42 protein-coding genes (1 of these 42 running past the window's edge) are annotated in these 57,671 nt (G+C 71.9%); 20 read left to right on the forward strand and 22 right to left on the reverse strand.

What is annotated here, in order from left to right; translation table 11 throughout:
* The first annotated feature begins 106 nt into the window (after positions 1 to 106).
* The 3 genes from A3IC_RS0101995 (at position 107) to A3IC_RS0102010 (ending at position 2,765) form a co-directional block, all read left to right on the forward strand.
* Positions 107 to 412: a chaplin gene (locus A3IC_RS0101995; protein ID WP_020548383.1), complete on the forward strand. Its 306-nt coding sequence runs from the start codon at positions 107 to 109 to the stop codon at positions 410 to 412.
* A gap of 240 nt (positions 413 to 652) precedes the next feature.
* The gene (locus tag A3IC_RS52025; protein ID WP_205354144.1) at positions 653 to 1,456 is read left to right on the forward strand and encodes an endonuclease/exonuclease/phosphatase family protein; all 804 of its coding nucleotides are present in this window, start codon (positions 653 to 655) and stop codon (positions 1,454 to 1,456) included.
* 733 nt (positions 1,457 to 2,189) lie between these two features.
* The gene (locus A3IC_RS0102010; RefSeq protein WP_020548386.1) at positions 2,190 to 2,765 is read left to right on the forward strand and encodes a hypothetical protein; all 576 of its coding nucleotides are present in this window, start codon (positions 2,190 to 2,192) and stop codon (positions 2,763 to 2,765) included.
* Positions 2,766 to 2,872: 107 nt separating this feature from the next.
* On the opposite strand, the gene A3IC_RS0102015 is transcribed toward A3IC_RS0102010, so the two are convergent.
* Positions 2,873 to 3,283: an organic hydroperoxide resistance protein gene (locus tag A3IC_RS0102015; protein WP_020548387.1), complete on the reverse strand. Its 411-nt coding sequence runs from the start codon at positions 3,281 to 3,283 to the stop codon at positions 2,873 to 2,875.
* Positions 3,284 to 3,417: 134 nt separating this feature from the next.
* Between A3IC_RS0102015 and A3IC_RS0102020 the strand changes: the two genes are divergently transcribed.
* The 4 genes from A3IC_RS0102020 (at position 3,418) to A3IC_RS0102035 (ending at position 8,195) form a co-directional block, all read left to right on the forward strand.
* Positions 3,418 to 4,017, forward strand: coding sequence for a TetR/AcrR family transcriptional regulator (locus A3IC_RS0102020; protein WP_020548388.1), 600 nt, complete (start codon positions 3,418 to 3,420; stop codon positions 4,015 to 4,017).
* 144 nt (positions 4,018 to 4,161) lie between these two features.
* On the forward strand, positions 4,162 to 4,500 hold the full coding sequence (locus A3IC_RS0102025) for a trypco2 family protein (protein WP_020548389.1): 339 nt from the start codon (positions 4,162 to 4,164) through the stop codon (positions 4,498 to 4,500).
* A gap of 49 nt (positions 4,501 to 4,549) precedes the next feature.
* Positions 4,550 to 7,552: a trypsin-like serine peptidase gene (locus A3IC_RS0102030; protein ID WP_020548390.1), complete on the forward strand. Its 3,003-nt coding sequence runs from the start codon at positions 4,550 to 4,552 to the stop codon at positions 7,550 to 7,552.
* A gap of 55 nt (positions 7,553 to 7,607) precedes the next feature.
* On the forward strand, positions 7,608 to 8,195 hold the full coding sequence (locus A3IC_RS0102035) for an NUDIX hydrolase (protein WP_020548391.1): 588 nt from the start codon (positions 7,608 to 7,610) through the stop codon (positions 8,193 to 8,195).
* Positions 8,196 to 8,242: 47 nt separating this feature from the next.
* Here A3IC_RS0102035 and A3IC_RS0102040 read toward each other — a convergent pair whose 3' ends face one another.
* The 6 genes from A3IC_RS0102040 to A3IC_RS0102065 all read right to left on the reverse strand — a co-directional run bounded on the left by A3IC_RS0102040 (position 8,243) and on the right by A3IC_RS0102065 (position 20,966).
* On the reverse strand, positions 8,243 to 9,508 hold the full coding sequence (locus A3IC_RS0102040) for a hypothetical protein (protein WP_158695772.1): 1,266 nt from the start codon (positions 9,506 to 9,508) through the stop codon (positions 8,243 to 8,245).
* 303 nt (positions 9,509 to 9,811) lie between these two features.
* A complete protein-coding gene (locus A3IC_RS0102045; protein ID WP_205354145.1) occupies positions 9,812 to 15,271 on the reverse strand; it encodes an ATP-binding protein in 5,460 nt (1,819 codons plus the stop codon).
* 291 nt (positions 15,272 to 15,562) lie between these two features.
* Positions 15,563 to 16,864, reverse strand: coding sequence for a vWA domain-containing protein (locus A3IC_RS0102050; RefSeq protein WP_020548394.1), 1,302 nt, complete (start codon positions 16,862 to 16,864; stop codon positions 15,563 to 15,565).
* A complete protein-coding gene (locus tag A3IC_RS52030) occupies positions 16,861 to 18,213 on the reverse strand; it encodes an AAA family ATPase (RefSeq protein WP_079026227.1) in 1,353 nt (450 codons plus the stop codon). The genes A3IC_RS0102050 and A3IC_RS52030 overlap by 4 nt, the downstream gene beginning before the upstream one ends.
* A gap of 131 nt (positions 18,214 to 18,344) precedes the next feature.
* Positions 18,345 to 19,841 (reverse strand): hypothetical protein, encoded by a 1,497-nt coding sequence (locus tag A3IC_RS0102060; RefSeq protein ID WP_026217784.1) that lies wholly within the window; start codon positions 19,839 to 19,841, stop codon positions 18,345 to 18,347.
* A 237-nt stretch (positions 19,842 to 20,078) separates the two neighbouring features.
* Complete coding sequence (locus A3IC_RS0102065) at positions 20,079 to 20,966, reverse strand: STAS domain-containing protein (RefSeq protein WP_020548397.1); 888 nt, start codon at positions 20,964 to 20,966, stop codon at positions 20,079 to 20,081.
* 546 nt (positions 20,967 to 21,512) lie between these two features.
* Here A3IC_RS0102065 and A3IC_RS52035 point away from each other — a divergent pair.
* Both A3IC_RS52035 and A3IC_RS0102075 read left to right on the forward strand, forming a co-directional pair.
* Positions 21,513 to 21,830: a hypothetical protein gene (locus A3IC_RS52035; protein ID WP_020548398.1), complete on the forward strand. Its 318-nt coding sequence runs from the start codon at positions 21,513 to 21,515 to the stop codon at positions 21,828 to 21,830.
* Between the two features lie 5 nt (positions 21,831 to 21,835).
* Positions 21,836 to 22,588, forward strand: coding sequence for a Crp/Fnr family transcriptional regulator (locus A3IC_RS0102075; protein WP_158695773.1), 753 nt, complete (start codon positions 21,836 to 21,838; stop codon positions 22,586 to 22,588).
* Between the two features lie 123 nt (positions 22,589 to 22,711).
* On the opposite strand, the gene A3IC_RS0102080 is transcribed toward A3IC_RS0102075, so the two are convergent.
* Positions 22,712 to 23,206, reverse strand: coding sequence for a DUF3592 domain-containing protein (locus tag A3IC_RS0102080; RefSeq protein ID WP_020548400.1), 495 nt, complete (start codon positions 23,204 to 23,206; stop codon positions 22,712 to 22,714).
* Positions 23,207 to 23,465: 259 nt separating this feature from the next.
* Here A3IC_RS0102080 and A3IC_RS0102085 point away from each other — a divergent pair, with 259 nt between their 5' ends.
* The gene (locus A3IC_RS0102085) at positions 23,466 to 26,318 is read left to right on the forward strand and encodes an RNA polymerase sigma factor (protein WP_026217785.1); all 2,853 of its coding nucleotides are present in this window, start codon (positions 23,466 to 23,468) and stop codon (positions 26,316 to 26,318) included.
* Positions 26,319 to 26,535: 217 nt separating this feature from the next.
* Here A3IC_RS0102085 and A3IC_RS0102090 read toward each other — a convergent pair whose 3' ends face one another.
* The 3 genes from A3IC_RS0102090 to A3IC_RS0102100 all read right to left on the reverse strand — a co-directional run bounded on the left by A3IC_RS0102090 (position 26,536) and on the right by A3IC_RS0102100 (position 31,635).
* Complete coding sequence (locus tag A3IC_RS0102090) at positions 26,536 to 27,117, reverse strand: hypothetical protein (RefSeq protein WP_020548401.1); 582 nt, start codon at positions 27,115 to 27,117, stop codon at positions 26,536 to 26,538.
* A gap of 98 nt (positions 27,118 to 27,215) precedes the next feature.
* Entirely contained in the window at positions 27,216 to 29,870 is a 2,655-nt protein-coding gene (locus A3IC_RS61715) for a DnaB-like helicase C-terminal domain-containing protein (protein ID WP_020548402.1), read from the reverse strand.
* Between the two features lie 433 nt (positions 29,871 to 30,303).
* Positions 30,304 to 31,635, reverse strand: a complete 1,332-nt coding sequence (locus A3IC_RS0102100; RefSeq protein ID WP_020548403.1) for a GAF domain-containing protein — start codon at positions 31,633 to 31,635, stop codon at positions 30,304 to 30,306.
* Between the two features lie 178 nt (positions 31,636 to 31,813).
* Between A3IC_RS0102100 and A3IC_RS0102105 the strand changes: the two genes are divergently transcribed.
* Together A3IC_RS0102105 and A3IC_RS52045 are read left to right on the forward strand one after the other, a co-directional pair.
* Positions 31,814 to 32,734 (forward strand): alpha/beta fold hydrolase, encoded by a 921-nt coding sequence (locus tag A3IC_RS0102105; RefSeq protein ID WP_281174455.1) that lies wholly within the window; start codon positions 31,814 to 31,816, stop codon positions 32,732 to 32,734.
* A 308-nt stretch (positions 32,735 to 33,042) separates the two neighbouring features.
* Positions 33,043 to 33,912, forward strand: a complete 870-nt coding sequence (locus tag A3IC_RS52045; RefSeq protein ID WP_425387296.1) for an SAM-dependent methyltransferase — start codon at positions 33,043 to 33,045, stop codon at positions 33,910 to 33,912.
* 223 nt (positions 33,913 to 34,135) lie between these two features.
* Here the strand turns inward: A3IC_RS52045 and A3IC_RS0102115 are convergent, their stop codons facing one another.
* The 5 genes from A3IC_RS0102115 to A3IC_RS0102135 all read right to left on the reverse strand — a co-directional run bounded on the left by A3IC_RS0102115 (position 34,136) and on the right by A3IC_RS0102135 (position 38,601).
* The gene (locus A3IC_RS0102115) at positions 34,136 to 34,678 is read right to left on the reverse strand and encodes a DUF3060 domain-containing protein (RefSeq protein WP_158695774.1); all 543 of its coding nucleotides are present in this window, start codon (positions 34,676 to 34,678) and stop codon (positions 34,136 to 34,138) included.
* Between the two features lie 127 nt (positions 34,679 to 34,805).
* Positions 34,806 to 35,705, reverse strand: a complete 900-nt coding sequence (locus tag A3IC_RS0102120; protein ID WP_020548407.1) for a sensor histidine kinase — start codon at positions 35,703 to 35,705, stop codon at positions 34,806 to 34,808.
* On the reverse strand, positions 35,702 to 36,427 hold the full coding sequence (locus tag A3IC_RS0102125; protein ID WP_020548408.1) for a response regulator transcription factor: 726 nt from the start codon (positions 36,425 to 36,427) through the stop codon (positions 35,702 to 35,704). Before A3IC_RS0102125 ends, A3IC_RS0102120 begins: the two co-directional genes overlap by 4 nt.
* 135 nt (positions 36,428 to 36,562) lie before the next feature.
* On the reverse strand, positions 36,563 to 37,315 hold the full coding sequence (locus tag A3IC_RS0102130) for a class II aldolase/adducin family protein (RefSeq protein ID WP_020548409.1): 753 nt from the start codon (positions 37,313 to 37,315) through the stop codon (positions 36,563 to 36,565).
* 89 nt (positions 37,316 to 37,404) lie between these two features.
* On the reverse strand, positions 37,405 to 38,601 hold the full coding sequence (locus A3IC_RS0102135; RefSeq protein ID WP_020548410.1) for an amidohydrolase family protein: 1,197 nt from the start codon (positions 38,599 to 38,601) through the stop codon (positions 37,405 to 37,407).
* An 80-nt stretch (positions 38,602 to 38,681) separates the two neighbouring features.
* Here A3IC_RS0102135 and A3IC_RS52050 point away from each other — a divergent pair, with 80 nt between their 5' ends.
* Positions 38,682 to 39,506, forward strand: coding sequence for an IclR family transcriptional regulator (locus tag A3IC_RS52050; RefSeq protein WP_020548411.1), 825 nt, complete (start codon positions 38,682 to 38,684; stop codon positions 39,504 to 39,506).
* Here the strand turns inward: A3IC_RS52050 and A3IC_RS68245 are convergent.
* The 5 genes from A3IC_RS68245 to A3IC_RS0102165 form a co-directional block, all read right to left on the reverse strand.
* Complete coding sequence (locus tag A3IC_RS68245) at positions 39,484 to 39,633, reverse strand: hypothetical protein (RefSeq protein ID WP_020548412.1); 150 nt, start codon at positions 39,631 to 39,633, stop codon at positions 39,484 to 39,486. The two genes, A3IC_RS52050 and A3IC_RS68245, sit on opposite strands and share 23 nt — an antisense overlap.
* Before the next feature lie 7 nt (positions 39,634 to 39,640).
* Complete coding sequence (locus A3IC_RS0102150) at positions 39,641 to 41,755, reverse strand: B12-binding domain-containing radical SAM protein (RefSeq protein ID WP_020548413.1); 2,115 nt, start codon at positions 41,753 to 41,755, stop codon at positions 39,641 to 39,643.
* A 52-nt stretch (positions 41,756 to 41,807) separates the two neighbouring features.
* Positions 41,808 to 42,914: a DUF8094 domain-containing protein gene (locus A3IC_RS0102155; protein ID WP_158695775.1), complete on the reverse strand. Its 1,107-nt coding sequence runs from the start codon at positions 42,912 to 42,914 to the stop codon at positions 41,808 to 41,810.
* Between the two features lie 113 nt (positions 42,915 to 43,027).
* The gene (locus A3IC_RS52055) at positions 43,028 to 43,387 is read right to left on the reverse strand and encodes a hypothetical protein (RefSeq protein ID WP_020548415.1); all 360 of its coding nucleotides are present in this window, start codon (positions 43,385 to 43,387) and stop codon (positions 43,028 to 43,030) included.
* Between the two features lie 43 nt (positions 43,388 to 43,430).
* Positions 43,431 to 43,820 carry a hypothetical protein gene (locus A3IC_RS0102165; protein ID WP_020548416.1) on the reverse strand — a complete coding sequence of 130 codons (390 nt, stop codon included), beginning with the start codon at positions 43,818 to 43,820 and terminating at the stop codon, positions 43,431 to 43,433.
* Positions 43,821 to 44,291: 471 nt separating this feature from the next.
* Between A3IC_RS0102165 and A3IC_RS52060 the strand changes: the two genes are divergently transcribed.
* The 7 genes from A3IC_RS52060 (at position 44,292) to A3IC_RS0102200 (ending at position 56,748) form a co-directional block, all read left to right on the forward strand.
* On the forward strand, positions 44,292 to 46,595 hold the full coding sequence (locus A3IC_RS52060; protein ID WP_020548417.1) for a TOMM precursor leader peptide-binding protein: 2,304 nt from the start codon (positions 44,292 to 44,294) through the stop codon (positions 46,593 to 46,595).
* A gap of 136 nt (positions 46,596 to 46,731) precedes the next feature.
* Positions 46,732 to 48,231: a SagB family peptide dehydrogenase gene (locus tag A3IC_RS52065; protein WP_020548418.1), complete on the forward strand. Its 1,500-nt coding sequence runs from the start codon at positions 46,732 to 46,734 to the stop codon at positions 48,229 to 48,231.
* Complete coding sequence (locus tag A3IC_RS0102180; RefSeq protein WP_026217788.1) at positions 48,215 to 49,030, forward strand: HlyD family efflux transporter periplasmic adaptor subunit; 816 nt, start codon at positions 48,215 to 48,217, stop codon at positions 49,028 to 49,030. The genes A3IC_RS52065 and A3IC_RS0102180 overlap by 17 nt, the downstream gene beginning before the upstream one ends.
* Positions 49,027 to 51,297 carry an NHLP family bacteriocin export ABC transporter peptidase/permease/ATPase subunit gene (locus tag A3IC_RS0102185; protein ID WP_020548420.1) on the forward strand — a complete coding sequence of 757 codons (2,271 nt, stop codon included), beginning with the start codon at positions 49,027 to 49,029 and terminating at the stop codon, positions 51,295 to 51,297. Before A3IC_RS0102180 ends, A3IC_RS0102185 begins: the two co-directional genes overlap by 4 nt.
* 138 nt (positions 51,298 to 51,435) lie before the next feature.
* Complete coding sequence (locus A3IC_RS0102190; protein ID WP_020548421.1) at positions 51,436 to 54,462, forward strand: NHLP bacteriocin export ABC transporter permease/ATPase subunit; 3,027 nt, start codon at positions 51,436 to 51,438, stop codon at positions 54,460 to 54,462.
* Positions 54,463 to 54,535: 73 nt separating this feature from the next.
* Positions 54,536 to 55,921 carry a cytochrome P450 gene (locus tag A3IC_RS52070; RefSeq protein ID WP_020548422.1) on the forward strand — a complete coding sequence of 462 codons (1,386 nt, stop codon included), beginning with the start codon at positions 54,536 to 54,538 and terminating at the stop codon, positions 55,919 to 55,921.
* On the forward strand, positions 55,918 to 56,748 hold the full coding sequence (locus A3IC_RS0102200) for a class I SAM-dependent methyltransferase (RefSeq protein WP_020548423.1): 831 nt from the start codon (positions 55,918 to 55,920) through the stop codon (positions 56,746 to 56,748). The genes A3IC_RS52070 and A3IC_RS0102200 overlap by 4 nt, the downstream gene beginning before the upstream one ends.
* Positions 56,749 to 56,812: 64 nt before the next feature.
* Here A3IC_RS0102200 and A3IC_RS72365 read toward each other — a convergent pair whose 3' ends face one another.
* Positions 56,813 to 57,671 carry the 3' portion of a helix-turn-helix transcriptional regulator gene (locus tag A3IC_RS72365; RefSeq protein WP_026217790.1) on the reverse strand. It continues 2,000 nt past the right edge of the window, so only the last 859 of its 2,859 coding nucleotides appear in the window; its start codon lies off the right edge, out of view; it ends in the stop codon at positions 56,813 to 56,815.

Below are 57,671 nucleotides of genomic sequence, written 5' to 3' on the forward strand. Positions count from 1 at the left end.
CGAGTGAACGTGCGCATCGGGTGGTTGCCCTGGGGGGTCGGGCGTCGTTGTGAGGTTCGTGCGTCGCACTCGGGCGGCGCGGACAGGCGACAAACGGGAGAGTGCAGTGAACACGTTCAAGAAGGCCACGGTCATGGCCGCCGGTACCGCCGCGCTGGTGCTGGCCGGTGCCGGGGCCGCCAGTGCCCAGGCCGACGCGGACGGCGCCGCCGTCGACTCCCCCGGCGTGCTCTCCGGCAACAACATCCAGGTCCCGATCCACATCCCGGTCAACGTGTGCGGGAACACCGTCGACATCGTCGGCGTCCTCAACCCGACCTGGGGCAACACCTGCATCAACATCGACGACGACGAGCACCACGGGGAACACCACGAGGGCCACAAGAACGACTTCGGCGGCAACCACGGCTGACCCCCGAGGACACCTTCCGCGGACGTTCCTCCACGTCCGGCACCCCGAGACCCCCGCGCCTGCATCCCGCGGGGGTCTCGGCACGCCCGGCTCCGTGGGACTCGTCTCGCCGGTGCTCGCGTGGCCTCGCGAAGCGGGCCCGTACGCCGGGGCGACCGGGCCGGGCCCGGTTGCGGTCCGCGACCGCTGATCGCGCGAGGCGGCCTTGCCGTGGCGCGGCGGATCCGTGAGGCTCAGGGGGTGGGCCGCTCCGCTCCACCACGCCATTGGGGCGTCATACGACCGGGAGTAGCCCTGATCACCGTTGCGACCTGGAATGTCCTGCACCGTATTCACGCCGAGAACTGGGGCGAGGAAGCGACGAGACGCCGGCCCGACGAATCAGCGCGCATCGCCGCGATCACGGCGCGGTTGGCGGAACGCACCGAACGGGTCGTCGCACTCCAGGAAGTGAGCGGCGACCAACTCGCCGATCTGCGCGGCGCCGGGATGCCCGACCGTACGATCCACGTGTTGCGGTACCCGCGCGTCCCCACACCGCGCCGCGGACCGAGCCGCCTCGCGGACCCGGCCGAGTACCTCGTGCTGTTGGTGCGCGGACGGGGCCGGCAGTCGGCCGCCCACGTGTTCGAGGAGGATCCGGGCAAGGGGTTCCTCGCCGTCGACACCGCCGGGGTGCTCGTGGTCACCACCCATCTGAGCTTCGGTCCGCCGAGAGTTCGGCAACTGGCACGCCTCGCCGAGTTGGCCTCCGACGCGGTGTCCCCGGTGATTCTGCTCGGCGACTTCAACGCCGACTCGCACACGGTCGCGGACGGCCTCGGCCCGGGCTTCTCCATCGCCGCTCTCCCGTCCGGCGCGCTGCCGACACGACCGGCCGGACCGAGCTCCGCGCCGCGGCACATCGACCATGTGGCCGTGCACGGCGCCGACATCGACGAAGCGGTGGTCGAAGACGTCGACGGGTTGTCCGACCACAACCTCCTGCGGGCGACGGTCATCGAGCCGACGGACCGAGTGCGGTCATCGCGTGTGACCCGGTAGGCCGAAGCCACCGCATCGGGCTCGCCCACCAACGCGCGGGCCGTCGCGCACGGTTGGGACGGGTGATCGCGGGCAACGACAAGGCACCTCGAACGTCGTTGACACGTCGTCGAGTTGCCGGGGCGCGCCGTGCCCGGGCGGGTACGCGGGACACCGGAGGATGCGCCCGAGCGGGCTCGATGTCCGGGCGTCGCGCACGGAACAGGGAGTGGACCTTGAGCACGACACGGCCTTCGACCCACGACGCCGGGCCCGTGTCCGATCGAGAACCCCTCGGGCACGGCGCCGATCGGGCGTCGGGAGCCGGCGGGTTCGTCCGACCCGACCGGGCGTTCCTCGCGCCGGCGTCGGCCGTGTGTGTCGTCGCGGCATACTGCGGCCTGCGACAGGACTCCGACGGCGCGGCCGGCACGCTCGCCGGGGAGCGGCCCGACGCGACGGCGGAGCGTCTCGACTGAAGCCACACCCATCGCACTCCCCGGTGGGCCCCGCCCGTGCAGCTTCGTGGAGGCCGGGAATCACTCCGGTGATTCCCGGCCTCCACGTGTCTCGTGGTCCGGTACGGAGGTTTTCGGGCGACCCGGTCGGGTGGCGCAGAGGCGCCCGAGGTACGAGGAATACGAAAATCAGCGCAAAAGGCCCCGGCGTGTAAGGGAATTCGGTTAGTTTGACCGGGAGTTCGAGACGTACTCGGGTCGTGTCGGCACCATTCCACGGAAAGGCCGGGCACCGCATGCTGTTGCAAGACAAGGTCCACGGAGCGGCCTCGCAAACGATCAGAACGCGCGCGTACAACCTGGTTCAGCAGATCGCGGCGCAGAACGCGGCCGTGAACGAGATGCTGACGAGGCAGGACATCGTGCTGTTGATCCAGGTGGAGCCGGGTGTGGGTGATCAGGACACCGTGGCCACCCTGCGAAGCGGCGGCCGCACCGGAATCACCGTCACCGTTCACGTCGACCAAGGCGACCACGCCGACAAGCTGGACGCGGATCTGCTGCACGAACTCGTGCTGCACGCCGAGCCCGCCACCGCCCGGCACTTGGCAGCCGTGGCGCAGGGGCGTCTTCCCGTGCACGCGACCGACGACGACACCATCGAGGCCGAGGAGACGGCCGAGCACGAGGATCCGCATGCCTGGTATCGCATGGCCGGCATCGCGCTGACCTTCGGCAACAACCTGTTCGAGCGGGCGATCGCCGACACCGCCTCGCACCACCCGGAGTCGGCCGTCATGGTGCTGCGGATGATGGTGGACGCGAACCGGATCACACCGCAGTACGCATCGGACGTGGCCGGACTGATCTGAACGTCCGGCCTTGGCGTGCGAGCGGCGCCGAGGTGGAGTGGCGAGAACTGCCGGCCGTTCGGTCGGAGGCTCTCGCCACTTCCGGTCGTGCCACCCGAGGGGGCGGTCTACTCGACGACGAGTTCGACCGGGATGTTGCCTCGGGTCGCGTTCGAGTACGGGCAGACCTGGTGGGTGGCCTCGATCAGGGCGCGCCCCTGTTCCGTGGACAGGTGTTCCGGCAACTCCACACGCAGGGTCACGCTGAGGCCGAAACCGCCGTCGCCGTTGGCGTCCAGGCCGACTTCCGCCGTCACCGAGGCATCCGCGGCATCCACCTTCTGCCGCTTCGCCACGAGTTGCATCGCGCTGGCGAAGCAGGCCGCGTATCCCGCCGCGAACAACTGCTCGGGGTTGGTGCCGATGCCGTCCCCGCCGAGTTCCTTCTGGAGGCCGAGCGTGACGTCGAGCTGCCCGTCGGAGCTCACCGCCCGTCCGTCCCGTCCGGCCGAGGTCGCGATTGCGGTGTAGAGACTCATGGTGGTTTCCGCCTTCTCCGAGTGGGGGTGGACGCGTGGCGCCGGCGCCGGTAGCCACGGTAGCCACCTAGACAGATCTTTCTGTCTAGGGCCGCTTCATGAATGTAGACAGGTCTGTCTGGTATCGTCAAGGTGTGCGTACGACAGCCTCCGACCACCCCCGCGAGAGTCCGGCCCGTCGCCGTGTCCTGGACACCGCGACCACGCTCTTCTACGCCCAGGGCGTGCACGCGGTGGGCGTGGACCGGATCATCGCCGAGGCCGGCGTGGCGAAGGCGACGTTCTACAACCACTTCCCGTCCAAGGACGAACTGGTCCACGCGTACCTCGACGAGCAGTACCGCTCGCAGCGCCGCGCGGTCGCCACGCTGCATGCGGCCTCGGCCGACCTGCCGGCGCGCGAGGTACTGCTGCGGCTGTTCGAGCTGATGATCGAGATCGGCCGCGAACCCGGGTTCCGTGGTTGTCCGTTCATCAACGCCGCCGCCGAATTCCCGGACGCCTCCCACCCGGTGCGCGCCGCCGTCCTCGACCACCGCACGTGGTTCCGCACGATGCTGACCGACCTGCTGACCGCCGCCGGCGACACCCGCCCCGGGGCCACCGCGGACATTCTCATGCTGCTGCGCGACGGCCTGGCCGTCGGCTGTTACCTGGACGACGCCCACACGATGCGTCAGGTCGTCCGCGACGCACTGGGCCGGGTACTCGGCCCGGCCGACGACACCGCATAGACCATCCGCCCCTCCCCCGCCGGCGCGATACCACGCACGACATCCGCTCGACCGACGGAAACCGCGCGAACTGCTCTCGAGGGATGCCAAGCTGGGCACACACGGTCCGAATCCGGTGACCGATGGTGCAGCCTTGGGGGTCCGATGAGCGCGAATACCGATGCGGACGACTGGCTCGATCTGGCGGATGCCATCGAGCTGTTGCGGGTCCAGATCGCCGAGGCGCAGCGGCGCAGCTCCGGGGCCGACGTGCGGTTTCGACTCGGCGAGATCACCGTCGAGTTCGGCATGGAGTTGACCCGGACCAAGGGCGTCGGGGGTGGCCTGCGGTTCGGGGTGGCGAGCCTGGACGGGCGAGGCGAGCGGGCGGCGAAGGCCACGCATCACGTCACGGTCCGGCTGGACCCTCGGCGGGCGGACGGTTCGCCGGTGGACACCGGGGCCGGCGAGGCGGAGGGGTACCCGGACCCGGAGGACTTCTGACCGTGCGTGAGCGCTCGTCGAGGCAGCGGTTCGCCCGGAGGGAGGCCGGATGTTCGGCGACGACGACGAACGGTACATCGCGGCTCGGCTCGACGACCTGATCGTCGGCGAGGTGGTTCGCATCCGCACGCCGGACACCTACCTGGGGACCGGCTTCCTGGTCGCGGGGGACACCGTGCTCACGTGTGCGCACGTGGTGCACGGCCGCTCGTCGGGGTTGTCCGTATCGCTCGCGGGCACCCGTATCGAGGTCGACGTGGTGCGGCGGATCCCGGCCGAAACCCCCGGCGGGATCCACCCGTTCCCCGACCTGGCCGAGCTGCGGCTGCGCTCTCCCGTCGAGAGCATCGGGGTCTGGCTCGGTGAGCGGCCACCGCTGCGCGGCGACGAGGTGGCCGCCTACGGATACAGCCGGGAGGGTCTGGAGGGCCTGCGTCTGCCGGAGACCCTCGACCTCGTGGTCGCCGGTCCCAGCGGACGATTCGCCCGGGTCAAGAGCGATCAGGTGCTGCGCGGGTTGAGTGGGTCCCCGGTGCTCGATCCGCGCACCGGCCGGGTCTGTGGCGTGCTCAAGTCGTCCCGGGACGTCGACGACGAGCGCGGTGGTTGGCTGATTCCGATCGGCGCGGTGGTCGAGCATCTGCCCGAGACGATCCGCCGCAACGCGGACGCACATGTGCCGGGCACCCGGTGGCGCGACATCGCGGTGCTGCTCGACGCCCGGCAGCAGCGGCTCTTCCGGTCGCACCGAGAACGGGGCGCGAGCGGCCGCCGGCCCGCGACCCCGGCCGGGTTGCTCGCCGGCGACGTGATGCCGTTCGTGGACCGGCCCGAGGTCGCCGAGTTGTACGGGTGGTGTACCGGCGAACCCGAGTCGGCGTTGCGGTTGTTGCACGCGCCCGGCGGAGCCGGCAAGACCAGGCTCGCGGCGCAGTTGTGTCGCCGTCTGCGCGGCGAAGGCTGGAACGCCGGGTTCGTGGCGGTGGGCGCTCCCGCCGAGGCGGCCTGGCGGGCCGAACTCGTCGCCGCGTTGGCCGTGGGGATCCCGGTCCTGGTCGTCCTCGACTACGCAGAGGGCCAAGTGCCGGGCGTCTCCGCGTTGTTGGAGTACCTGGACGACCATCCCCCGCAACCGTCGCGACTGCGGATCCTGTTGTTGGCCCGGTCGGTCGAGCCGCTGTGGCAGGCGCTGAGCGCGGTTCGCGGGATGCCCGCGGACGCGGACGAGCGGCCGCTCACCGGCCGACTCGACCCGGGCGGCTCCAACTCCCTTGCCGCCCTGGCCTTCGAGGTGTTCGCCGAGCACCTCGATTGTCGGTGGCTGACCGCGCCCCACGCCCTGGACGCCCGGGCAGCCACGGCGGATTCACCGCTGAGCGTGCTCGCGCTGGCGCTGGACGCGGTGTTGACCATGCGACAGGGCGACACCTGGATCGAGACCGACGATCCGCTGACCCGCGTCTCCGAGCACGAGTTGCATACCTGGTCGGCCCTGCTCAAAGGCCAACTACCCAAGGGATCGGTGCTCACCGGAACGCTCGGCATGCTCGTCTCGGAAGGGCTGCTGGTGGTCCCCACGCTGGCTCCCGGTCGGGACGCGGACGACTTGAAGGCACTTTTGCTCCGCGTGTGCCGGGCCGCGTTCGCCGATACCCCCGAGCCGGACGTCTCCGCGGTGTACACGTGCCTGCGGACGCTCTACCCCGGCGAGGACGGGGGCGTCGCCCCGATGGAGCCCGATCGCATCGGCGAGATCCTGGTGCGTCGGGTGTTCAAGTCGGAGGTCAGCTCGGGCAACGTCGTCGCGTATCTGGCCGCGATCCTGCGGACGCCGGACCGGGCACCGAACCACGACCGGATCGCCGGCGCGGCCCGGACGATCGAGGTATTCGCACGGGCTCGGGGTTGCACCGGGACCGGGCGGGTCGAAGCGCACGGCGCCTACGAACGAATGGATGCCGCCCTCGCCGCCGCGGCCCGGCACGACCCGGCCGTGCTGCTGCCCGCGCTCGTGGTCGGCGGTGAGGCGTTGCCGCACGCCGAGCCGCTGGGCGTGCTGATGATGCCGGTGCTGGAGGTCTGCGATCCGGAGGTGCTTCGCGCGGTCGAGGAGCGGTTGCCGGACCATCCCTCGGGCCTGTCCGCGGTAGCCGAGCTGACGCTCCGTCGATTACTGGCGCCCGCGAGCGCGACGCTCACCGTGGATGCCCAGGCGGAACAGCTGCGGCTGCTCTCGCGGTTGAGTCTTCGGCTGGGCGACCTGGACGCCCCGGGAAACGGTGAGGCCGCGCTGGACGCCGCCCGCAGGGCCGCGCTGCTCGCCGACGATCTGTATCGACGCACCGGACGGTACGCCGTCGAATACGCCGCCGTGCTCAACAACCTGGCTCTGTTGTTGTACCGCAGCGGCGCGCTCACCACCGCGTTGGTACACAGCCGGGACGCGGTCGAGCGCTATCAAAGGCAGCTCGACGAGGCCCTGGCGACGGGCGACGAGGCCCTGTGTTCGTGGCGCCGGCTGGACACGGCGGCGGCGTTGAGCACTCTCGTGTCGTTGCGCCTCGCCGACGGTCAGGTCTACGTCGCGGCCGACGAGGCGTCGCGCGCGGTGGCGCTGTGTATGCGAGCGCGGCCCGGGACCCGGCACGACGACACGTTCGTGACCTGCCTGGAGGTGCTGGTCGAGGCGAGGTTTCGGACCGGGGAGGGGGCCGTCACGGCGGCGACGCGGCTCGTCGAGGTGCTGCGGGTGGTGGCCGAGCGCCGGCCCGGACGGTATCTGGCCCAACTGCCGGAGGGGTTGCACGCGCTGGCGCGCGCCCTGGTCCGGGCGGATCGGGATCGGGAGGCATACCTCGTCATGCGCGAGGCCGTCGCGCTGCGTACCGCGTTGCCGGCCGTGGCGTCCGCACGCGTGATGGCGCAGCGTGAAGCCCGGCAACGAACGCTGTTGCGAGCACTGGCCCAACTGTCCGGGCGCCTCGACGAATTCGCGTCGGAGCGGGAGATCTGGTTGGCACGGTCGGTCGTGGAGCACGATCATGACGCGTGACCTTGCTCGCGAACCGCGTATCCGGCGGATCCCGGATGGGAAAGGTGAGGGCGAAATGCCGATCGACCAGGAAACTCCGGGGACTCCGGCCCCGATCAGAAGGCACAAGGCGATCGAGGTGTTCGGCAATCGCTTCGGCCGGCTCTACAACGACGACGTCCTGTCGCCGGGCGGCCGACCGGGCAAGTACCTGCGCTGGCAGTGGGCGCACACCGGCGTGGTGGTGGTGGCTCGGGGCCCGGCCGGCATCGCGCTCGTGCCCACCTACCGATATCCGCTGGGCGCGGCCTCGCTGGAGTTTCCGCGCGGCGGCTGCGAGATCGGTGAAAGCCCGGAGGAGGCCGCCGCACGGGAACTGCGCGAGGAGGCCGGGTTGATCGCGGTGACCACCCGCGACATCGGCCTTCTGCACGCGGAGACGGGGCTGATCGAGAGTGGGGTGCACGTCGTGGAGGCCACCGTCGTCGCCGGGCCGGTCGAGGCCGCCCGGCCCGAGGCGATGGAGTCGGTGGCCGAACCGGTATGGGTGTCCCAGGAGGGCATGTTGGACCTGCTGGGGCAGGGCGGAGTCACATGTGGGGTCACGCTCGCGGCGTTCGCGCTCGTGCTGGCCGCCGATCGCTCGTCGGTCGACCCGTCGTGACCCCCCTGTCCCCGTCCGGGTTGTGACTCCGCCCCGGTCAGCCCGGATCAGGCCGCGAGGCGTGCGCGCGCGTCGAGTTCGGCCACCGGTTGCCGAGGCGGCTGTTCGAGGTCCTCCTCGTCGGCGCCGGTCACCACGGTCATCGACAGGCTCGTGGATCCTGTCGGTCCCTGCGGTCGCTGCGGTGCGTCCCGGACCGACAACTCCGCGCCGTACCGGGCACTTTGCGGATCCTCGTGCAGGTCCAGACTCATCTCGTTGCGTTCGGCACGCAGATGCGCTCCGGCGATGTCGTCGGTTTGGGCGAACGTCCGGGTGAATGCCGCGGACATCCAGGTCGCGAACTCCGTTGCCGCGGCGCCCAGGAGTGCGGTGTCGGGCGCGATGCCGCGACGCAGTGCGCTCAACTCGCCGACCAGGGCGTTTCGTGCGGGCTGCCCGAGTGCCTCCAGGAGCACGTCCACCGGAAGCCGGGAGAGCAGGAACTCGTTCAACATGGCCGAGGGCAGGCCGGTCAGCCGCAGGACGCGGTGGCTGCGCCGCTCGGGCAGAAGGTCCGGCACGTCACACGGGCTCCCCAGGCCGGCGTCGAGCACCTCGGGCAGGGCCTGTCGGTAGGACTCCCCCGCCCACTGGTCGACTGATGTCAGGGCCGACAGTACGTCCGCGCTCGCTCCCGGGAACCGTGCGCGGATCCCGAACAAGCGGTCCCTGAGCGCCTTGTAGTCCAAGGGTCGCTGCTCCTCGGCCCAGTCCCGGAGATCGTGCAGGACCGCCCGTGCGTCCCCGGTGCGCGCCTCCACGCCGGCCTCGACGCGCAGCAGTACGCCGGCCTTGAATGCGGCCGAGACCATGACCCCGTCGTAGTCGACGGCGTGCGCGTGCGTGAGATCGTCGAGGAAGGCGGCATAGGCCGGGCCGGCCGCATTGTCGACCCCCTTCGCGGCGAGCACATCGCGCAGTTCGCGCAGTGTGCATCCCACCCGCCGGGCGACCCTGATGTACCCCTGGTCGAGCAGTGGGGTCAGGTCGGACAACGGAGTGGACACGGCCGCCGCAATCGGGTCGGCCAGGGGGGCCGTGTGGTCGAACAGGCGCTCCAGCTCGACCTGTTCGGCCTCCTCGGTCGAGAGCAGGGAGCGAAAGTACTTGTTGTTGAGGCTTTGCGAGTCGCCGATCAGGAGCGTGTCGGCGAACAGGACGTGCAGGACCACCCGTGCGCGCAGATCGCCGATCCGCGCGATGGGTGAGGACGCGTGCGGGTCGACATCGGACAGGTAGATTCGTTCGACCACCGTGGAATCGTCCGGCATGGTTGCCACCTCCGTGTGATACGGGATGTGCACAGCGCAAACGTAGCAACGAATTTCGGTCGCCACCGAGGATTCCGATGCGATTACACAGCGTTGCCCAAGCCGGAAGGATCGGCCGCCGGTCACGGGATGGGTCGGTGTGCGATGCCGTCGGGCTCCGACATGGCTCGACGGGGGGCGGGGACGGCGTACCGTCCCTGCCCCCCGTCGAGATCGCCCGGCCGGCGTGTTGCCGGATGCTCCTGGCCAACGGCCGCGGCGCGCCTCCGCCGTGGCCCGAAGTCGCACCCCAGGTGCGAAGGATCAGCGCTTCATGCCGTGCTCGATGGCTTCGATGATCCTCGGGCGCAGTTCGGCGGCGCTGATGATGGCGTCCACCGAGCCGACCTCGACCGCACGGCGGATGCTGTGCACGCGGTCGAACTCGGCGGCCACCTCGCCGACCTTCTCGGCGCGGACCGCGGACTGCACCTCGGCGAGGCGGGCGTTCAGGATCGCTCGCTCGGCGCCCAGGGTGGTCGAGATCTGCGTCTGCAGGTCGGTCACCCGCGGGTCGGTGGCGGTGCGGTTGTTGACGTCGCCGGAGAAGACGACGGCCGCCGCCGGGGCGCCGCCCAGGACCGATGCGAAGGAGCCTTCCAGGGCCAGCACGGTCATGTTCGGGTTGAGCGCCTTGGAGAAGACCACGAACGCGCCGCCGTGGTAGCGGGAGATGACGCAGAAGACGATCGGGCCGTCGAAGTTGACGATGGCTCGGCCGATCTCCGCGCCGTACTCCAGTTGCAGCTTGCGCATCGACTCGGGTGAGCCGTCGAACCCGGACAGGTTGGCCAGCACCACCAGCGGCCGGTTGCCCGATGCCGCGTTGATCGCCCGTGCGGTCTTCTTCGACGATCGCGGGAAGAGGGTGCCCGCGGTGTAGGTGTCCGGGCCGTCGGTGGGCGGGAAGCCGCGCCGCGGTACCGCCCGCGACTCGATGCCGATCAGGCAGACGGGCCAACCGCCGATGTGCACGTCCTGAACCGCCGAGGTGTCCGCGTCGGCCATGCCCGCCCAGCGCTCCAGCACCGGGTGGTCCTGGTCGGACAGCGCGCGCATCACGGTACGGATGTCGAACGGCTTCTTGCGGTCCGGGTTGTGCTCCGCGGAGAAGATCCGGCCCACGGTGGTGAAGTCGCTGTCCACGGCCGGATGCGGGAAGTCGCAGACGTCGCGGTCGATCGGGTCGTTCGTGGGCGCCTTGCGCGGTGCGTTCTCCCCGGGCGCGACGTAGGTGTGGTCGTAGTGCGCCATCAACACGTCGCGGGCGGCCGGGAGATCGGGCGCCCAGTACTGCGCCTGGCCGTTGGGGCCCATCACCCGGTCGTAGCCGCCGATGCCGAAGTTGTCCTCGGCCGAGACGCCACCGGAGAAGTCCAGCGCCTGCTTGCCGGTGAGCACCATCGCCGAGTCCGGCGTCATCACCAGGATGCCCTTGGTGTGCATCAGCATCGTCGCCTCGGCGTTCCAATACGGCTGGGCGCCGACGGCGATCCCGGCGACCACGATGTTGATCTCGCCGCCGTCCTGGGTGAACGTGACGATCCGCTTGAGCGCGGCCGCGACCCAGTCCATGTTCTCCGTGCCCGAGGTCATCGAGACCCGCGCGCCCGACGACAGCGCGAACCACTCCACCGGCACGCGCATCCGCTCGGCGAGGTCGAGTGCGGCGATCACCCGCGAGCACTCCGGCTCGGACAGCGCGCCGAGCGACTTCGTCGGGTCGCCCAGCAGCAACACGCGGGTGACGCCCTCGGGATGGCGTTCGGTGGGCGTGGAGACCACGCCGGCGACGATCGCCGCGGTGTTCTTGCCCCTGGGCCGGTCCACCGGTACCAGCGCGCCGGTCTCGTCCAGGTCGTGCTCGACGAAGTCGCCGTGCGCGCCGGTGAGCATGCCGGTCAGTTCGTACGGGTAGACGTTGCCGCGGCGGGCCGCGCGCAGCGCCTTCTGCCGGTAGTCGTCCAGCGGACGCACCAATTCCGTCGACGGCTCGCCGACGTGCAGCCTCGCGCCGTGGCCCGGGTCGAGGGTGATGGTCGCGGCGATCTCGGTCAGTTCGCCACTGGCGGTGCGCCGGCGGGCCACGAACTGGACCTCCTCGAGCCCGGCCCCGGCGGTGGTCGGCAGAATGCGCTGGACCAGCGAGTTGAGTTCGTCGGCGGTCAGCTCGGTCGACGGCCAGACGTACATCATGATGCGGTTGGTGTCGAAGCGCTTGTTCTGCGGTCGTTGCGCCTGGATGTTGCGAATCGCGTCCAGGCCCGCGTTGATCGCGTCCTCCACCGCGGGCAGCGCCACCAGTCGGCCGTCGGTCTCGCGCAGCGGCGTCAGGTCGCGGACCTGGCCCATCGCGATCAACCGCTCGTCGGCCGGGTTGCTCTTGGCGACCGCCTTGAACAGGTAGATCTCCTCGTCGACCGAGGGCAGCCGGGTGAGGTCGAACTCGCGCAGCCGCTGCAGTTGCAGTCGCCGTGCGATCTGCGGGTGCAGACCGCGGATCAGCCGGTCCTCGGCGAAGCCGGCCCCGTCCGGACGGAAGGTGAAGTGGTGGTGCATCACCGCGCCGCTGGTGCCGGCCACGGTGGTGGTGACCCGGCGCACGCCCGCCGGCAGCGGCTGTTCGGCCAGCAGCCGGCCCAGCCGCTCCGCCATCGCCTCGGCGTCCGGCTGGTCCTCCCACGTGAGGTAGAGGTCGGCGACCAAGCCGTGGTCGGCGACGTCGGCGGCGAGAACGGCGACCGCGTCGATGGCGTCGGGCAGCGCGGCGATGTCGACGGCGGTGGTGACCACGCGGGTCGGGCCCGCCGTACCACCGGTGTGTTCGGCGGTGACGAACCGGCAGCCCGCCTGCTCGCGCACGGCGACCTCGGAGAGCCCGCGGTTGCCGTAGTAGCGGCGGGTCAACACCTCCAACAGCGGTGCGTGGTCACGGCCCGGCCGGCCGATCCGCTGGCCGATCAGCCGCACCAGCGGCTCGGAGCCGGCCACCATGGTCTGGATGCGCTCGGCGCGGTCCGGCGCGTCCGGGTGCTGGTCCAGGTGACGCAGTTCGTTGCGTACGCCGGCGTAGACCTTGGCGCGGATGCGGCGCAGCAGCGGCTGGGCGAACCAGCGGAAGACCACGCCGCGGGCCAGGTCCGACACCGCGGGGAAGCGCACCTGGGTGGCCTCGATCAGGTGTTCCAGGGTGAGTCCCGCGCGTTCGCTGAGCGATTCCAGCGGGGGCGCGCCGGCCAGCCACTGGCGCAGCAGTTCGGACACCAGCGCGACATCGGTCGACATGCGCTGCTGGGCCAGGAAGATCCGGAAGATCGCGGCTTCCAGCTCGGGTGTGCGGTCCAGGTCGGCGATGCCGTAGTGGCCCAGCACCCGCTCGAGTTTGGTCCGGAACGCCTCGGTGAGACCGGCGCGTTCGGGGTCCAGGCTCTGCAGGTAGCTGTGGAAGTACTCGCGCGGGCTGTGTACCGGGCTGTCCGGCTCGACGTCGAATTCACCGCCCGGCTTGTTGCGGCTCAGCTCCGACAGGTCGGCGAACACCTTGAGCAGGTCCACCTCGCCCGGCAGCGGTCGGCCGCCGAGGTCGGCGCGGGCGGCCAGGTACTCGGACAACACGCGCTTGGAGTCCTGCGGGTCGACGTCGAAGCCCAGGAGCAGGCTGCGCAGGTCCTGCAGGCCGCGCTCGACCCGCTCGGCGGCGGACGCGGGCACGGCCTCGGCGGGCAGGTCGACCTCGATGCTCTCGCCGTCGCCCGCGGCGTCCTCGACGGCGCCTTCACCGCCTTCCTCGGCGAGCGGCTCCAGGCGCATCAGCGGTGCGCCGGTCTCCACCTGGCTGCCCACCGACACGGGGCATTCGCGGACCCGGGCGCGGAACGGCGCGCGCAGCACCGTCTCCATCTTCATGCTCTCCAGCACCAGGATCGGCGCTCCCGAGGCGACCTCGTCGCCGACCGATATCGGCGTCGCGACCACCAGGGCGGGCGCGGGAGAGCGTACGACGCCGCCCTCGTCGCGGCTGATCCGGTGGGTGACGCCGTCGACCTCGACCAGGTGGGTCGGGCCGTGTGTGGCCGACACCAGCCGGAAGCGGTGTCCGTTGACCACGATCCGGCCGCTGTGCGTGTCGAAGCGCTCGACCTCGATGTCGGCCGGGTGCGCGGCGGCGCCGCCGCCGAAGATCGCGACGCGAAAACGCTTGTCGCCCACGCGGGCGACGCTCACCCGGTAGCCGACGCCGCGGAGCTTGAGGTCCAGCGGCCGGCCGCTCTCGTGCTGTACCTGCGGGCGGCCACCGTGCGCGGTGGAGATCAGCCGCTGCCGACTGATCTCCTCCTCGTCCTGGTATGCCTCGATCGCCGCCGCGGCCAGGGCGATCGCGGAGTGCCGGTGGGTGACCAGGCGTCCCTCGGCGCGGACGCGGTCGATCCAGCCGGTGTCGGCGCTCGCGTCGATCACCTCGGGCTGGTCGAGCAGGTCGAGCACGAAGCTCTTGTTGGTCGCGCCGCCCTCGATGATCACGGTGGTCTCGGCCATCGCCCGGCGCAGCCGGCCCAGCGCCTGGTCGCGGTCGCGGCCGTAGGCGATGATCTTGGCGATCATGGAGTCGAAGTCGGCCGGGATCCGGTCGCCCTCGCTGACGCCTGTGTCGACCCGGATGCCGGGGCCGGCGGGCAGCGCCAGGCGCGTGATGCGGCCGGGCGAGGGGGCGAAGTCGCGGTCCGGGTCCTCGGCGTTGAGCCGGGCCTCGATCGCGTGGCCGAGTTCGGCCGGCTGCGGGCCGGTCAGCCTGCCGCCGTTCGCCACGTGCAGTTGCAGGCGCACCAGGTCGGTGCCGGTGGTGATCTCGGTGATCGGGTGCTCGACCTGGAGTCGGGTGTTGACCTCCAGGAAGGCGAACAGCCTCTCACCGGGGTGGTAGAGGAATTCGACGGTCGCCGCGCCGCGGTAGTCGACGGCCACGGCGAGCCGCTCGGCGGACGCCTTGAGCTCCGCGGTCTGCGCCGGGTCCAGGACCGGCGAGGCGGACTCCTCGATGATCTTCTGGTTGCGTCGCTGCACCGAGCAGTCGCGCACGCCCAGCGCCCACGCGGTGCCCTGCCCGTCGGCGATGACCTGGACCTCGACGTGCCGGGCGCCGGTGACCAGGCGCTCGAGGAAGACCACGCCGGAGCCGAACGCGCGTAGCGCTTCCTGGCTGGTGCGCGTGTAGGCGTCGGTCAGGTCCGCGGCCGAGGCGACCATCCGGATCCCGCGCCCGCCGCCGCCCGCGGTGGCCTTGAGCATCAGCGGGTAGCCGATCTCGTCGCCGGCGCGCAGTGCGTCTTCGAGAGTCTCCACCGCGCCGCGGCTCCACGGCGCGACCGGGACGCCGACCTCCTCGGCGAGCAGCTTGGCGCCGATCTTGTCGCCGAGCCTGCGCATCGCCTCCGCGCTCGGGCCCACGAACGTGACGCCGATGCGCTCGCACAGCTCGGCGAACGCCGGGTCCTCGGCGACGAAGCCCCAGCCGACCCAGGCGGCGTCGGCGCCGGTCTCCACCAGCGCGCGCTCCAGGACGGCGTGGTCGAGGTAGGGGCGGGCCGAGGCGGGGCCCAGCGGGTAGGCGATGTCGGCCTCACGGACGAAGGTCGCGTCGCGGTCGGAATCGGTGTAGAGCGCGACCGTCTCCACCCTCGTCCCGGTTTCCGCCGAAAGATCCCGGACAGCGTGGATGAGCCGCATTGCGGCCTCTCCACGGTTGACGATCGCGACACGACTGAACACCGGCTGAGCCTCCCAAGTACCCACGTGCAGAAGGCGACGTCCGGGTCTCGGAGCGTCGCCTGCACCTATCTATACCCTGCTTGGTTACCGTCCAGTACACCCATGTCCTGCATCGAGCACGCCGGCGCCGCTGCGTTGTAGGGTTCCTACAAAAAGCGGCGCGAGCCACACCGCACGGCCGCCCTTTCGGGCATGGTCTGCGACAACCCGGCCCGACGGCCTTCGTCCGCGCCTCCGCAGGTCCGCGGCTCACCGGCCGGCGGACGCCGACTCGACGACCACCACCCTGGCCCACTCGGGGGGCGTGTCCGGCACGTAATCGGGATCGTCCTCGTTCCACGACCGGCTCGCCTGCCGAGGAAACAGGCCGACCACCGTGCGACACGGCGGCCGGGTGCTCGGCCAGCGCGTCTGGCCGTCGGTCAGCACCACAACCACGTCCGGTCGGGGCCGCGCCCGCAGCGCCTTGGCGAAGCCCGTACGCAGATCCGTGCCCCCACCGCCCACCAACGGGATCCCCTCGCTGCCGCACAGCGTATGCGCGATCGTGGCCGCCGCATCGCACGGCACCACGGTGATCAGGTCCCGACGACCGCCCACGGCACGGCAGATCGCGGCGACCTCCAGGAGCGCGCTGCCCAGCTCGGCGTCGCTGACCGACCCGGAGGTGTCGATGACCACGGTGACCCGGGGCGGTTTGCGACGCAGGCTCGGCAGCACCACGCCGGGCACACCGACCGAGCGCCGGGACGGCCGGCCGTAGGTGTAGTCGTCGCCCGCGCCTGCACCGGACGTCGCCGAGCGCACCGCCGCTCCCAACAATTCCCGCCACGGTTGCGGCGGATGGAACGCCTCCTCCGCCCATCGCCGCCACCCCGCGGGCGCGGTCCCCGGTCGGGCCGTGATGCCCTGGGCCACCCGGAACCGCACGGCGTCGCGTTCCTGCGCACTCAGGCCGTGCGCGCCTTGCGGCCCCGACTCCCGCTCGCGTTCCAGACCGTCGGCGCCGCTGCCGCAGTCCAGCCAGGCCAGTCCCTGGGTGAACGGCCCGAGTCGAAACTGGCGCAGATAGTCCTCCATGAGCTCACCCTCGGGCAACCCCAGCGTCGCCGGCTCGACGGCGCCTTCGGGCCTGACCAATCCGGCACCGAAGGCGTCGTCGTTGATCTCGCAGTCCGCGGCGATGTTCATCCGCAACCGCTCCCCCGGGCCGACCAGCCCGCGCTCGCGCGCGACCCGGTCGCTGCGTCCGTGGTGGTCGCGCAGCAGGTGCGACACCTCGTGCACCCAGACCGCGGCCAGTTCCTCCGCAGGCGTGCGGTCCACGAACGCGGGCGAGACGTAGCACCGCCAGTGCCGGTCGACGGCCATCGTCGGTACGCTCCGCGACTCCACGGTGTGCAGGGCGAACAGCGCCGTCGCCAGGTAGGGGCGGGCCCGGGCGGCATGCAGGCGGGCGGCGTAGAGCTTGTGGAGGTCCAGGGGCTTGGGGGCGTCGGGGGCGGTCGGGGTGCTCGGCGTGGCCGTCGTCGTCGGTGCGCCCGTGGTCATCGGACCGCCTTTGTCGCGGCCGCGGCTCGGGCCGCCGCCCGGTCGGCCGTGCGGTCCGCTCGGCGGGACAGGGATACCGCTCCGGCGAGGCGTTCGATCGAGGCCGGGACGTCCCAGTCCTCGTGGCGCAGCGAGGCGAGCGTGGTCGCCGGGACGACCACCAGGTCCGGGGCGCCGGTCTCCGTCGCCCGGACCAGGAGCGCCCACGCCGCGTCCCAGCGGGACTTCTCCGGACGCTTTCGGACCGCGTCCACCACACCGTCGAGCACGGCTTGACGCAGATCGCCGCGCTCGGGGAGGACGGCGCCGGCCGGGTCGGCGAGCAGGTCCTCGGGATCGGGGAGGTCCATCCGGTCCAGGCCGGCCAGCAATTCCAGGCCCGGGCCGTCCCCCACCGTGCCTCTGACCAACATGGAGAGCACCTCACGGGAGGAACCGGCCGCGGTCGCGAAGGCGATCAGGCACAGCGCCATCTCCCAACTGCGCGGCGACGGCCACGGGCCGCCCCGGCGACTCTCGTTGCTCGGCAGCCGGTGCACGAGCGCCGGTCGAGCGGCGAGCAGCCCGCAGACGGCGCGGCGGGCGAACGCCACCGCCTCCGGGAGACCGGTCGGGTCGAGGCGCGGCAGGGTCGCCTCGGGCCAGGTGCCACCGAGCCCGCGGACCACGACGTCGTGGTCGTGGACCCATTGCAGATGCACGAATCGGTTGGCCAAGGGGGCGCTCAGTTCCCAGCCGTCGGCCGCCGAGGAGCGTGGATTGGCGGCGGCCACGATCCGCACCCCGGGCGGCAACCGCAGGGCGCCGATCCGTCGTTCGAGTACGAGCCGAAGCAGAGCGGCCTGTACGGCCGGTGTCGCGGTGGAGAGTTCGTCCAGGAACAGCAGCCCTCGGCCGGCCCGTACCAGGCGCACCGCCCAGTCCGGCGGGGCCATCGGGACACCCTGTTCGGCGGGATCGTCACCGACGATGGGCAATCCCGAGAAGTCGGACGGTTCGTGCACGCTCGCGATCACCGTGGTCAGCGGAAGGTCCAGGGCCGCGGCGAGTTGGGTCAGGGCCGCGGTCTTGCCGATGCCCGGCTCGCCCCACAGGAGTACGGGCAGGTCGGCGGCCACCGCCAGGGTCAGGGCTTCCAGATGCGTGTCTGCGCGCGGTTCGCTGGTGGCGTCGCGCAGGAGGGCCAACAGGTCGCCGGCGACGTCGAGTTGAGGGGTAGGTCCGGGCGCGTCGGACGCGAGGCGGGGCGTGGTTGTGTCGGTGGGTCGGGCGTCTGGGGTGGGCGAAGTGCCGGAGGCGGGGGTCCGGGAGTCGGGGGCAGGCGGGCTGTACGGGGTGTATGTGGGCATGTCTTCGGTCACCTTCGGGTGTTGTGTGCGTGAGGGAACGACGGCGTCGATCGCACGGGCGTTAACGGACGTCCCCGGGGCCGGCGACGGTTTTCCGGTGCGCGCGTGGAGGTGTGGACCGAGGTCTCGGGTCAACGCGACTTCGAGTGGCACGGGCAGGGGCGGTGGCCGCGCGGGCGGCGATGGTTCGTGGGGATTCGGCCGGCCCCGGGGTCGATCAGGCCGGCTCTGAAGAGCCCGTAGGTGACCCGGCGCAGCGCGGCCGTTTCGAGTTCGTCGCGAAGTGGGCCGTCGCGCAGCAGTGCGTCGGGGCCCAACAGGCTCTCGACGACGGCCAGGGCACCGGCGGTGTCGCCGTGGTCCAGGCGTTCGCGCACGCCGGCGAGGCAGTTCGGGCGACGGTGCGCCTCGTCGATCGCCTGTAGGCAGGGAAGCGGCGTGCCGGTCAGCGCGGCCGGCAATTCCTCTCGGCGGACCTCCGCCGGGTCGTGGTCCAGCGGCGCCAGTACCCCGTCGACCAGAGCGATCCGGTGGCGGGCGCCCCGGCATTCGACCGGCTGCCGTCGGCCTGCCGGGTCCGGGACTTGGGGCCGAGCGGTCGGCGGATGATCCGGTACCAGCGCCGAGGCGACCAGCGGGTGCAGCCGATCGACCTCGATCGCACCGGCACGAAGCAAGGCCAGGTCCGGGAGCACCCAGGTCGCCGCGTCGGGCAGGATCGGCAGCCCGGCGGCGCCGCGACCGGCCGGCGCCGGCGCGATCCGCAGTGCGGGCGGCCCGAGTTCGTCGCCGTCGGCGGTCGGGTCGGGGGCCGGGGCCGCCGGGGTCAGGTCCAGGGACAGCCGATGTCGGGCGTCGAGCCGCACCTGGACGGTGCCGGTCGGTCGGCCCTCGGCGCGGAGCAGAATCCGCGCCTCGGCTGCCCATCGGTCGACGGCGCAGCGGTGCGCGTACGGCAGCCTTCCGAGCGGATCCGGGGCCAAGGCCGCTTCGGGGGGCGGGACCGCTTCGGAGATCGGGGCTTGGGCCCGATCCGGGACGGAACGACCGTCGCCTGGCCGCCGATCGGCTCCCGACCGGATCCGCAGCTCATCGGTCCTGCGCCCGTCCCACAGGTGGCGGTGCAGGTCGAGGCGGAACCGCCGGTTGGGATGGGGGTGGGGGTACGACCGAGGAAGGGCATCGGCCCGGTCGGGCGATCCCTCCCACAGCGCGAGGCTGATTCGCTGACCGGCATCCGCCCACGCCGGCGGCGTTCTGGCCACCAGGTACACCGGTCCCCGTCCGGCACGGCCGTCGTCCTCCACGTCGTACCGCGCCAGGGCAAGGGTCAGACCCGGCCTCAGCAGCCCGTCGGGAGCGACCCTCGGCATGTGCCAACGCAGCAGATCGGGAGCCAAGTGGCGGAGATCGTCCCGGACTCGGGCCGCGAGGACCCGGCCGTGCGTGCGGGCCAGGGAACGTGGATGGACGTCGACATCGACACCCGCGGCGGCACATGCCCCCGCCCAGTCGCCGCCACAACGGCGAGCGGTCGCAGTCTCGATCATGGAGGGCGGCACGGCGAACTCGCGCACGCGCAGCCAAAAGGAGAACCGGGAATCCCCGTTCGCGATCCGAGTGAGCATCAGCACTCACCTTGCGCGGACGGGACCCCCATTCCATGAACAGAAAGAGTGATCATCGCCGTGGAGCCTACCTTCCGAGCCCCCGTTCCGCCAGGCGCCTTTGACGCAAGCATCGACCGGGGTCCGGAAGTGAGCCGCCCGGCAGGCGAGTTGGCTGTGGGTCGCGCGGCGCTGTCCCTGACCGGTGACGCCGCACGTGGCCTCATCGACGACTTCCGTGTCCGGGGACGACGTAGGTCAAGCCGGCGGGTCCTCGCGCCAACCGATCGACGAGCGCGGCGTGGGGACGATTCTGCCTTGAAGGACGGTCGCCGCCGGGGCTTCGGTGAGGTCCGAAGCAGCCTGGTCGTCGTGTGCGGTGGGGCTGTCGAGTGTGGACAGGGGCGCGAGCGCGATCTCGAGGGTCGGGTAGACGGGGAGGATCTGGTTGAGGCCGGTGACGATCATGACCTTGCCCATCCGGGCGAGGTTCTCGGCGCCCATTCCGGAGACCAGACGCAGGACGGCGCCGCGCAGGCGCATGGTCTGGAGGACGTAGACCAGACCTCCGAGGACGCTGCTGTCCATGAACGTCACGTCGGAGAGGTCGATGACGATGTGCGGGTGTCGGGTGTCGGCGACGGCGCCTTCGAGGTGCGGGCGGACGGCGGGCATGACTTGGCCGTCCCAGTCGCCGCGGAGGCGGACGATCTGCCATTCGCCGTGTTGGACGATGTGACAGGTGACGCCGGAGCGGCGGTGATGGGCGCCGAGCGGGATGTCGATGGGGTCGGCGTCGCGCAGGCCGTCGGCGGGTGTGCCTTCGGCCGGGGTTCTGGTGATCCGGCCTTGTTTGGCGAGGGTCCAGCGGCTGCGGCATTCGGCGAGGAGGGCTTGGCCGCCGCCGCAGGCGCGCACGACGGCCAGGGCGCGTTCGTGGCTGAGCAGGCGGCGGCCGGTGAGGCCGTCGCCGAGGGTGCTCTTGGGTATCTCGACGCCGTCCTTCCTGCAGCGGCGGCAGATCTCGTCGTAGGAGGGGTCGCCGCTGTGCAGGCGTACGAGGCTGAGCCAGTTCGCGAAGTCGCGGACGGGCGTGAGGTCTTCCACGACGGTCAGGGGTGGCTCGTTGCGCTCGCGGGCGGTCATTCGTTTCTCCCCCAGGGTTCACCCGTATTGCCGGCGGTCCGCGATCGTGCGAGGACTCAACGTAGCGTCGTCCGAGGACGTCCGCAGGCGTCCGCGACTGTCCGCGATCGTGCGAGGGAGTGGCGACGGGTGGGCGGCGCGAGTTCGATGGAACGGTGTGACGCGTTCGATCGGACGTGCCTCACGTTGCCGGTCGTGCTCTCCCCGAACGGGTGAGCCCCCGCCGGCCAACGACCGACGAGGGCTCACCCGCCCGGTCGGTGTTCGGCGGGCTACCACCCCCGCGGGTCGACCGGGCTGCTGAGCCGAGCTCGGGCGAATGAGGTCAACGTCAGCGTGTACACGATAACGCGAAGCGCGACCGGAAACCCCCCGGAATTGGGGAATCGGTTCGCATACGTCGAGGAATACGCAGGTCAGGGGCCATTCGAGTGGTCTTGGTAATCACTCACATGGCAGCGTAGGCTGTCCGCCACGAAATGTGTCCGCCTCCTACCAAGGCACCGGCCCTTTCGTGTTCCAGAGCTCGGGCGAATGAGGAAGAGAATGTCTGAAAGTTTCGCGACGCTGTTCTGCGTCGTCCTGATCGTTTTCGCATTGTCGGCGGTGATCGCGTACGCGGTCCGTCGGTTGAGCGCGAGTGCCCCGGGGCGCCTGGCCGCGGTGATCGCGGCCATCACCGCCTTCGCGGGAGTGGTGCCGGCGGTGATCTACGCGGCGCTCGCCGGTTCCCCGGCGTCGTCGGCCGGGTCCCCCGTCGCCCCGTCCCAGGCCGCGTCGCCGCGGATGGTGTCGACCGTTTCGGAGTCCCCCACGACCCGGTTCCGGGCTGCCGATGCGGGCGACGTCCCGTCCGCACCATGACGGGCGTGACGCTCTTGCCCAGGCCCCGGCGGCCGGTACCCGAGACCGCGGCGCGAATCACGGCGCCCCTGGTGTATTCGCGCATGCGCTTTCCCGCACACAGCTTCTTCGGATCGCTCGACCGGGTCCACCGTGAGGCGCTGTTGTCCATGGCGCTGGTCCACCGCCTCGAAAAGGGAGCGTCGGAGAATCTGTTCTCGGAACGCGCGGTGATGGTCGTCCTGCGGGGAATTCTGAAGGAAGCCCCGATCGCCGGAGGCCCTTGTAACACAAAGCTCCGCACGGCGGGCGATATTCTCGAATCATCGGCGGTTTTCGACCCGACGGGCGGTAACATCACCGTCCATGGTGTGCAGTCCACCGTGCTGGTCTCCGTCTCCCGGCGTGGATTCGTCTCGCTCCTGGGAGAACGTCCTCGTGCGATGGCAGCACTGGCCCGTTCGATGGCCCAACGGGAGAAACTCGACCTGTTCGTCAACGTCCACGTGCGGCAGGGCAACACGTCCGTGCGGATCGCCCGGTACCTGTGCTTCCTCACCGACTTCCTCGGCGAAGCCGTCGGGGACGGCGTCCGGATCTCCGGCTTCTCCCAGACCGACATCGCCGACGCCGTCGGCGCCTCCCGCGCGTCCGTGGAGAACTTCTTCCGCGAACAGCGCCGGGCCGGCACGGTGACCACCGCCTACCGCGTCATCGACGTCGTCGACCCGACCGAACTGCGGGCTCAGGTCGGGAACATGCCCAACTGGCAACGCTGAACCACGTCGGTGGCCGCGCGGGTGCGCGGCCACCGACGCGCCACGGTTTCGTCGCTGCCAACGGCGCGTCGGCGCCGCCTTGGCTTTTCCCGCCGCCCACGGCAACGCCGTGATTTGCGGTCTTCAGGGGCAGTCGTGGAATGTGCGGGCCTGAGGGGTGAGCGGTGCGCAGAAGTCGTCGACCTGGTCGTCGACTTGACGGGCGATGTAGGTGAGGCCGGCCAGCAGGATCGCGTAGGTCAGGATCGCGATGAAGACCCGGCCATAGGATGCCGCCGTCGCGGCTTGGGCGCGGTGTGGCCGGCGCGGCGTGTAGACCAGCGGGACCGACGAGCCGGGGCGGTGGCGGCCCTCGACCGTGCAGCGGTGCCGAGAGCCGTTGCGGTCGGTGTAGTCGACGGTGGTCACGTGCACGTAGTAGACGTCGTCGCGGGTGCGGTCGGGGTCGGCGCTCGGCCGGGTGCGGCGCTCGATGCGGGTGGACACGGCGGTGCCGGTCGCACGGATCCCGGACCTGCGCAGGTAGCGGACCCGCAGGGCGATCAGGACGATGACGAACGGGCCGACGATCAGGACGAGTTCCCTCGCCGCCAGGAAGGTATGCGAGTGCTCGCGCATGGTGTGTTTCCTTCGGTGTGCACCGGTGTGGGCCGGTGAGCGGCCACCGGAAGTGGTCCGCTTGCCCGAGAGGTGGTCGGGCGCGGCGATATCTCTCCACTTTTCGAGCGCCGACTTCGTGAGTTTCGCCGCGATGGGCGCTTTCCCGGATCAACCGCCCGCCGCCGGGGGATAATCGGTCGCGCGAAGAGTGGAGAGATCCGCGCCCCTCGGGCCACGTTCCGTGTGACAGAGCCGCGTCGCCGTTGCGGAGGGTGCCATGACACAGACCCGACCGGACCTGCCCGGAGAGCTGCCTGAGGATCTGCCGTCGGACCGGAGATCATCGGGTCTCCCGCACGGCCTCGACGGTCCGGGCGCGCCATCGGTCGATGACGCCGACTCGGCAGGTGGCGGCCGGAGTTCGGACCCGGATCCGGCTTCGGATCCGGGCGCGGACGATTCGGACCCGGACTCGGGCTCGGGCGCTGATTCGGGCTCGGGCTCGGACTCGGGCTCGGGCTCGGACGACATGTGGCGGCGGTTGCGGGACGGCGACGAGGCTGCCCGGATCGCGTTGTACGAGCGTCACCACGACGCGTTGGTTCGCTGGTTCCGGGTGAAGCTGCCCTCCGCGGCCGAGGCCGACGACTGCGTCAGCGAGGTGTTCGTCCGGGCGCTGGACGGCATCGCCCGTGACCTGAAACCGAATAGGGGCGTCGACCGGTGGCTGTGGGGCATCGCCAAGCACGTGTGGATGGCGGAACTCAAGGCGCGGCGACGTGGCGCGGACCGGTCGGTGGAGGATGAGACACCGGACGCGAAGAGCGTGACCGCCTCGGGTGCGGCCGCGTGGGGCGCCGACCTGGGCCACGCGTACGGCAAGACCCAGGCGTTCGCCGCGATCTACACCGCGACCGACGCGCTGTCGCAGACCCAGCGCACGGTGGTGAGCGCGCACTTGGACCACACGCTCGCCGAGATGCGCCCGGTCAGGGGCGCCGAACTCGCCGCCCATCTGGGGTGGTCCCGGATCAGGGTCGACCGCGAACTGAGTCGCGGCCTGAAGAAGGTACGTGAACGAGTGGGGCTGTTGGCGGCGGCCCGCGCGGTGCGCTCCTGCTCCGAGGCGGCCCAAGTCCCGGCGCTCGCACGGTTGTTCGTGGCCGAGGAAGCCGGGTCCGACCTGGTTCCGACCCGGGCGGAGTATCGGGCCCTCGGGACGCACGCGAAGACGTGTGCGAACTGCTCGGCCGTGGCCAGGGACGCCGTACTCCAGCGCACCTGGGTGCTCGGCCCCGGCCTGGCGTTGGCGGCGGCCCGGCACGACGCGGCGGACGAGGACGAGCGCCGCCGCGCCGCGGTGGCCTGGTGGACGGGTCGCCCCGCGACCACGGCCGAGGCGGCCTCGGTGACGCCCGTCGTGACTCCGGAGGTGGCCGCGTCGATGGCCGCCGCGGCGCCCGCACCGGCCGATCCGGGCCGGTTCGGCGAGATCCTACGGAACGTACGCCCGGCCCTGGACGCCGTGGCACGCCCCCTGGTCACCACCACTCGCGTCGTACGCGACACGGTTCTGCAGCGGTTGCTGCGCGTCCCCGGCGTCGCTCCGATGGTGAACACCGCCTCGCGGCTCGCCGCCGACAACCCCATGACGGTACGCGTCGGCGGCGCCTTCGTCGCCCTGGCCACCGCAGCCGCCTTGACCCTGTTCGCCGTGGCCCCCGACTCCGCGCACACCCCGTCCGCCCGGCCCTCCTCCGGTTCCTCGGCGGCCCCCGGCGGCACGGGACCGGGCGCGTCGGCGAACCCGGCAGTGGACGGAACCCCACCGCCGAGCCCCACCCCGACGGATGCCTCCGGAGCACCGCTGCCCGCCTCCTCGCCCAGCGATCCGACGCCCCCGGGCGAGCGGGGCGCAACCGCCGTCGGCCCAGGCGCAGTTCCGGGCGGCAGCGGCTCCGGTTCCGCCAGTGCCGGTCAGGGCGGTACGGGCACTGCGCCGGGCACCACACCCGGCACCGGCGGCCGCAACGGCACCGGCACCGGCACCGCATCGGGCGGCGGCGACGGCGGCGCGAGCAGCGGCCCCGTACCGGCGGTCTGGGGCTTCTGGATGGTCCGCTACGCCGACGACCCGATCGGTACCACGCGCGAACTGTCACCGTCCCCGCAACGCCCGGACAGCCACGAGCCGAACTGGACCTACGGCATATGGCGGCTGGGCAACCCGCCCGCCGTCAAGACGGTACGCGTCACGCACATCGACGTCGGCCGGCACGTGGTGATCCTCCCGGACAGCGGCGCACCCGGCGGCATCGCCCATGTCGCGGTCTCCGACTACGCCGCGAACGGCGTGTCCTGCCAGCCGGTCCGATGGTGGCCGGAGGGCGCCGACGAGAGGATCGAGGTCGCCTGCTTCGACCGCACCGGCACCCGCGCCGACATCCCGTTCACCGGACTGTTCCTCGCCGGCGACCGGAACGGCCCGCACGGCCAGGCGGGTTCGCGCGGCTACGTGTACGCCGGCGAGCCGACCGCCACCCGCCAACTGCCCTCCACCGCGTCCCGGCAGAACACCGGCGCGGTGACCCGTACCGGCCCCGGCCGCTACACCGTGGCGGTCGCGGCGGACACGGAGTCCGTGCAGGTCTCGCCGATCGGTACGGCGCCGCGGCACTGCGCGGTCACCGCACCGTCCGGGGGCACCGCGTCGGTGTCCTGCACCACGCACACCGGTGCACCGGCCGACACCGCGTTCACCCTGAGCCACACCGGCCGACAGAGCCTGCTCGACGACGCTCGGGTCCCACACGCGGTGCACCTCACCGTCGCCGACGCACCCGGCTCCGCCGCGCCGACAGTCACCGGATCGTGGATGTCCCGGCCCGGCTCGGCGACCGTCACGCGCACCGCGACCGGCCGCTACACCCTGCGCCTGTCGGTCGGTTACATGACCAGCTACGCCCACCTGACGGCCATCGGCGGCGGGTACTGCACCACGGTGCTCCGCAACGACTACGGCGCCAAGGACGACGTCCTCATGTACCTGGCCTGCTACACCCCGACCGGCGCACCGACCGACAACAGCTTCCGACTCGCCTACCTGACCGCGTCACCGCACTACCCGTAGCACGACGCCCCCGGTCGCCCCGCCGAGACACAGACGCCGGGAACCCTGCCTCGCCGCACCTCGGTGGGGCACGTGGCGGCCGGCACGTGCGGCCCCTGCTGTAGCGCCGGGCGCACCTGCGCGGTCGACGCCTGTGGGTCTCAGATTCGTGTGCTGTCGGGCTCCCCGGAACATCGGGGTCGAGATCAGGACACGAAATCTGAGACCCGTAAGCGGGTCAGGCGGCGAAGCCCACTGCGGTGGCGTATTCGTAGCCGCCCCAGTCGGAGCCCAGGTCGGCCAGGACCTCGTCGGTCCACAGGTCGTCGAGGGTCGGTTCGTCGCCTGCTGCCCAGGCACGCACGATCGCGTCCCAGCGGCGGACGTTGACGCTGCGGTGGGCGGCGACGCCGGCGCGGCGATGTGGCTCGCGTACTCCGGACTGGTCGTGCGGGTGCAGTTCCACGCGCGTACCGCGGCCGTTGTTGTTCAGCCGGCGGATCAGCGATCGGGCGACGTTGCGACGGCGCAGGTCGCGGTAGGCGGCCTCGATCCGGCGCAGATTCGCCCGGGTGGGGAATTGCTCCTCGGCGAGCCAGGCCGCCAGTGTGCGGGAGGTGACGGTGATGCCGGCCGCGTCCATCGCCGCGTACCCGGCCCTGGACGCGGTGAGGTAGCGCAGGCGCGCGGCCAGGCCGCGTTCGGTGTCGACCGGGGAGGTGATGCCGTCGGCGAGTTCGTCCAGGCGCTCGGCGGCCAGGGCGGATGCCCTGGTTCCGCGCATCCCGTACTTGCCGGGCTCCAGGGAGCGATACGGCATGCGGGATCAGGTCCTCTCGTGCGAACGGCGTTCGGGGTGCGGGGATTTGGGCCGATGGGCATTGCGGTGCAGCCGAGGCGTGCGGGGCATGCCGGGCATCACTTCCTTTCCTTGGTTTCGAGGATGTAGGCGTCCTTGACCTTCACGTCTGCCACACCGCGGCCCTCGGTGAACACGGTGCGCCAGTCGCCACCGGTGAGGTGGAGTTCGTCGGTACCCATCACCCGTACCACGGTCAGGCCGGCCTGACGGGCCTTGAACGCCTTGACCCACAGGTTGGCGAACGCCTGACTGCGGATGATGTGCATCCAATCCGGGCGGTTGATCTCCCGGTTGTAGTTCGAACCGCCCATCGTGGACACGAGTTTGGCGTACATCTGCTTCACGTAGTCCAGCGTGACGTCGTCGCCCTCGGCGATCGCGGCGTCGCGGGCGTCGCGCAGCGCGGTACGCAGCCGCTCCAGGAGATTCTCCGTGGCGACGGCCGTCCAGGATTCGAGGACCCGCGGGGGCTCGCACAGGTTGCCGTAGGCGGGCGAGGCGCAGCGCAGGAGCAGGCGCAGGGTGGGGTCGGTGATCCACAGCGGGCCGGGTTCGTCGCGGTCGCCGAGGGGGTTGGGCAGGTCGTCGTGGGGCCAGGCCGGCGGATCGACCAGGTAGATGCCCGCGTGCCGGCGTTTGCGGCCGCGTGGGCCGTCGAAGTCGTCCAGGTCCGGGCCGACGCGGTGCTCCAGCGGGCCGATCGGCAGGTGGGCCTTGAGCGCGGACAGGTAGGCGGCGTTCATGTCCAGTGCGACGACCTCGTGCTCGCCCGGGGGCAGGCTCGTGTTGCGCCACTTGGGCCGGGCCTCCCAGACCGCGTCGGCCTCCTCCTTGCTGCGCTTGCGGAGCAGGTCCGGCAGGGGCGGGTACCAGGTGTGCTCGTAGCGCGATCCGGCCCGGGCCAGGCGCAGCAGTTCCATCACGTCGGGGATCGCTCGCCTGGCCAACGCCTGGGCGGCGGCCTCCACATCGCCCTCGGCCGCGACCAGTTCCCGGGCGACGGCATCGGCGATCGCTCCCGGCAAGGGGTCCTCGTCGGTGTCGACCACGACGCGGCCGGGCCTGGGGGTGGTGGGGCGCTTGAGCGCGGGTGAGCGAGGGGCGGCGGTACGGCCGGGGGCGGCCGCGGGTGGCGTCGGCTCGGGGGCCGCGGAGACGGGTTCCTTCTGCGGCGCCGTCGGTTCCGCGTCCGGGTCCGGGGCGGGTGGGATGTCGGCTGCGGCTGCGGGGGGTTCGCCGGTGGTGGGTTCGGCAGGGGTGCTGTCCCCGGCGGCGGCCTCTCGCGCGGCGGTGGTCGTGGGCCGCGGCAGCGCGGGCGGTACGACCGCGCTCGGGACGGGGCGGGCGTCGGTGAACCGCACACGGCCCAGGTCGGCGTGCAGGGCCGCCTGGGCAATGGGGCCGAGGTCGCGTTCGGAGACGATGGCGAACGCCTGGTCGCTGTCGCGGGTCAGGTGGACGACGGTGTCGGCCTCGACGAACGCGCTCGCCATGTCCTCGGTTCGCGTCGGGCTCTGTTCCCATACCGCGACCACGGGTACGTCCAGGTCCGCGGCCAGCCGGCGCAGGGCACTCAGCGCGCTACCGAGCGCGACGGCATCCGGGCCGCTCCGGGAGCCGATGGCGGTGGTGCTGCCGGCGGAGCCGGCGGTGGAGCTCTTGCCACAGGGTTCGGGAAGGATGTGGTTGAGCGCGTCGAGGACGATCAGGCGCGGGTTCTCGATGTCGGTGGCGGTCTCGCGCAGTATGTCCAGGGTCAGGTCCTGGCCGTCGTCGAGGAGGAGCCCGCCGCCGGCCAGGCGGCTCGACGCCGCGTCGGCGGCGCGTTGTTCCTCCTCGGTGAGTGTGCCTGCGCGCAGTCGCTGGTGGTCCACACCCGCGGCGGCGGCCGTCAGGCGGGCGGCGATCTCGGCACGTGGCCGGCCGGGTGTGCACAACAGCACCGCGCCCGGGGGCGTCGCGTCTTCGCCGAACCGCGCGGACGCCGATGCCGCGCACCGCACCGTACCCGCTGCCAACAGCCCGGCGCCCGCGCCGGGCGCGCCCACCACCAGTAGCAGGCGCCCCGGCAGCGCTCCACCGCCCAGCGCCTCATCCAGGGCGGCGACTCCGAACGAAACGGCGCGCCGACGCACGGTGCCGGCCTCGTGCAACGCCTCCGCGAAGCCCGCGATCCGGCGGCCCGCCGCCGAGCCCGGGGCCGGGCGGGGCGGAGCCGCGGAGCGGTGGGTGTCGAGATCGAGATCGAGGACAAGCTCTGCCGCGTGCGCTGACGGAAGGGGCGCGACCTCGACCGGCTCAGGGGTGGTGTGGACCGCGGGCGTGACGGTGGCGTGGGTGATCTGGGCGTAGACGCTGCGATAGCGCAACAACAATTGCGGCGTTCCGGCGGCGGCGGAGCGCACCAGGTCGCCCAGGCCCTGCCGGGCCGCAGTCATCGTGAAGGTCGGCAACTCCCCCTGTGCCGCGACCACATCCTCGGACGGCGGCCCCAGCACCGCCCGCACCCCGTGCGGAGCGTGCAGCGTGATCCGCGCACCGGCCGCAGCCTCACCGACCACGCGCGCCCACCGCTTCCGGGCCTCCTCGACGCCGAGCCCGGCATCCGGGGTCACATCGGAGCCGCCGCCGGAACCGCCGCGGGTCGCGGGGCGCGGCGAAGTCCGGGTCGCCACGCGCGCGGCCGACGGGTGCATCTCGTCGTCCCTCATCCGCCCGGCCTTCCCACAATGAACACCAATACCTTCGACCCTATCGCGATCCACCTCCGGAACCTGCTTGGTCGTAAGGAAACAAAGCAGGTTTCCGCGCCCGCGGCGATGGGCTCCGGACACCACACCCGATCAGCGGGCAGAGCGCGGGCAGCCGGGCGACAGGAGGCGAACGGGGCGAGGCCCGACGCCGGATCCATACCCACACCCATGCCCACGCCCACGGCGATTCGAAGTGCATCAGGGCGTCCGGTTTCGTGGCCCTCGTGACCAGCCTCTGCTCCGCCAAAGGCTCGTACTCCTCGTCGAAGCGAGAAGGGATCAACGCGTGCGGCTCACCTGGCGAGAGTTCGGACAGGGCGGACGCCGGGACCCGCGGCGCCGGTGGAAGTCCACGCTCACCGGGGTGCCCCGTTCTCGACCGCGTCGGGGGTCACATCGACCACCGCAGGGCCGTGTCGTAGTCGGCTGTGGCCAGGACTCGGTGGCGGAGGCGTTCGTGGAGGGTGTTGCGGAGGGTGAGGATGCGGGGGGCTGTGGAGGCGGGCAGGAGGGGGCCTCGGTAGTGGTCGAGGAGGGTGTCGATCGGGGTCGTGGGGTTGGACAGGGCGCGGTCGAGGTCGAGGAAGTCGGCTTCGACGGCGCCGGTCAGGCGGTAGGGGTCGGAGGCGAGGCGATGGCCCAGGATCGGGCGTAGGCGGGCGAGTTCGGCGCGGGTGGTGGCCGGGCGGCCGGTGGGGCCGTAGACCGCCTCGGTGATGGCCCTGGCGGTCATGCCACCGGGTTCGCTCAGCAGGGTCGTGACGATCTCGGCGTGTCGTGGGGTCAGCTCGTGGGTGGTGCCCGCCATCTCCAGGCGGGCTCGACGCAGGCCCAGCGCGTGGAAGCGCAGCGGTGCGGTGGTCAGGGCGCCGGCTGCGGAGTCGTCGGCGAGCAGCAGGAACAGGCCGCCCGCGGCCAGGCGTTCGACCAGGACGGGCTGTCCGTCGGGGAGCAGCAGTCGGCCCTCGGTCGGGGGTCCGGGTAGCTGGTGCGGAAGCCAACCGGGCGGGTCCGAGCGCAGGATGCGGCCCCGCGGGTCGGCGATCGCGCTGCGAGTGCCGAGGCGGCGGGCGATCCGCTCCGTGTAGCGGGTGCTCAGCCGGGCCTCTTCGCGCAGCCGGATCGTCTCGAGTTCCGATTGGGCCAGCCGGCGGGCGGTGTCGAGGAGGGGTATCGACAGTGGTTGCCAGTGCCGCTCGGGGCAGGTGAAGTCGAGGATGCCGAGCAGTTCGCCGTTGGCCGGGTCGTGGATGGGGGTGGCGGTGCAGGTGTACGCGGTGGCCGCGGACAGGAAGTGCTCGGCGCCGAACACCTGGAACGGACGGCCGGTTGCGAGCGTGGTACCGACTCCGCTCGTGCCCGCCGCGTCCTCGCTCCACAGCGCTCCGGGCAGCAGATGGACACGTTCGGCCGAGCGCAGTGTGGCCGAGTCGCCCTGGACCCAGAGCAGATGTCCTCGGGCGTCGCTGAGGAACAGGAGCCGCCCCGGGTCGGCGGTGAGGCCGCTCAGCGAGCGGCGCAGCAGCGGCCAGATCGGGCTCAGCGGGTGTTCCTCGCGGTGTCGGGCCAGTTCGTCGTCGTCGAGGGTGACCGGCGGGAGGTAGGCGTCCGGCGGCAGACCTTGTCGCCGCGCGCGTGACCAGGAGGCCCGGATCGGGTCTCGTACGTCCCGCGCCGACCCACCGCCCAGGGCCCGGTCGCGCGCCTTCGGTCGTAGCGCCATGTGGCCATCATGCCGGCGTGAGGTTACGTTCTTCGGCTCGGATGGTTACGCGGAATCTGCGACGTTGATGCGACTTGCCCCGTCGAGGCGGTGAATGGCGTGGTCGCGCCGCGCGCATGGCGGCACCCCTCCCGCACCACACCGCCCCGCGCCGTCCTTGCGCGGCGTGCGAAGCGGAATGTGCAACGTTGCTGCAACCCCCCGTCGGCGTCTGGTGCAAGGGGTGCGCACTCGCGCAGACTGCGGGACGCGGGTCGGTGACTCGGCGGCCGAGATCGGAGGAGAGACGGTGCCCTATCTGGAGTTGTCCGACGCCGTTCCCCTGTACTACGAGGAGCACGGGGCCGGCCGACCGGTGTTGTTGCTGCACGGCTGGACGATGAACAGCACCTTCTGGGCGGGCAATATCGCCGCCCTCGCGGCGGAAAACCGGGTGATCGTCGTCGACTTCCGCGGGCACGGGCGTTCGGGGAAGACGCCCGATGGGCATTCGTTGGCGCAATATGCCCGCGATGTCCGCGAGTTGGTCAAGGCATTGGATCTGACCGAATCGACCCTCGTGGGCTGGTCCATGGGGACTTCGGTCCTGCTGTCCTATGTACGGCAGTTCGGCTGCGACGGGCTGCGCGGCGCGGTGTTCGTCGATCAGTCTCCGTGCTTCATGGACGCTCCCGGCTGGGAGTTCCCGTTGCAGGGTGGCTACTCGGCCGCCGACCTGGCGGTGTTCGCGCAGACGGTTCGGCATGCCCGGCCGCTTGCGATCAAGCCGTTCATCCGGGCCTGTTTCGCCGAGCCGCCGGCGGCGGAGGCGGTGGATGCGGCGTATGCGGAGACGACCCAGACGCACACCTCCTCCGCGCTGGACGTGTGGATGGACATGGCGCATTCGGACTGGCGGGCCGTGCTGCCCGAAGTGAGTGTGCCGACGCTGCTCGTCTACGGCGAGCGCAGTCGGATCTTCCCCGGAGACCTCGCGGAATGGCTGGCCGGGGTTTTGCCCGACGCGCGGGTGGCGAAGTTCTCTGCGAGCGGGCATGTGCCCTTCGTTGAGGAACGCGAGCTATTCGACGACGTCGTCATGGATTTCCTCCGCCGCTGACCTCCCGGATGGCGGTGCGGAGGAAGATGCGGACCGCCCGGCGGGTATCCCCGCCTCGCCCGATTCGGGCGGCCCGCGACCCGCGATGCGCGCGTCGACAGTCGGGAAGGCCAATGATTGTGATGCCTGACCAGACACCGGGTGGCAGGCCATACGGCGGCTGCCCGGCTGACGCGCGGCCGGCGGTCTTACGCACATCGGGTACACGGACGTCAGGCACACGGGGGCCGGACGTACGGGGACCGGGCGTACGACCGCCAGCGCGGGTACCTGCGGCCAGGGCGTCGGCGCCACCGGAATCGATTCCGGTGGCGCCGGCGCCCTGGTCTCGGTTGTCCGAGGTCCGCACCGCTCTGCCGCATCCAGCGCGGATGTACGACCACTATCTCAACGGCAAGAACAACTTCGCGATCGATCGCGGCGCGGCGGCGGACGTACTCGCCCTGGCGCCGGAGGTCCGCGGGATGGCCTTCGCGAATCGGGCGTTCCTGCGGCGCGCGGTGTCGTTCGCGGCCGGATGCGGGATTCGTCAGTTCCTGGACATCGGGGTGGGCCTGCCGGCGGCCGGCGACACCTACGAGTGCGCGGTGCTCGCGACCGAGGAGGCGCGGGCGGTGTACGTCGACAACGATCCGCTGGTACTCGCGCACGCCCGCGCGTTGTCCGCCCGGCCGGGTCGGGTACACGTGGTGGAGGCTGATCTTCGGGACCCCGGGGCGCTGTTGGAACGGGCCGCCGCGCGATCCGGATTGGACTTCCGGCGGCCGGTGGCGGTGGTGCTGACCGCGGTGTTGCACTATCTCTCGGACGCGGACGATCCGCGGTCCCTGGTGGACGAGTTGATGGCGGCCACGGTGCCCGGCAGTGCACTGGTGCTCTCGCATGTCGCCGCCGATCTGCGTCCGGAGGCGGCCCGGGCCACGGCCGAGACGTATCGGCATTCGGCGGCCCCGCTTTTCCCGCGCGATCTGCGGGACGTACGCGAGTTCTTCACCGGGCTGACCCTGGTCGACCCCGGCGTGGTCCCGATCTCGTCCTGGCGGGCCGATCGTCTGCCGCGCCCGCATGCGGACCGCCAGTGGATGTACGCGGGCGTCGGCCGCAAGTCGACGTCGAATCGGCCCACCGGGCGGGAAGCTCGACCGGCACGCCGCCCGATCCTCTCTTCGGTGCCGTGAGTCGGCCCGACGTGCGCCGGCTCCGCTCCGGCGGCCGACCTTCCTCGCGCCCCCGGCGCACGCGGTGCACCCGGCGCAGCCGAGCGCGCGGGGAAGGGCATCAACCGGGCTCAGCGGGATGGAAGGTCGAAGAAAAGCCGCCGCGAACCTGGGCCTGCGCCCGGTAGTACGTCGGGCCCCGGCCGGGGGGATCACCTCGTCATTCGCCCGACGATCGGGTGACTCACCTCGTCATGATCTTGTTGCTGGTGCCGTTGTCGACGATGTCCGGCTTGCTGCCGTCCGCCTTGACGCCGTAGAACAGCAGGTGGTTCGAGCCGGCCACGGTGATCTTGTCGGCCCACGCCACCTCGATGGTGTGGTCGGAGCCCGTGACCGTCAGGTCGTGGCAGAAGCCGGTGAGGGTCACGGTGATCTCGGTGCCCTCGATCCGAACGTCCCTGCCGGTGCAGTCGGTGGTCGGCTGGGCACCGGTGCCCGAGACGACCACCGGGCCGGCGCCGCCGTGCGTGCTCGGTGCCGCCGGCACGCTCTGCGGCGATGTGGCCTTGCCGGTCTTGGGCGCGCTGGTGGTCGAGGTCGACGGCTGCCCGCTCGCGGTGGCCGGGGCAGGTGTCCCCGTGGAGCCCCCCGACACGGCCGGGGTGGCGGAGGTCGACGGCGCCGAAGAGTTGCTCTTCTTCTCCACGCCGGCCTCGCAGGCGGTGGTGCCGACGGCGATGGTCGCGGTGATCAGGATCGCGGGCAGCACGGTACGAATACGCATCTCGAGTCTCTCCCCCGGTTTCGAAAGGCCGGTTCGGCCTGTGCTCTCAACGCTAGGGGCCGCGTGTCGCACCGATGTGGCAGCCGTCAACCAGGTCTGCGACATCCCCGACACGCCCGGGACACGGTCACGAGGTGGGCAAGCGCAGCCGCACGACGGTGCCCGACTCGGGCATGCTGCGCAGTTCCGTACGACCGCCGTGGCGCAGCACGACCGCTTGGACCAGGGCCAGCCCCAGGCCACTGCCCGGCGTCCCGCGCGCATCGCTTCCACGCACCAACTCTTCCCAAACCGTGGGCAGTTCGTCGGCCCGAATACCGCGCCCGGTGTCCGCGACCTCGACCACCACGTAGCCGTCCTCGGCGAACGCGCGCAGTTCGATGGCGCAGCCCGGATCGCTGTACTTGACCGCGTTGCCGACCAGGTTCTCCAGGGCCAGTTCCAACAGGTCCGGGTCGCCGGCGAGGGTGGGCAGCGGCCAGGGCACGCGGGGTACCGAGACGCTGATCCGCCGGTCCGCGCCGCCGGGCAGGTCCCGGCCGGTCTCGCCGGCGGCGTCCAGGAGGACGGCGACGTCCACGGCGACGCGTTCCAGCGGGCGCGATTCGATGTCGGCCAACTTGCGCAGGTCGCCGGTGATCCGGGCCAGCCGGGCGACCTGCTCCCCCACGCCGGCCAGCGGGCCGTCCGGGTCCGGATCGGCGCCGGCTGCGGCGAGGTTGGCCAGGCCCAGGCGCATCGCGGTCAGCGGGTTCTTCAGCTCGTGGTCCAGTCGGCGCAGGAATCGGTGGTGCTCGGCCGCCGCCTCGGCCCGCGCGCTCTCCCGGGCCCGGGTGATGCGCCCGCGCACGTCGATCACCACGGCGGTGGCGCCGGCCGCGAGCAGACCGAGCACGAACACGCCCAGGGCCGGGGCGAAGCGCACGTACACCCGCCAGTCGCTGCCGAACACCAGCGTCGCCACCATTGCTGCGAGGAACGCCGCGAGCACCGCGCCCGTCAGGCCGATCCGGCGCCGGCGGCTCATTCGGCCGCCTCGACGCGGGGCACGAACCGGTAACCCTCGCCGGTGACCGTCTCGATCCAGCGCGGCGCGCCCGAGTCGTCGCCGAGCACCCGGCGCAGTTCCGCGACGCGGTTGTCCACCGCGCGGGTCGTACTCGCCGACTCCCAGCCCCACAACACCTCCATCAGCCGCTCCCGGGAGAGCAGTTCGTCGGGGTGGGTGACCAGGTAGTCGAGCAGCGCGCCGGCCTTCGGGGTGAGCGTCAACTCGCGGTCGCCCAGCCACGCGCGTCGCGCGGTACGGTCCACCCGCAGCGTCCCGGCACGCACCACCCGGGCCCCGGCCAGCGGTGGCAGGCCGCGGCCGGAGCGGCGCAACAACGCGCGCATTCGCGCGACGAGTTCGTACGGGTCGAAGGGCTTGTTGAGGTAGTCGTCCGCGCCTTCCTCCAAAGCCATCGCCCGCTCGGTCGACTCGCCGACCTGGGTGAGCAGGATGACCGGGATCCAGGCTCCCGAGCGGCGGATCCGGCGCAGCACCTCACGCCCGTCCAGCGACGGCATGAGCACGTCCAGCAGGATCAGATCCGGCGCCGGCTCGGCCGTCCCGGCGGCGAGCGCCGCCGCCCCGTCGTGCACGATCCGCACGTCGAAACCGGAACGCTCCAGCAGCGGCCCCAGTTGTGCGGTGATGGCGACGTCGTCGTCCGCCAGCAGCACCGCGGGCCGCCTCGCCTCGTTCATCGACACCCGTGCCCCACCCCCGTCGGTCCGGGACGAGAATAGGGGAGCCGAAGGTGTTCCCGGGCGGGAAACGACCCGGGACCGGGGGCTGTTCGAAACGGCTACGGCGCACGCGAGTCGGCGTGGATGGCCCGGTCAGTCGGCCTCCTCTCGGTCGGCCAAGAGGTCGGGGTCGGCGCGCAGTTCCGCGCGCACCGAGGATTCCCAATAGCCGACGAAGCCGTTGCCGTCGCTGCCGCGGCTGCGTTCGAGCCAGTGCGCGGGCAGGGGGCTGGTTCGGCGTCCATCGGCGGCGCGCACCATCCAGGCGTTGCGGCAGCGGATTTCGAGGGCGACCGCGCGCTGGTGGACGGCGCGTGTGGTGACGCCGAGGACGAACACCCCGTGACCGGCGAGCAGTGCGAGGTCGGCGTCGCCCATCGCCGCGACCACCTTGCGGGCGGCCTGGGCATTGTTGACCGCCTCGTCGTACTCGTCGACCAGGATCAGGTCCCCACCGCCGAGCGTGGAGCTCTGGTCGTACGCGGGCGGCACTTCGCCCATGTCGGCCCACACCGTGCCGAATCGCGGATGGTTGTGCATCGCGACCTGAACGTCCGGGCGGACCTTGTGCAGTTCGAGGTGCAGCGGGATGCCGAGCGGCACCGGCCAATCGCCCTCGACCACGTTGCCGTCCACATCGATGCGGATGATGTCCTGCGGGCGGATCTCGTTCCACGTCAGCAACCAGGGGTTGCACAGCAACGTGCCGTCCCCGAGGTTGTAGGTGATGTGGCCGGCAAGGTGATCGTCGTAGCCCTCGCGCCACAGCGTGCGTGCCAACAGCACGATCTCCTGCGCGGGGCTGAGGTCGGGGATGAGCTTGTCGGGCGTCGGTCCGAATGCCATCAAGCACCTTTCACGGAAGGGGGTCGGCCGGGAATCCGGCGCGCGGCCGGGGCAGTGGGACCCGGCCCGGCCCGCCCGGACGTCGAGGCTCAGGCGTCCAACGGCAGGACGACGGCGGGCAAGGGGTGCCGGTAGAGCTTCGCGGCGTTCTCGCTGCACATCATCCGCAGCTCGTTCGCCGGGATGTCGCCCCAGTACCGCGCGACCACGTCCTGGGTGTGCGGCCAAGTGCCGTCGCCGTGCGGGTAGTCGGTTTCGAGCATGATGTGGTCGACGCCGATGACGTGCCGCAGCGCGATGGTGGAGGGGTCGTCGAGGGTGCAGAACCAGAAGTTGCGGCGCAGCACGTCGGCGGGGCGCTCGTCCCAGCCCAGACCGTAGCCGGAACGGTCGACGATGTTGTCGAGCCGGTCGATGAGCATGGGCACCCAGCCGATGCCGCCCTCGCTCATGGCGATCTTCAGGTTGGGGTGCCGGACCGGGTGGCCGGACCACAACCATTCGCTGCACGCGCCCAGCGACAGTTGCCCGAACATCGTCGCACCCAGTTGCAGCGCGGGGCCGCCGGGCGGCGTGGCGTGCATGCCCGAGCTGCCGACGTGCAGGGAGATGACGGTGTCGGTTTCGTCGCACGCGCGGATGATGGGGTCCCAGTGCTCGCGGTTCCACAGTGACGGCAGGCCGATCGCGTGCGGGCGCTCGGGGAAGGTCACCGAGGTGAAGCCGCGGCGGGCGTTGCGCTCGATCTCGGCCACGGCCTCGGTCGGGTCGGCGAGGTAGGTGATCCCTCCCGGGATGATCCGCTCGGGGTAGGCGCGGTACCACTCCTCGTACATCCAGTCGTTCCACGCGCGCACGCACGCTTTCCCGACCTCGACGTCCCGGGCCTGGGCGAACACCCGACCGCAGAACCCGGTGATCTGGGACGGGAAGTTGAGCATGGCCCAGATGCCGCCGAGGTCCATGTCCTCGACCCGGGCGTGTACGTCGTAGCAGCCGGGGCGCATCTGGTCGAAGCGCGCCGGTTCCAGCTTGACGCTCTCGGGTCGACGACCGGCGACGGCGTTCATGCCCACTTGCGAGTAGCGCTCGCCCTCGAACTCCCAGACCTGCGCGCCGTTCGCGTCCGCGATGATGCGCGGGCCGCGTTCGCGGAGCGACGCCGGGAGGTGGGTGTCGAACAGGTGCGGCGGCTCGACGACGTGATCGTCGACCGAGATGACGGTGTACCGCACGTCGGCGGGTTCGGGATCGGGGAGGAACAGTTCGGGGTCGAGGATCGTCACGACAGCTCCCTGGATCCTTGCGTGTTTCCATGTGACACGCTATGTTGCAGAGTGACTCGCAATGTATCGGAGGCCGCCTGATGGCCGTCAAGCCCCTGCAGAGCCTCGCGCGCGCCTTGGAAGTGATCGAGGTCGTCGCCGCGCACGAGCCCGTCGGGGTCGCGGAGCTCGCTCGGATCACCGGGGTGGACAAGAGCGCCCTACAGCGCGTCCTGATCACGTTGCACGCGTGCGGTTGGCTGCGGCCCACCGCCGAGCCGCCCACCCGATGGAAGCTGACCACCCGTCCCCTGGTCCTGGCGGCTCAGGCACGGCGCCGCGACGACCTGCTGACGCGCGCTCGTCCCGTGCTGGCCGACCTTCGCGAGGCGACCGGCGAGACGGTGACTCTCGCGGTGCCCGACGCCGGGCGCATCGTCGCCGTCGACGTCGCGGAGAGCCGGCAACTCGTGCGCACCGTCCCGCGCATCGGGCTGGTGTTCCCGGCGGCCACCAGCGCCGCCGGGCTGGCACTGTGCGCGGCCACACCTCCCGACGAATGGGATCTGTCCGGCATCGATCCGCACGACGAGGACTTCCGGCGGGAGTTGGCCGGCACCCGCGACCGCGGCTGGTCGCTCAGCATCGGCGCGGTGAACGCCGATGTCGCCAGTGTCGGGGCGGCCGTTCTGGGCGCGGCCGGCCGACCGCTGGCCGCGCTGATCGTCAGCGCCCCGGCCGGCCGCCTCGACGAGGCCGGTTGCGCGCGCGTCGGGAAGTTGCTCGCCGGAGCCGCGGACGGCCTGAGCGAGCACACCGGTCCGTCCCGAGTCCACCCGGCCACCGCGAACACGCCGGGCACGCCGGGCACGGCCGGCGATCGATGGGCGGCGGGCGCGGCGATCAGCGGCGACGGGCCACGGTGAACAACACGCCGAGCAACATGCCGCCGACCACGCAGACCACGACGCCGGCTCGGGTGTCGAGCAGGAAGGCCAGGACGATCGCGGCGGCGTAGAGCATGGGGGCGGCGACGCGCACGTTGCGGTTCATGGCTGCCTCACTGGAACGTGGGGGCCGGGAGCGGCCGACCGGCGGCTCGGGCGGTGGTCGCGCAGTCGTGGACCGGCCGGCCGCTGCCGTGCCAGACGGACAGGGCGTACGCGCTGAACGGGTAGTGCACGCGGGCCCACGGCACCGCGACCAGGCCACGGATCGAGCCCGGGTCGGTGAGCGCTTCCGTGCGGGAAACCGTGTCCGAGCCGATGTCCGGGCAGCCCGCGTCGGCCGGCGGCACGTCGCCGTGTTCCCGCAGGATCGCCCACAACGCACCGGGCAGCGTGAACTCGTGCGTCTCGGCGACCTTGTGGATGCCGGCCCGGAAGACCGCGGCGGCGGCCAGGTCCAGGTCGATCACCCGATCCAGATCGGCGCGCCCGGGCAGCCGGGCCGCCACGGCCGGGACGGCGCCGAGGTGTTCGTAGAGGAAGTCGACTGCGGCATGGGCGTGTTGCCGGGCCCGCTCGGGATCGCGCACCACGCGGTGCAGGATCGCCTGGTAGTGCACCTCCTCGTGGATCACCTCGGCGCCCAGTTCGGCGTACAGCGCCTGGCGTGGGAAGGTCTCGGGTTCGCGCCACGAGCGGACGTAGTCGGCGAACCAGTACGCGACGATCGGGTCGGGATCGCCCGCGCGCAGGTGTTCGCCGAGCGCCGAGATCAGGTCGACCGTGCGCGTGCCGGTCGTGTGGGCCAGCACGCGCAGGGTGCAGCGCAGCAGGCACTTGTGGAACAGGGTGAGTGGGATGCGCAGTTCCATACCGCGCAGCCAGTCCTCGAAGTCCATCCGGGCGTGGCCGGTGACCACGTCGGCGATCAGGTCGGTGTTGCCCGGGTCGCACGGCAGCCGGCGGGTGGTCAGCGCGTGCTCGTCGCGAAAGCGCGCGTGCGTGTAGTCGGTGTTGTTGAGCAACAGCAGCGGGTAGACCACCGGCGATCCGCCTGCGGCGACCGCCTCCTCGACGCCGTCCAGGTGGGTGGCCAGCGACTCGCCGGGCAGGCCCCAGATCAGGTCGGTGTAGGTGGGGATGCCCCGGTCGCGGAACTGCCGTTGCATCCGGCGGTAGTTGTCCACCCGGATGTTGGTCCGGTTGGCCAGGCGCAGCACTTCGGCGTCGAACGACTGCGCGGACAGTGTGATCGCCCCGGTCAACCCGGCCCGGTGCAGGATCGAGGCGATCTCCACGACGCGCCCGTTGGTGTTCTTGGCCCAGTTGGTCATCACCAACAGCCGCTTGCGGTGCCGCGCGCACAGCTCGACCAGGTGCCGGGCGATCTCGGTGTCCCGCGGCAGGATGCCGAAGTTGGCGTCGGCGATGAAGAGTTGGGTGCCCTGGCCGACGTGGGTGACGATCCGGTCGAGTTCGGCCCGGATACGGTCCAGCGAGTACTGCCGGACCTTGGAGTTGGTCGCGCCGCCCCAGTAGCAGAACGCGCACGAGTACGGGCAGCCGCGGTTGGTCTCGTAGACGATCATCCGGGACGCGGCCAGGTCCTGGTCCGACCACACGCGCGGGTCGAGCAGCGGGGAGACGAGCGCGTCCAGGTCGGTGACCCTGGGGGCGTCCGCGGTGTCGATCGGGTGGCCCTCGGGCCCGGGCCGGCTGATCCCCGGCACACCGGCCAGCGCCGCAGCCGCCGCCGGGTCGTCGAGCGGGCCCTCGGGGTGCGCGAGGAAGGCACGCAACAGGTCGCGAAAGCGCAACTCACCCTCGCCGTGCACGAGTACGTCCACCCACGGCGCCTGGGCGAACAGTTCGTGCTGCTGGTGGGTGACGTCGTTGCCGCCGACCACGATCCGACAACGCGGCCAGCGCTCCTTGACCTTCCGAGCCAGCTCCAGGGTGCGCGCCCGGTTCCAGAAGTAGACCGTGAAGGCGACCGCGAGCGGATCGTCGAGGCTGTCCAGCACGGCACGGACGCCCTGCCGGGAGCCGGTCCCGCCCTGGAGACGCACGTGCTTGTGGAAGGTCACCGCGGCGTCCACCTCGGGGTCGGCCTGGGCCGCCGCCTGGAGCTGTCCGAGCACGGCGCTGTAGCGGACGCCGGGCATCACGGTCAGTTCGACCAGATGGACCTGCCGGCGGCGGGCCGGTGCGACGGGCGGCGACGACATCCGGAGGTCTCCTGACGAGTGGGAAGGCGGGTGTGGACCGGTGCGACGCGGGTCAGGTGACCGATAGCGCGTAGTCGCCGTAGGCGATCAGCTGCACACCGGTGCCGGGCGCGGCGGCCGGCGGGATGTGACTCAGCGAGACCACCAGGCGGTCGATCACATACTGCGGTGCCCTGGCCCCCTCCGGGCTGCCCGCGAGCGCGGCTTCGCGGCTGCCCGCGTCCAGCGGTACGCCGTCCTTGCCGCCGGACGCGGTCATCGTGTCCCGGACCTGCACGGCGGTGAAGGCGAGCACGCCGCCGTCGCGGGTGCGCAGCAGGAAGGTCGGGTACCGCGGCCCGTCGGCGGGGATGGTGCGCTCGATGAGGCAGCCCTTGGCACGCAGGGCCTGCACGCCGGCGGTCCAACCGCCGGTGAGCTGCCCGGTGAGCGTCCTGGTCGGCGACAGCGGCACCTTGGGGTCGCGTTTGCCCTGGGCGTAGTCCTGGTAGGCGCGTCCGAGGGTGGCCGGGTCGGCGAGCAGTCCGGCGGTGTCGGTGACGGCGGGGGCGCCGCCTGCGGCGTCCTGTTCGAGTTCGGGGATCTCGGAGCGGTCGGTGACGAAGGGGTAGTAGGCGACCTTCCACGGCGCGTCCTCGCGGTCCTGCACGAACAGCAGGTATTTGGGCGACGGGGAGACCGTGTCGGACTGGAGCAGTTGGGTGATCGCGACGAAGAACTTCGGGTGGCCGGTCAGCCGGGGGAAGACGAATCTGGGATGCACGTAGCCGGTCGTGGGGACCACGATCGCCTGGGTCTTGGCCACCTGGAGTCCGGCCTTGCTGCCGGTCGAGGCGGGCGGCAGTTCGATCGTGTCCACCCCGGCCGAGTCCAGGCTCGCGTTGATTCGGGTGTTCGCCGCGGCGTACTCCTGGAGCAGTCGGGCGGCCTGTTCGACGCCCACCGGGGGCGGGGCGCCCTGGGGTTTGGCCGGCTTGGGGTCGGCGGGCGTGTCGCCGCAACCGGCCAGTGCGGCGCCGGCGAGCAGCAGGGCGGCGACGAGCATGGCCGAACGGCGCCGAACGCCCGAAGTCGCCCGGCGGGCACGGCCGGGCGTCGAGGTCACGCGCGCCGGGAACGGGCGCGGTGTGCGCTCGTCCGGCGCGGCTGGTCCGGGCATGTGTCTCCGCCTCGGGTCGGTGGAACGGGGCGGTTCCGGCACCTCGGGAGGACGACTCCCGAGGCGCCGGAACCGGGTGTACGGGCAAAGCGGGGTGTGCGAACAACGGCCGATCAGGTGCTGGTGCAGCACGGTGAGCACGAGCAGCTGTACGCGTCGCCGCCCGCGACCGAGTCCAGGTCGGCCTCGGACAACTCGCGCGTCTCCAGCAACGGCGAGTCCAGGACCCACAGTTCGTACCGACCGGTCTTGGCTCCCTCGGTCCAGGCGCGGACCTGGGCCTCCAGGTCGGGCTCGCCGCCGGCCTCACGAATGATGTCGATCGTGGCTCCGGCGGGCAGTTCGAAGCCCATCTCCGCGAGGGCGGCTCGCGGGTCCGCCTCCAAGCGGGCCGCGTAGTCGTCGTCCGACCACGCCGAGGTCAGCACCTTGGCGTAGAAGCCGACGAACGCGGCTCTTTCCCTGGGCTCCATGCGAGCCCTCCTCTCCGCGACGTCGGTCGAGCGTGCCGCGTGGTCAGGTGCAGCAGCAGCACGGCGAACAGCAGCAGCAGTACACGGTGCCGTCCGGGTTATCCGGCGTCTCCAGGCCGCCGCCGGCGACCGATTCGAGGTCGGCCTCGGACAGTTCGCGCAGCTCGATCTGCGGCGAGTTGGGCACGCGCAGCTCGTACGAACCGGATTCGGCGCCGCTCTCCCACAGCTGGACCTGGGCGTCCAGGTCGGGCTCGCCGCCGAGGTTGCGCACGATGCGCACCGTGGCGCCGGCGGGCAGTTCCAGGCCGTGCTCGGCCAGCGCGGCGCGCGGGTCGTTCTCGAGTCGGGCCGCGTACTCGTCGTCCGACCAGGCCGCGGTCAGCACCTTCGTGTAGGACCTGACGAACGCGGCCCTGTCCCTGGGGTCCATCCGATTCTCCCTCATTGGGTTGCGACTTCGGGTCGTGCAGCCAATTCCGTACCGATTCGAATCGGCTCGGAATAACGGCATCCCACCTGCCCGGTGCCCTGTTCACGCCGGTTTCGGATCGACGTCGGCTGCGATACCGGAAGCATGCGGAGGCGGCCGGCGGCCCGTCAATGCCCGAATTCCTAATTGCCGGATCCCAGGGTTACGGCGCCCCTCCCCCGCTCTCCGACCGCCGCCTCCCGCAGGTCAATGCGGTGGTCCGGAAGGCTAGTCGGGGCACCCCCCAAGGTTAGGGAAGACCCCCCGATAGAGATCCGAGGGGTACCCCCATACCCGTGCGCGCGGGCACCGGAGAAACAACGGGAAATCACCGAAACGACCTTGTCCGGGCGCCTCTGCGGCGGCTAAGAATTACCGGCAGCAGCCGTCGACCGCCGCTTGTGGAATTTCGACTACGCCGGGAGAGAATTCGTGGACCTGCCTCGTCTCAAGGCACATCTCGTCGCTCGCGCCTTCGGTCCCGACCGGGTCTTCCTCGTCTGCGAGGACGGTCACTACCTCGTCCAGGGCAAGGCGGTCACCGCGGTGTTGCCGTATCTCGACGGCACGCACACCATCGCGGAGATCACCGAGAAGCTGGCCGAGCGCTTCACGATGGGCGAAGTCGTCTTCGCCGTCTCCAAGTTCCAGCGCTTCGGACACCTGGTGGACGGCGCGGTGGGCGAGGACCGGGCGGTCGCCGCGGCCTGGGAGGGCCTGGGACTGGACACCGCGACCGCGCTGCGCCGGCTCGGCGAGGCACGGATCGAGGTGGCCGCGCTGGGCGCGGTGGACGCCGCCGTCGTGGTCGCCGCGCTGCGCGAGATCGGCGCGACGGTGACCCCGGTGACTCCGGCCGAGGTGGGCGCCGAGGTGGTCGAGGGGCGGCGCGGGCCGGACCTGACGGTGGTGCTCACCGACGACTACCTCGACCCGCGACTGGCCGCGATGGACGCCCGGTTGCGCGCCGAGGGGCTGCCGTGGCTGCCGGTCAAGCCGACCGGCGCCGAGGTGTGGACCGGCCCCTACCTGGTGCCCGGGAAAACCGGCTGTTGGCACTGCCTGGCTCATCGTCTGGCCGGCAACCAACAGGTGGAAACCTTCCTGCGGCGCCGTGACGACGGCACCGTCGCCGACGACCCGATCCGCACGTCGCTGGCCGCCACCGCGTGGTCGGTGGGCCTGTCCGCGCACCTGGTCGCGGCGACCGCCGCCGAACTCCTGGCCGGCGGCCGCTCCGAGCACGAGGGTGTGCTGGTCTCGCTGCACGTACCGAGCCGGCGCCTGGAGCGGCACCGCCTGATCCGGCAACCCCAGTGCCCGGCCTGCGGCGACCCCGCGCTGCTCCTGGACCGTGACCCCAGAATCGAACTGACCGATCAGCCGGTGGTGTTCGACGACGAGGGCGGCCACCGCACGATGCGCCCGGACGACACGTTCAAACGCCTGGAGAAGCACATCGGCCGGCTGCTGGGCGCGATCAGCTCGCTGCGCCTGCTCAACGACGTCGACAACGGCGTCACCTTCAGCTACTCGGCGAGCCACAATTTCGCGGTGCCCGGGCACAACATCGCCATGTTGCGGCGCAACCTGCGCGGGCAGAGCGGCGGCAAGGGCCGCAGCGACGTACAGGCGCGGGTCAGCGGGGTGTGCGAGGCGATCGAGCGCTATTCGGGCGTCTGGCGCGGCGACCGGTCCACCGAGCCGGGCTCGTTCGCCGAACTGGGCGCACACCTGGCGGTGCACCCGTACGACCTGTTGCTGTACTCCGACACGCAGTACGAAACGCGCGAGACGTGGAACCGCGAATCGGCCGGGCGGCTGCACCTGGTGCCCGAACGCTTCGACGAGGACCGCCGACTGCACTGGTCGCGTGCCTGGTCGCTGACCGAGGACCGGCCTCGCCTGGTGCCGGCCGGCTACTCCTGGTTCGGCCACCCCGACCTGCACGAGCACTTCTTCTGCTTCAGCGACGGCAACGGCAACGCCTCCGGGAACACTCTCGAAGAGGCGATCATGCAGGGCCTGTTCGAGAGCTGCGAGCGGGACGCGGTCGGCCTGTGGTGGTACAACCGGGCGCTGCGTCCGGGTTTCGACCTGGACTCGCTGCGCGAGCCGTACGTGGACACGCTGCGCGAGTTCTACGCAGGGATGCAGCGCACCCTGGAGGTCGTCGACATCACCACCGACCTGGGGGTGCCCACCTTCGCCGCGGTCTCGCGCCGCACCGACCACCCGGTGGAGGACATCCTGCTGGGCTTCGGCGCGCACCTGGACGTGCGGATCGCGGTGCTGCGCGCGCTCACCGAGGTCAACCAGTTTCTGCCGGCGGTGATCAACCGCAATCCGGACGGCACCACCAGGTATTGGGAGGACGACCCGCACACCCTGGCCTGGCTGCACACCGCCACCGCCGAGCGCGAGCCGTGGGCCCTGCCCGCCGCGCACCTGCCGGCCACCACCCTGGCCGGCTACGGCACGCTGCACAGCGGCGACATCGCCCGCGACATCCGCGACACGGTGGACCGGCTGCGCGCGGTCGACCTGGAGGTGATCGTGCTCGACCAGTCGTTGCCCGACCTGGAGTTGCACGTGGCCAAGGTGATGGTGCCGGGGTTGCGGCACTTCTGGCGCCGACTGGGTCCGGGCCGGATGTACGACACGCCGGTACGGCTGGGCTGGCTCGACGCGCCCACGCCCGAGGCCGAGCTCAACCCGTACAGCGTCTTCTTCTGAGCGCGCCGGGCGGCCCGGGGGCGTGGCCTCGTCCCGCGCCCCGGGCCGAGCCGGTTCCGGCCTCGCGCCGCCGGACCGGCCGCCCCCGCTCGCCCCGGCGCGACCTCGTTCCGCCCGATCTGCCCCCGGAGGTTTCATGACCAGCCTCGGTACGCCGCCCGCGGCGGCGGTCGCCGCCCCCACCGAGTCCACGCCGGTGGAACGGATCGCCCTGCACCCGGGTGCCCGGGTGAACACCGCCGCGAACGGCGCGACGCTGCTCTTCCTCGGCCCGCGCGGGCTGGCCCTGGGCGTCCTGTCGCCGGGCGTCGCGGCGGCCGTCGCACTGCTCGCCGCGCACCCGTGCGCCGAGGACGATCTGCACCGGGCGGTGCTCGCGCACGACGGCGAGACGACGCTGCTCGAACTGCCCGCGCTGCTGGGCCGGTTGCGCAGGGGCGGCTGGCTGGGCACACACCTGGAGGTGGCCGGCCGGCCACTGCTGACACTGCGTCCGCTCGCGCCCCCGGGACCCCTGCCCGGTACCCGCGGCGCCGCCGTGGACCGGGCCCGGCTGCGGTTGTCCCGCTTCGCCCTGCTGCGTCGCGACGGCGAGCACGCCGTGCTGGAGTCGCCGTTGGCCCCGGTCGCCGCCGAACTGACCGACCCGGCACTGGCCGCGCTGCTCGCCGGCCTGCCGCACCGACCCGTCGACCCGCCGCCGGGCGTCGAGCGTGCGTTGGACCTACTGGCCCGGCACGGCCTGCTGGTGGATCCCGAGGCCGAGGACGCCGATCCGGACCGGGCCCAGTGGTCGCCGCACGAGTTGTGGTTTCACGGCCGCACCCGGGCCGGCCGACACGACCTGCCGTACGGCGGCACCTACTGGCGGGCCGCGTCGACCGCGCCGCTGCCCGCGGTGCGCCCGCCGTTCGCCGGGCCCACCATCGACCTGCCGCGTCCGGACCTGGACCTGGTGCGCCGCGCCGATCCCTCGCTCACCGAGGTATTGGAGGGCCGCCGCTCGATCCGCGTGCACGACGACGCGGCGCCGCTGACTCTGGACCGGCTGGGCGAGTTCCTCTACCGCTCGGCCCGCAACCGGGCGATCTTCCACGAGGAGCGCCAGGAGATCGGCGACCGCCCCTACCCCTCGGGCGGGCGCTGCCACGAGTTGGAGCTGTACCCGCTGATCAACAACGTCGAGGGCGTCGCGCCCGGGCTCTACCACTACGACCCGCAGGGTCATCGCCTGGAACGCGTCGCCGAGCCCGGCCCGGCGGTGCACCGGCTGTCCGAGGTGGCGCGCGCGACGTCGCTGATGGCCACGCCGCCGCAGGTGGTGCTGGTGGTCAGCGCGCGCTTCGGTCGGGTGATGTGGAAGTACCAGACGATGGGCTACGCGCTCGTACTCAAGCACGTGGGCGTGCTCTACCAGACCATGTACCTGGTCGCCGGCGCGATGGGCCTGGCCGCGTGCGGGCTCGGCGGCGGCGACTCGGACATGTTCGCGCTGGCCACCGGCAACCGGTGGGAACACGAGGGCAGCGTCGGCGAGTTCCTGCTCGGCACGATCGGCCCCCGACCGGACCGTGTCGAGCCGGACCATCCGGAGCGCGCCGGCCCGACGGGAGGCCGCGATGCACTTTCGTCGTGAGGCCCTGGAGGCGCTGAAGGCGCCCGAGGAGTTGGACGCGCCGATCCGCCTGGCGCGCCCGCGCTCGTGGGCGCTGCTGTTGGCCCTGGCGCTGCTGGTCGGCTGCGCCACCGTGTGGTCGGCGACCGGCACGGTGCCCCGCAAGGTTCGGGTGCCCGGCATCCTGACCCACCCGCTGGGCGTCTCGCGCGTACAGAGCCCGCAGACCGGCCTGGTGTCCAACCTGTTCGTGGACTCCGCGACGCTGGTGCCCAAGGGCACTCCGGTGTTGTCCGTGGTCGACCAGCAGGGCGCGACCCAGATCGTCCGCGCGCCGTTCGCCGGCCGGGTGATCGGCGTCCTGGTCTCCAGCGGCCAGTACATCGCGGTGGGCACCACGTTCATGACCGTCGAGCGCACCGACGCCAACGACGACCGGTTGCTGGCCACGTTGTTCGTCTCGCCGCGCAGCGCCGGCATGTTGCGGCCGGGCACCAAGGTGGACGTGTCCGTGCAGTCCGCGCCGTCCCAGGCGTTCGGACTGCTGCGCGGCCGGATCACCGCGATCGACCAGTTCCCCTACACCGCCCAGCAGGTGAGCGACTTCCTCGGCGGCGACCAACAGGCCGCGGCCCGATTGTTGTCCGCCGGCGGCGCGGTCCGGATCACCGTCGACCTGGAGACCGATCCGCGCACGCTCAGCGGCTACCGGTGGACCAACAAGGCCGGCCCGCCGTTCCGGATCGACTCGCAGACCCCCATCACCGGCTTCGCCCGCCTGCCCGGCGAACGCCCGCTCGATTGGCTGCTTCCCGGATGACCACCACCTCGCCCCCGCCGGCCGGGGCACCCCCGGGTTCCCCCGCCCCGGCCGAGCGCGGACGGCGCCGCCGCGAGTCCACCGAACGCCGGACGTCGGTCCGCACCCCCACCGTCATCCAGTTGGAGGGTGTCGAGTGCGGCGCCGCCGCGCTGGCCATGGTGCTCGCCCACTTCGGGCGGCATGTGCCGCTGGAGGAACTGCGGCACGCGTGCGGCGTCTCCCGGGACGGCGCCAAGGCGGCGAACCTGCTGCGCGCCGCGCGCGCGTACGGGATGGTCGCGCGCGGCATGCAGATGGAGACGACCGCGCTGGTCCGCAGCCGGCCGCCGGCCGTGCTGTTCTGGAAGTTCAATCACTTCGTGGTCTACGAGGGCACCGCCCGCCGACTCGGCCGCCCGGTGATCCGCCTCAACGACCCGGCGCAGGGCCGTCGGGTGGTCACCGCCGAGGAGTTCGACGCCGCGTTCACCGGCATCGTGCTCACCTTCGAGCCCGGCCCGGACTTTCGCCGCGGCGGGCGCCCGCCGCGGCTGCTCGCCGATCTGCGGGCGCGCTACCGCAGCAGCGGCGGCGCGCTCCTGCTCGCCCTGCTGGCCAGCCTGCTGCTGATCCTGCCGGGACTGGCCACGCCCGCGTTCACGCGCGTGTTCATCGACCGGGTGCTCACCGGCGGCGACCACTCGTTCCTGCCCGCGCTGCTCGCCTCGATGGGCCTGGCGGCGGTGGTCACGGTGGGGCTGACCATGCTGCAACAGACCCACCTGCTGCGCGTCGAGTCCGCGTCCTCGATCCGCAGCTCGGTGCGCGTGGTGCGCCATCTGCTGCGCCTGCCCGTGGTGTTCTTCACCCAGCGCAGCCCGGCCGAGATCGGCAAGCGGGTGTCCTCGAACGCCACGATCGCCCAGATCCTGTCCCGCGACGTGGCCACCACCGCGGTCGGCACCCTCCTGGTGGTGGTCTACGCGGGCCTGTTGTGGACCTACGACGCCCAGCTCACCGTGGTCGGGGTGGGCGTGGCGATGCTCAATATCGTGGTGCTCAAACTGGTCGCCCGGATGCGCACCGACACCGTGGCCCGCTTGCGCGCGGACCGCTCGGGGCTGGTGGCCGCGTCGTTCAACGGGCTCCAGTTGATCGAGACGCTCAAGGCGTCGGGCGCCGAGGGCGACTACTTCAAGCGCTGGGCCGGATTCCAGGCCCGGGTGGTGACCGGGCAGCAGTCCCTGGGGGCGCCGACCTCGGTCCTGGCCGTGGTCCCGCCGCTTTTGGCCGCCGTCGACAGCGGCCTGCTGTTGTGGATCGGCGGACTGCGGGCGATCGACGGACACATGTCGATCGGCCTGCTGGTCGCCTTCCAGACGCTGATCACCTCGTTCAGCCGGCCGGTGGCCCAACTGGCCAACCTCGGGCCACGTCTGCAGGACGTCACCGCCGACCTGAACCGGCTCAAGGACATCGAGAAGTTCCCGCCCGCAGCCGAGTTCCCGGCGGACGAACAGGCCGGCCGGGCCCGGTTCGGCGAGGGGCACGACAGCACCCCGGTACTCGCCGGTCGCATCGAACTCGCGCACGTCACCTTCGGCTACAGCCCACTGGGCAAACCGCTCCTGGACGACTTCTCGCTGCGGGTGGGCCCCGGCGAGCGGGTTGCCCTGGTCGGCGGCTCGGGCAGCGGCAAGTCGACGGTGAGTCGGTTGATCGCCGGGCTGTACGAGCCGTGGAGCGGCGAGTTGCTCTTCGACGACCGGCCTCGGCGGGACTATCCGCGCGATGTGATGGGGACCGCGGTCGCCTTCGTGGACCAGGACATCTTCCTGTTCGAGGGCACCGTGCGCGACAACGTCACGCTCTGGGACGACTCGATCCCGGACGAGGCGGTCGTGGCCGCGCTGCGCGACGCCGCGGTGTACGACGTGGTCGCCGCGCGTCCCGGCACCATCCACAGCGCGGTGTCCGAGGGCGGCAAGAACTTCTCCGGTGGCCAGCGTCAGCGCCTGGAGATCGCCCGCGCCCTGGTCCGCAATCCCAGTGTGCTGATCCTGGACGAGGCCACCAGCGCGCTGGACGCGCAGACCGAGGCGACCATCGACGACAACCTGCGCCGACGCGGCTGCGCGTGCGTGATCATCGCGCACCGCCTGTCCACGGTGCGCGACAGCGACGAGATCGTCGTGCTCGAACAGGGCCGGGTCGCCCAACGCGGAAACCACCACACGCTCGCCGCGGTCGCCGGGCCGTACGCCGAACTGATCCGCGACCAGTAGCGGGTGTCCCTCGCGCCGCCCCGCCCGCGCCCGGCGGGCCCGCCGCTTTCGCTGCCTCGACGCCTGGTCGCCCGGGATGTGCCGGGCGCCTCGGCCGCTTTGCCCACCACTCGCGAACCGCCCGATGGAGGAAGCAGGATGACCGAGCCCCGGCAGGGCTTCGAACCCACCGAGCCGCCCGACGAGACGCCGTTGGACCTGCACGCGCTCGGTGACCGGGTGGGGCCCGCGGTGGCCGGTGCCTTCCCGCTCGTCGGCGCGCGCGAGGTGTGGTTCGTCACCACCGGCATGGTGGACGTATTCGCCACCACCGAGGAGGAGGGCGGCCGTTGGCAGTTCCTGTGTCGGGTCGGCGCCGGCACCGTGCTGTGCGGAGTGCCCGCGGGCGGGACCGCGATGCTGGGCAAACCGCTGCCCGGCGGCACCGTGCGCACCGCCGCCCTCACCGACGTACTCACCGCCGCGGCGGGCCACGACGCGTTCGCGGGATGCTTCGCGGTCGGTCTGGACCGCGGCCTGGGCGCGCTGGCGGACGCGGTCCGGATGGGCCTGCCCCCGCGTACCTTCACCGCTCTGGAGGCCGGGGACGGCGCGGAGTTGCCCGCCGGTGGCTCGGCCCGCTCGGTCGAGGGCACGCTGTGGGTGCGGGTGCTCTCCGGCGCGGTGTCCATCGGTGGGTCGGACGGGGAACCGACCGAGCCCGACGAGCGCGGACCGGGCGCCGCGGCCCGACCCGCAGTCGCAGCCGGGCTCGATACCGAGGTGGTGCCCACGGTCGGCTTCGGCGGCCGGATCGCGATCGGCGCGGCCGACTGGCTGTACTCCGCCGGCGGCGCCTTCGTGCACGTCGTCCGTACGCGCGACGTGCTCGCGGAGGCCGTGTTCGCGGTCGACCTGGCCCGCCACCAGCACACCCTGATGCAGCGCGTGGACGAGCGGCTGCGCGGCCGACGCGGCAGCGCGGGACGGGAACTGGACGCCCGGCGGCTGGTCGACGCGGACGCGCTGCGCCGCTCCTCGCGCGCGCTGGGCGCGGTGCTCGACCCGTACCGGCCGGCCCACCGGCCCGGCCTGGACGCGGCCGACCAGGACGACTACCTCGCGGTGGCCCGGGTGGTCGGGCAGGCCGGCGGTGTCCAGGTCACCCGGTCGGGCACCTCGGAAGCCTCCGATGCCCGGCTGGACCCGCTGGAGCGAATCGCGGTCTCGTCCGGCTTCCGGGTGCGCGACGTGCAGTTGCCGAACCGCTGGTGGCGCACCGACTCGGGCCCTCTGGTCGGCCACGTGCGCGCGGTGGACAAGGATCCGCAATCCCGCCGACCGGTGGCGCTGGTGTGGCGGCGACGGCGCTATCACGTACTCGACCCGGCCGGCGCCGACTGGAAGCCGGTGACCCGGGCGCTGGCCGGCACCTTGGAGCATCGCGCGACGATGTTCCACCCGGCGCTCCCGGAGCAGCCCGGTGGCCCGGGTGCGCTGCTGCGCTTCGGCATCCGGGGCAGCGCGCGCGATCTGTCGGTCATGCTCGCCTGCGGGTTGGCGGCGGCCCTGCTCGGCCTGCTGGTACCGGTGCTGACCGGCAAGGTGCTCGGCGTGTTCGTGCCGCAGGGCGATCGGGCCCTGGTGACTCGAATGTGCATCGTGCTGATCGCGTCCGCGCTGCTGGCCGCGGCCCTGGGGGCGGTGCAGAATCTGTCCCTGCTGCGGATCGAGGGCCGGTTCGAGGCGTCCGCGCAGGCGGCCGTATGGGATCGGCTGTTGCGGTTGCCCACCGGGTTCTTCGGGTCCGTCTCCGCCGGCTCGCTGAGCAGCGCCGCGATGGGCATCAGCGGGTTGCGCGAGATCCTCAGCGGGGTCACCGCGTTGTTCGTGCCCGCGTTCCTGGTCTTCGCGGTCGATCTGGGGCTGCTGTTCTTCTACAGCGTGCCGCTCGCGCTGCTCGCCGCCCTGCTCGCGTTGCTGGGCGGCGCGGTCTGCGCGATCGCCGGATTGCGCCAGATGCGCCGTCAGCGTGAACTGGTCGCTGAGGAACACGCGTTGTCCGGGCGCATGTTCCAACTGCTCTCGGGGTTGCCGAAGTTGCGGGTCGCGGCTGCCGAGGACCGCGCGTTCGCGTTCTGGGCGATGGGTTTCGCCCGCGGTCGCACGCTGACCGTGCGCACCCGTCGGTTGCAGAACCTGGTCACGGTGTTCAACTCGGCATACCTGCTCGCCTGCACCCTGGTGCTGTTCGCGATGGTCGCCGGGCCGGCGGCCGGGCAGTTGGACGTCGGCGACTTCCTGTCCTTCAACGTCGCGTTCACCGTGATGCTCGGCGCGATGCTCCAGATGACCGCGAGCGTGACCATGGTGGCCGCGGCGGTGCCGTTGTACGAGGGCGTGCAGCCGGTGCTGCGGGCGCTGCCCGAGGTGTTGGAGTCCAAGCAGCCGCCCGGCGATCTGTACGGCGGCATCGAGGTCAGCCGGTTGTCCTTCAGTTATCACCGGGACAGCCCGCCGGTGCTGGAGGACGTGAACCTGCGGGCTCGTCCGGGCGAGTTCGTGGCCGTCGTCGGGCCGACCGGGTGCGGCAAGTCGACCCTGCTGCGGTTGTTGATCGGCTTCGAGGAGCCGACCACCGGTTCGGTGCTCTACGACGGGCAGGACCTCGCGTCGCTGGATGTGGCGGCCGTACGCAGGCAGTTCGGCGTGGTGTTGCAGAACGGGCAACTGTTCGCGGGCAGCGTGCTGCACAACATCTGCGGGCTGCGCAACTACACCCTCGACGAGGCTTGGGAGGCCGCCGAGATGGCCGGTCTGGACGATGATCTGGGTCGGATGCCGATGGGCATGCACACCGTCCTCAACGACGGCGCGGTGACCCTGTCCGCCGGACAGCGGCAACGCCTGATGATCGCCCGCGCGTTGATCGGCCGACCACGAATCCTGTTCTTCGACGAGGCGACCAGCGCGCTGGACAACCGCACACAGGAGGTGGTCACCCAGAGCACCCGCCGGCTCAACGCCACCCGGATCATCATCGCGCACCGGTTGTCCACGGTCATGCAGGCCGATCGCATCGTCGTGCTCGACGCCGGGCGGGTGGTGCAGCAGGGGCCGCCGGATCAGTTGCTGGCCGACGAGGACGGCCTGTTCCATCGCCTGGTGCAACGCCAGATGGCCTAGGACGTGTCTTCGATCCCCCGCCGAGTTCGCGTCCGACACCGGTTCCTGCCGTCCGCCGCCCTGGAGGTCTCCCATGTCCGAATCCCCGGTACGCCGGCGCCCGCCCGGGCCCGCCGACGAACTCGACCTTGCCGGCATCCGGGAGGATCCGCTGGCCTTCCTCACCGAACTCGCCGCCGAGTACGGCGACCTGTGCAGCCATCGCACCCGGGGCGAGGTGGTGTGGTTCGTCAATCGGCCCGATCTGGTCCGGCACATCCTCAAGGACAACTACACCGCGTGGACGAAGGCGGGCACCCCCGACGACTTCATGCTCACACCGCTGCTCGGCACCGGCCTGCTGACCAGCGACGGGCCGGTCTGGGAGCGGCAACGCCGCTTGTGTGCCCCGGCGTTCCGGGCCCGGCAGGTGGAGGCGTTCGACACGCTGATGACCGATGCCGCGGCCGATCTGGCCGATGCGTGGAGCGAGGCGGCGCGTCACGGGCGGCCGGTGCGGGTCGACCACGACTTCACCGCGCTGACCCTGCGGATCGTCGCGGACGCGCTGCTGGGTGCGGATCTGGCCGCGGCCGGGCCCGGGTTCGGGCGGGCCGTCGACGACATCAATCGCTTCATCGGCCACTTCGACGGCGAGCCGACCGCGCCCGTCGTGGCCGACGCCGCGTTTCGCGGCCTGCGCGGGTCGTATCTGGCCGCGCAGACCTTCCTGGAGCGCGTGGTGGGCATGCTCGTGGCCGCTCGGCGCTATACGGGGCCGCCGCCGGATCGGCCCGCGGACCTGCTGGACGCCATGCTCGCGGCACGCGACGCGCACGGGGACGCGTTCAGCGATCGCGAGTTGCACGATCAGGTGTTGACCATGGTGATGGCCGGGCACGAGACCACCGCCAAGGCGCTGAGTTGGACGGTGCATCTGCTGGACCGGCATCCCGAGCACGCGGCGGCGGTCCGGGCGGAGTTGGCCGAGGTGCTCGGCGGCCGGGCGCCCCGGGCCGCGGATCTGCCGCGTCTGGAGCTGACCCGGCGCTGCCTGGAGGAGGCGATCCGGTTGTATCCGCCGGTGTGGCTGATCTCCCGGCGGGCCGACACGGAGGACGTGCTCGACGGGCTGCCGGTGCCCCGGGGGACCCTGGTGTGCATCAGTCCGTGGACGCTGCACCGGCACCCGCGCGTGTGGGACGCGCCGGAGGAGTTCCGGCCCGAGCGCTTCACCTCGACCGCGCGGCAGGCTCGACCCCCGCACGCGTACGTGCCGTTCGGCGGCGGGCCCCGGGTGTGCATCGGCCAGTCGTTCGCGACCACGGAGGCGGTCCTGGTGTTGGCCACCATCCTGCAACGGCTGGAACTGCGCGGCGTGGTCGGCCATCCGGTGGTCCCGGAGGCGCTGGTGACGCTGCGGCCCCGGGACGGGCTGCTGATGACACCGCACCTGCTCGGGGACGGGGACCCGCGATGAGCGGCACCGTCCACCCCGGCGGCAGCTACCGGCCCCAGGCCGAACGGGGCGGGGTGCCGAGCGAGGTGCGCCGTTTGGAGACCCAGGCGGAGCTGAGCTGGGCGCACGAGTGGCGGGTGCTCGCCGAGTGGGCGCCCGCCGCGGGTGGGGCGGTGCTGGACGCGGGATGCGGTACGGGCGCGGTCACCCGGCGCTTGCGGAGACAACTGGCCGACCCCGGTACCCGGGTGGTGGGATTGGACGCGGACGAGCGGCTGTTGGCGGTGGCGCGGGCGGAGCGACCCGTCGACGGGATTCGCTACGTGGCCGGCGATGTGGCCCGGCCGCCGCTGCACCCCGCGGAGTTCGATCTGGTGTTGGCCCGGTACGTCTTCCAGCATCTCGCCGACCCGGTCGGCGCCGCGCGGGCTCTGGCGGGCCTGGTGCGGCCCGGCGGTTGGTTCGCCGTCGTGGACGTGGACGCCGGGCTGTGGGGCTGCGCGGACCCGGATCTGTCGGCCTTCTCCGCCGACGCCTACCGCGCGCTGGGCTCGGCCCAGGCGGCGGACGGCGGGGACCGGTTGGTGGCGCGCCGGCTGCCGCGGATCCTGCGCGCGGCGGGTCTGACGGAGATCGTCGTACGGCCGTTCGCCTACACCAGCGACGAGGTCGGCGGGGTCGCCGCGCTGGCTCCGCAGTTGTCGCCGGAGCGGTTGCTCCCGCTGGTCGAGCGCGGCGCGGTGGGCTTGGGCGCGTACGCCCGGGCGATGGCCGCGTGGGAGCGGTTCGTCGCACTGGACGGGTTCACCCTGCTGCTGGGCTTCGTGGTCGGCGGACGGGTGCGTTGAGGCACGGAGCGCGTGCGGTCGTCGCGGATCGGGCGTGCCGGTGCCGTTCGGGCGGCGCGGATCGCTACTTCGGCGCCAGGCGGTTGGACAGCGCGGCGCGGCCGGAGATGCCCAACTTGCGGTAGACGTGCGTCAGATGCACCTCCACCGTGCCGCGCGTGACGCACAGGAACTCGGCGATGGCCCGGTTGGTGTGCCCGGCGGCGGCGAGTTCGGCGATCTGGCGTTCCGAAGGGGTCAGTGAGCCGGGGCCGGACAGGCTGGTGCGGCGCAACCGGCCACCGCAGGCCAGCAGGTCCTTGTGCGCCCGCTCGACCAGCAGGTCCCAGCCGCACTCCTGGGCCAGGCCCATCCCGCGCCGCAACGACTGCCGGGCCGCGGCCGGCTGTCCGGCCAGCGCGTACACCCGGCCCGACTCGACGAGGGATTGGGCCAGTTGCAGTCGGGCGCCGGAGTTCTCCAGGACCGCGACCGACTCCTCCAGCAGTCGGGCGGCGGCGCGCGGGGGTTCGACCCGCGCGCGGTTGCGCAGCGCCTCGCCGATGGTGGCCGCGGCGCCCCAACGCCGGGCCGTCTCCAGTCCCTCGTCCAGCAACGGCACCGCCTCGGCGCGCCGGTCCAGTTCGGTCAGTGCCAGTCCCGCGCCGCCTCGCCAGTCGTTCGACGCCGGGTTGACGATGCCCAGTTCGGCGAGCCGTCGGCCGCATTCGAGATGGTCGGCGAGTGCTCCTCGAATGTCTCCCGTGGCATGGCGACATCGCCCGCGCACACCGAGCGCGGTGGCCCGCGCGCGGGGTACGCCCAACGCTCCGCGCAACATCACGGCGGCGGTGTCGTACTGGCCCAGGACCACTCGGATGCGGGCCAGTTGCACACGGGTCAACTGGGCGAGGGCGGACAGTTCGGGGCCGCGCGCGAGTCGG

It is taken from the genome of Embleya scabrispora DSM 41855 (genome assembly GCF_000372745.1).
Lineage (GTDB): Bacteria > Actinomycetota > Actinomycetes > Streptomycetales > Streptomycetaceae > Embleya > Embleya scabrispora.

Coding starts and splice junctions, on each gene's coding strand:
- A3IC_RS0102010 (WP_020548386.1), top strand. CDS start 2,190: ATGCTGTTGCAAGACAAGGTCCACGGAGCGGCCTCGCAAACGATCAGA.
- A3IC_RS0102015 (WP_020548387.1), bottom strand. CDS start 3,283: ATGAGTCTCTACACCGCAATCGCGACCTCGGCCGGACGGGACGGACGG.
- A3IC_RS0102025 (WP_020548389.1), top strand. CDS start 4,162: ATGAGCGCGAATACCGATGCGGACGACTGGCTCGATCTGGCGGATGCC.
- A3IC_RS0102030 (WP_020548390.1), top strand. CDS start 4,550: ATGTTCGGCGACGACGACGAACGGTACATCGCGGCTCGGCTCGACGAC.
- A3IC_RS0102035 (WP_020548391.1), top strand. CDS start 7,608: ATGCCGATCGACCAGGAAACTCCGGGGACTCCGGCCCCGATCAGAAGG.
- A3IC_RS0102040 (WP_158695772.1), bottom strand. CDS start 9,508: ATGCCGGACGATTCCACGGTGGTCGAACGAATCTACCTGTCCGATGTC.
- A3IC_RS0102045 (WP_205354145.1), bottom strand. CDS start 15,271: ATGCGGCTCATCCACGCTGTCCGGGATCTTTCGGCGGAAACCGGGACG.
- A3IC_RS0102050 (WP_020548394.1), bottom strand. CDS start 16,864: ATGACCACGGGCGCACCGACGACGACGGCCACGCCGAGCACCCCGACC.
- A3IC_RS52030 (WP_079026227.1), bottom strand. CDS start 18,213: ATGCCCACATACACCCCGTACAGCCCGCCTGCCCCCGACTCCCGGACC.
- A3IC_RS0102060 (WP_026217784.1), bottom strand. CDS start 19,841: ATGCTCACTCGGATCGCGAACGGGGATTCCCGGTTCTCCTTTTGGCTG.
- A3IC_RS0102065 (WP_020548397.1), bottom strand. CDS start 20,966: ATGACCGCCCGCGAGCGCAACGAGCCACCCCTGACCGTCGTGGAAGAC.
- A3IC_RS52035 (WP_020548398.1), top strand. CDS start 21,513: ATGTCTGAAAGTTTCGCGACGCTGTTCTGCGTCGTCCTGATCGTTTTC.
- A3IC_RS0102080 (WP_020548400.1), bottom strand. CDS start 23,206: ATGCGCGAGCACTCGCATACCTTCCTGGCGGCGAGGGAACTCGTCCTG.
- A3IC_RS0102085 (WP_026217785.1), top strand. CDS start 23,466: ATGACACAGACCCGACCGGACCTGCCCGGAGAGCTGCCTGAGGATCTG.
- A3IC_RS0102090 (WP_020548401.1), bottom strand. CDS start 27,117: ATGCCGTATCGCTCCCTGGAGCCCGGCAAGTACGGGATGCGCGGAACC.
- A3IC_RS61715 (WP_020548402.1), bottom strand. CDS start 29,870: ATGAGGGACGACGAGATGCACCCGTCGGCCGCGCGCGTGGCGACCCGG.
- A3IC_RS0102100 (WP_020548403.1), bottom strand. CDS start 31,635: ATGGCGCTACGACCGAAGGCGCGCGACCGGGCCCTGGGCGGTGGGTCG.
- A3IC_RS0102105 (WP_281174455.1), top strand. CDS start 31,814: ATGTGCAACGTTGCTGCAACCCCCCGTCGGCGTCTGGTGCAAGGGGTG.
- A3IC_RS0102115 (WP_158695774.1), bottom strand. CDS start 34,678: ATGCGTATTCGTACCGTGCTGCCCGCGATCCTGATCACCGCGACCATC.
- A3IC_RS0102120 (WP_020548407.1), bottom strand. CDS start 35,705: ATGAGCCGCCGGCGCCGGATCGGCCTGACGGGCGCGGTGCTCGCGGCG.
- A3IC_RS0102125 (WP_020548408.1), bottom strand. CDS start 36,427: ATGAACGAGGCGAGGCGGCCCGCGGTGCTGCTGGCGGACGACGACGTC.
- A3IC_RS0102130 (WP_020548409.1), bottom strand. CDS start 37,315: ATGGCATTCGGACCGACGCCCGACAAGCTCATCCCCGACCTCAGCCCC.
- A3IC_RS52050 (WP_020548411.1), top strand. CDS start 38,682: ATGGCCGTCAAGCCCCTGCAGAGCCTCGCGCGCGCCTTGGAAGTGATC.
- A3IC_RS68245 (WP_020548412.1), bottom strand. CDS start 39,633: ATGAACCGCAACGTGCGCGTCGCCGCCCCCATGCTCTACGCCGCCGCG.
- A3IC_RS0102150 (WP_020548413.1), bottom strand. CDS start 41,755: ATGTCGTCGCCGCCCGTCGCACCGGCCCGCCGCCGGCAGGTCCATCTG.
- A3IC_RS0102155 (WP_158695775.1), bottom strand. CDS start 42,914: ATGCCCGGACCAGCCGCGCCGGACGAGCGCACACCGCGCCCGTTCCCG.
- A3IC_RS52055 (WP_020548415.1), bottom strand. CDS start 43,387: ATGGAGCCCAGGGAAAGAGCCGCGTTCGTCGGCTTCTACGCCAAGGTG.
- A3IC_RS0102165 (WP_020548416.1), bottom strand. CDS start 43,820: ATGGACCCCAGGGACAGGGCCGCGTTCGTCAGGTCCTACACGAAGGTG.
- A3IC_RS52065 (WP_020548418.1), top strand. CDS start 46,732: ATGACCAGCCTCGGTACGCCGCCCGCGGCGGCGGTCGCCGCCCCCACC.
- A3IC_RS0102180 (WP_026217788.1), top strand. CDS start 48,215: ATGCACTTTCGTCGTGAGGCCCTGGAGGCGCTGAAGGCGCCCGAGGAG.
- A3IC_RS0102185 (WP_020548420.1), top strand. CDS start 49,027: ATGACCACCACCTCGCCCCCGCCGGCCGGGGCACCCCCGGGTTCCCCC.
- A3IC_RS0102190 (WP_020548421.1), top strand. CDS start 51,436: ATGACCGAGCCCCGGCAGGGCTTCGAACCCACCGAGCCGCCCGACGAG.
- A3IC_RS52070 (WP_020548422.1), top strand. CDS start 54,536: ATGTCCGAATCCCCGGTACGCCGGCGCCCGCCCGGGCCCGCCGACGAA.
- A3IC_RS0102200 (WP_020548423.1), top strand. CDS start 55,918: ATGAGCGGCACCGTCCACCCCGGCGGCAGCTACCGGCCCCAGGCCGAA.